Origin of the sequence: Nocardioides sp. (assembly GCF_964228225.1) — a bacterium.
In the GTDB taxonomy this organism is placed as follows: Bacteria; Actinomycetota; Actinomycetes; order Propionibacteriales; family Nocardioidaceae; genus Nocardioides.
In genome coordinates this window covers 1-44,722 of the sequence record NZ_CAXQZB010000047.1, presented here as the reverse complement: position 1 = coordinate 44,722, position 44,722 = coordinate 1, and the positions used below count along the sequence as shown (strand labels likewise).

Annotated in this window: 44 protein-coding genes; 13 read left to right on the top strand and 31 right to left on the bottom strand. The window is 75.6% G+C overall.

The window, feature by feature from the left end:
* Positions 1 to 115: 115 nt before the first annotated feature.
* The 19 genes from ACERUJ_RS11500 to mraZ all read right to left on the bottom strand — a co-directional run bounded on the left by ACERUJ_RS11500 (position 116) and on the right by mraZ (position 19,294).
* Positions 116 to 883, bottom strand: a complete 768-nt coding sequence (locus tag ACERUJ_RS11500; protein ID WP_370248670.1) for a DivIVA domain-containing protein — start codon at positions 881 to 883, stop codon at positions 116 to 118.
* Positions 884 to 1,072: 189 nt separating this feature from the next.
* Positions 1,073 to 1,363 carry a YggT family protein gene (locus ACERUJ_RS11495; protein ID WP_370248669.1) on the bottom strand — a complete coding sequence of 97 codons (291 nt, stop codon included), beginning with the start codon at positions 1,361 to 1,363 and terminating at the stop codon, positions 1,073 to 1,075.
* 13 nt (positions 1,364 to 1,376) lie between these two features.
* On the bottom strand, positions 1,377 to 1,964 hold the full coding sequence (locus ACERUJ_RS11490; protein WP_370248668.1) for a cell division protein SepF: 588 nt from the start codon (positions 1,962 to 1,964) through the stop codon (positions 1,377 to 1,379).
* Positions 1,965 to 2,022: 58 nt separating this feature from the next.
* Positions 2,023 to 2,730 carry a YggS family pyridoxal phosphate-dependent enzyme gene (locus ACERUJ_RS11485; RefSeq protein WP_370248667.1) on the bottom strand — a complete coding sequence of 236 codons (708 nt, stop codon included), beginning with the start codon at positions 2,728 to 2,730 and terminating at the stop codon, positions 2,023 to 2,025.
* Positions 2,727 to 3,440, bottom strand: coding sequence for a polyphenol oxidase family protein (locus tag ACERUJ_RS11480; protein WP_370248666.1), 714 nt, complete (start codon positions 3,438 to 3,440; stop codon positions 2,727 to 2,729). The genes ACERUJ_RS11485 and ACERUJ_RS11480 overlap by 4 nt, the downstream gene beginning before the upstream one ends.
* A gap of 3 nt (positions 3,441 to 3,443) precedes the next feature.
* Positions 3,444 to 4,613: a cell division protein FtsZ gene (gene ftsZ / locus ACERUJ_RS11475; protein WP_370248665.1), complete on the bottom strand. Its 1,170-nt coding sequence runs from the start codon at positions 4,611 to 4,613 to the stop codon at positions 3,444 to 3,446.
* 159 nt (positions 4,614 to 4,772) lie between these two features.
* The gene (locus ACERUJ_RS11470; RefSeq protein WP_370248664.1) at positions 4,773 to 5,549 is read right to left on the bottom strand and encodes a cell division protein FtsQ/DivIB; all 777 of its coding nucleotides are present in this window, start codon (positions 5,547 to 5,549) and stop codon (positions 4,773 to 4,775) included.
* Positions 5,549 to 6,925 carry a UDP-N-acetylmuramate--L-alanine ligase gene (murC, locus tag ACERUJ_RS11465; RefSeq protein ID WP_370248663.1) on the bottom strand — a complete coding sequence of 459 codons (1,377 nt, stop codon included), beginning with the start codon at positions 6,923 to 6,925 and terminating at the stop codon, positions 5,549 to 5,551. The genes ACERUJ_RS11470 and murC overlap by 1 nt, the downstream gene beginning before the upstream one ends.
* Positions 6,922 to 8,007, bottom strand: coding sequence for an undecaprenyldiphospho-muramoylpentapeptide beta-N-acetylglucosaminyltransferase (gene murG / locus ACERUJ_RS11460; protein ID WP_370248662.1), 1,086 nt, complete (start codon positions 8,005 to 8,007; stop codon positions 6,922 to 6,924). The genes murC and murG overlap by 4 nt, the downstream gene beginning before the upstream one ends.
* Before the next feature lie 12 nt (positions 8,008 to 8,019).
* Positions 8,020 to 9,330: a putative lipid II flippase FtsW gene (gene ftsW, locus ACERUJ_RS11455; RefSeq protein ID WP_370248661.1), complete on the bottom strand. Its 1,311-nt coding sequence runs from the start codon at positions 9,328 to 9,330 to the stop codon at positions 8,020 to 8,022.
* Positions 9,331 to 9,379: 49 nt separating this feature from the next.
* Positions 9,380 to 10,906, bottom strand: coding sequence for a UDP-N-acetylmuramoyl-L-alanine--D-glutamate ligase (gene murD, locus ACERUJ_RS11450; RefSeq protein ID WP_370248660.1), 1,527 nt, complete (start codon positions 10,904 to 10,906; stop codon positions 9,380 to 9,382).
* Positions 10,903 to 11,994 carry a phospho-N-acetylmuramoyl-pentapeptide-transferase gene (gene mraY, locus ACERUJ_RS11445; protein ID WP_370248659.1) on the bottom strand — a complete coding sequence of 364 codons (1,092 nt, stop codon included), beginning with the start codon at positions 11,992 to 11,994 and terminating at the stop codon, positions 10,903 to 10,905. The genes murD and mraY overlap by 4 nt, the downstream gene beginning before the upstream one ends.
* Positions 11,991 to 13,364, bottom strand: coding sequence for a UDP-N-acetylmuramoyl-tripeptide--D-alanyl-D-alanine ligase (murF, locus tag ACERUJ_RS11440; protein WP_370248658.1), 1,374 nt, complete (start codon positions 13,362 to 13,364; stop codon positions 11,991 to 11,993). The genes mraY and murF overlap by 4 nt, the downstream gene beginning before the upstream one ends.
* Positions 13,361 to 14,983 carry a UDP-N-acetylmuramoyl-L-alanyl-D-glutamate--2,6-diaminopimelate ligase gene (locus tag ACERUJ_RS11435; protein WP_370248657.1) on the bottom strand — a complete coding sequence of 541 codons (1,623 nt, stop codon included), beginning with the start codon at positions 14,981 to 14,983 and terminating at the stop codon, positions 13,361 to 13,363. The genes murF and ACERUJ_RS11435 overlap by 4 nt, the downstream gene beginning before the upstream one ends.
* A gap of 29 nt (positions 14,984 to 15,012) precedes the next feature.
* Positions 15,013 to 16,833: a peptidoglycan D,D-transpeptidase FtsI family protein gene (locus tag ACERUJ_RS11430; RefSeq protein ID WP_370248656.1), complete on the bottom strand. Its 1,821-nt coding sequence runs from the start codon at positions 16,831 to 16,833 to the stop codon at positions 15,013 to 15,015.
* Entirely contained in the window at positions 16,830 to 17,399 is a 570-nt protein-coding gene (locus tag ACERUJ_RS11425) for a hypothetical protein (RefSeq protein WP_370248655.1), read from the bottom strand. The genes ACERUJ_RS11430 and ACERUJ_RS11425 overlap by 4 nt, the downstream gene beginning before the upstream one ends.
* The gene (gene rsmH / locus ACERUJ_RS11420) at positions 17,396 to 18,406 is read right to left on the bottom strand and encodes a 16S rRNA (cytosine(1402)-N(4))-methyltransferase RsmH (RefSeq protein WP_370248654.1); all 1,011 of its coding nucleotides are present in this window, start codon (positions 18,404 to 18,406) and stop codon (positions 17,396 to 17,398) included. The genes ACERUJ_RS11425 and rsmH overlap by 4 nt, the downstream gene beginning before the upstream one ends.
* A gap of 13 nt (positions 18,407 to 18,419) precedes the next feature.
* Positions 18,420 to 18,605 (bottom strand): hypothetical protein, encoded by a 186-nt coding sequence (locus ACERUJ_RS11415; RefSeq protein ID WP_370248653.1) that lies wholly within the window; start codon positions 18,603 to 18,605, stop codon positions 18,420 to 18,422.
* Positions 18,606 to 18,847: 242 nt separating this feature from the next.
* Positions 18,848 to 19,294, bottom strand: a complete 447-nt coding sequence (gene mraZ / locus ACERUJ_RS11410) for a division/cell wall cluster transcriptional repressor MraZ (RefSeq protein WP_370248652.1) — start codon at positions 19,292 to 19,294, stop codon at positions 18,848 to 18,850.
* Between the two features lie 389 nt (positions 19,295 to 19,683).
* Between mraZ and ACERUJ_RS11405 the strand changes: the two genes are divergently transcribed.
* The 3 genes from ACERUJ_RS11405 to ACERUJ_RS11395 are packed head-to-tail and all read left to right on the top strand — an operon-like array spanning position 19,684 to position 24,348.
* A complete protein-coding gene (locus tag ACERUJ_RS11405; RefSeq protein ID WP_370248651.1) occupies positions 19,684 to 20,667 on the top strand; it encodes an AAA family ATPase in 984 nt (327 codons plus the stop codon).
* Positions 20,668 to 20,698: 31 nt separating this feature from the next.
* Positions 20,699 to 22,030, top strand: a complete 1,332-nt coding sequence (locus ACERUJ_RS11400; protein ID WP_370248650.1) for a DUF58 domain-containing protein — start codon at positions 20,699 to 20,701, stop codon at positions 22,028 to 22,030.
* Positions 22,027 to 24,348, top strand: coding sequence for a DUF3488 and DUF4129 domain-containing transglutaminase family protein (locus ACERUJ_RS11395; RefSeq protein ID WP_370248649.1), 2,322 nt, complete (start codon positions 22,027 to 22,029; stop codon positions 24,346 to 24,348). Before ACERUJ_RS11400 ends, ACERUJ_RS11395 begins: the two co-directional genes overlap by 4 nt.
* Positions 24,349 to 24,469: 121 nt before the next feature.
* On the opposite strand, the gene ACERUJ_RS11390 is transcribed toward ACERUJ_RS11395, so the two are convergent.
* From ACERUJ_RS11390 to ACERUJ_RS11370, 5 genes are all read right to left on the bottom strand, one after another.
* Positions 24,470 to 24,889 (bottom strand): DUF3040 domain-containing protein, encoded by a 420-nt coding sequence (locus ACERUJ_RS11390; RefSeq protein ID WP_370248648.1) that lies wholly within the window; start codon positions 24,887 to 24,889, stop codon positions 24,470 to 24,472.
* Positions 24,890 to 24,921: 32 nt separating this feature from the next.
* Positions 24,922 to 26,247: a DNA polymerase IV gene (locus ACERUJ_RS11385; RefSeq protein ID WP_370248647.1), complete on the bottom strand. Its 1,326-nt coding sequence runs from the start codon at positions 26,245 to 26,247 to the stop codon at positions 24,922 to 24,924.
* A gap of 36 nt (positions 26,248 to 26,283) precedes the next feature.
* Positions 26,284 to 27,006 carry a class I SAM-dependent methyltransferase gene (locus ACERUJ_RS11380; RefSeq protein ID WP_370248646.1) on the bottom strand — a complete coding sequence of 241 codons (723 nt, stop codon included), beginning with the start codon at positions 27,004 to 27,006 and terminating at the stop codon, positions 26,284 to 26,286.
* 44 nt (positions 27,007 to 27,050) lie between these two features.
* A complete protein-coding gene (locus tag ACERUJ_RS11375; protein WP_370248645.1) occupies positions 27,051 to 27,527 on the bottom strand; it encodes an SAV_6107 family HEPN domain-containing protein in 477 nt (158 codons plus the stop codon).
* A 108-nt stretch (positions 27,528 to 27,635) separates the two neighbouring features.
* On the bottom strand, positions 27,636 to 28,157 hold the full coding sequence (locus ACERUJ_RS11370; protein ID WP_370248644.1) for a hypothetical protein: 522 nt from the start codon (positions 28,155 to 28,157) through the stop codon (positions 27,636 to 27,638).
* Positions 28,158 to 28,206: 49 nt separating this feature from the next.
* Between ACERUJ_RS11370 and ACERUJ_RS11365 the strand changes: the two genes are divergently transcribed.
* From ACERUJ_RS11365 to ACERUJ_RS11355, 3 genes are all read left to right on the top strand, one after another.
* On the top strand, positions 28,207 to 28,695 hold the full coding sequence (locus ACERUJ_RS11365; protein WP_370248643.1) for a YbaK/EbsC family protein: 489 nt from the start codon (positions 28,207 to 28,209) through the stop codon (positions 28,693 to 28,695).
* An 87-nt stretch (positions 28,696 to 28,782) separates the two neighbouring features.
* On the top strand, positions 28,783 to 29,409 hold the full coding sequence (locus tag ACERUJ_RS11360) for a DUF4126 domain-containing protein (protein ID WP_370248642.1): 627 nt from the start codon (positions 28,783 to 28,785) through the stop codon (positions 29,407 to 29,409).
* 10 nt (positions 29,410 to 29,419) lie between these two features.
* On the top strand, positions 29,420 to 30,754 hold the full coding sequence (locus ACERUJ_RS11355; RefSeq protein ID WP_370248641.1) for a phytoene desaturase family protein: 1,335 nt from the start codon (positions 29,420 to 29,422) through the stop codon (positions 30,752 to 30,754).
* A 10-nt stretch (positions 30,755 to 30,764) separates the two neighbouring features.
* Here the strand turns inward: ACERUJ_RS11355 and metF are convergent, their stop codons facing one another.
* Positions 30,765 to 31,652, bottom strand: coding sequence for a methylenetetrahydrofolate reductase [NAD(P)H] (metF, locus tag ACERUJ_RS11350; protein ID WP_370248640.1), 888 nt, complete (start codon positions 31,650 to 31,652; stop codon positions 30,765 to 30,767).
* A gap of 31 nt (positions 31,653 to 31,683) precedes the next feature.
* Between metF and ACERUJ_RS11345 the strand changes: the two genes are divergently transcribed.
* Positions 31,684 to 32,778, top strand: coding sequence for a polyprenyl synthetase family protein (locus ACERUJ_RS11345; protein ID WP_370248639.1), 1,095 nt, complete (start codon positions 31,684 to 31,686; stop codon positions 32,776 to 32,778).
* 6 nt (positions 32,779 to 32,784) lie between these two features.
* Here ACERUJ_RS11345 and ACERUJ_RS11340 read toward each other — a convergent pair whose 3' ends face one another.
* Positions 32,785 to 34,881: an MMPL family transporter gene (locus tag ACERUJ_RS11340; protein ID WP_370248638.1), complete on the bottom strand. Its 2,097-nt coding sequence runs from the start codon at positions 34,879 to 34,881 to the stop codon at positions 32,785 to 32,787.
* 57 nt (positions 34,882 to 34,938) lie between these two features.
* On the opposite strand from ACERUJ_RS11340, the gene ACERUJ_RS11335 reads away from it, so the two are divergent.
* Positions 34,939 to 35,418: a MarR family winged helix-turn-helix transcriptional regulator gene (locus ACERUJ_RS11335; protein ID WP_370248637.1), complete on the top strand. Its 480-nt coding sequence runs from the start codon at positions 34,939 to 34,941 to the stop codon at positions 35,416 to 35,418.
* A gap of 19 nt (positions 35,419 to 35,437) precedes the next feature.
* Here ACERUJ_RS11335 and ACERUJ_RS11330 read toward each other — a convergent pair whose 3' ends face one another.
* The 3 genes from ACERUJ_RS11330 to ACERUJ_RS11320 are packed head-to-tail and all read right to left on the bottom strand — an operon-like array spanning position 35,438 to position 36,670.
* Positions 35,438 to 35,794, bottom strand: coding sequence for a barstar family protein (locus ACERUJ_RS11330; protein WP_370248636.1), 357 nt, complete (start codon positions 35,792 to 35,794; stop codon positions 35,438 to 35,440).
* Positions 35,791 to 36,282 (bottom strand): ribonuclease domain-containing protein, encoded by a 492-nt coding sequence (locus tag ACERUJ_RS11325; RefSeq protein WP_370248635.1) that lies wholly within the window; start codon positions 36,280 to 36,282, stop codon positions 35,791 to 35,793. Before ACERUJ_RS11325 ends, ACERUJ_RS11330 begins: the two co-directional genes overlap by 4 nt.
* A 7-nt stretch (positions 36,283 to 36,289) precedes the next feature.
* Positions 36,290 to 36,670, bottom strand: coding sequence for an Rv2175c family DNA-binding protein (locus tag ACERUJ_RS11320; RefSeq protein WP_370248634.1), 381 nt, complete (start codon positions 36,668 to 36,670; stop codon positions 36,290 to 36,292).
* A gap of 154 nt (positions 36,671 to 36,824) precedes the next feature.
* On the opposite strand from ACERUJ_RS11320, the gene ACERUJ_RS11315 reads away from it, so the two are divergent.
* The 5 genes from ACERUJ_RS11315 to ACERUJ_RS11295 all read left to right on the top strand — a co-directional run bounded on the left by ACERUJ_RS11315 (position 36,825) and on the right by ACERUJ_RS11295 (position 43,004).
* Positions 36,825 to 38,867, top strand: coding sequence for a PASTA domain-containing protein (locus ACERUJ_RS11315; protein WP_370248633.1), 2,043 nt, complete (start codon positions 36,825 to 36,827; stop codon positions 38,865 to 38,867).
* A 49-nt stretch (positions 38,868 to 38,916) separates the two neighbouring features.
* Entirely contained in the window at positions 38,917 to 39,822 is a 906-nt protein-coding gene (locus tag ACERUJ_RS11310) for a deoxyribonuclease IV (protein WP_370248632.1), read from the top strand.
* Positions 39,819 to 40,730, top strand: a complete 912-nt coding sequence (locus tag ACERUJ_RS11305) for a DMT family transporter (protein ID WP_370248631.1) — start codon at positions 39,819 to 39,821, stop codon at positions 40,728 to 40,730. Before ACERUJ_RS11310 ends, ACERUJ_RS11305 begins: the two co-directional genes overlap by 4 nt.
* A gap of 183 nt (positions 40,731 to 40,913) precedes the next feature.
* A complete protein-coding gene (gene aroF / locus ACERUJ_RS11300; RefSeq protein WP_370248630.1) occupies positions 40,914 to 41,951 on the top strand; it encodes a 3-deoxy-7-phosphoheptulonate synthase in 1,038 nt (345 codons plus the stop codon).
* 135 nt (positions 41,952 to 42,086) lie between these two features.
* The gene (locus ACERUJ_RS11295; protein WP_370248629.1) at positions 42,087 to 43,004 is read left to right on the top strand and encodes a hypothetical protein; all 918 of its coding nucleotides are present in this window, start codon (positions 42,087 to 42,089) and stop codon (positions 43,002 to 43,004) included.
* Between the two features lie 15 nt (positions 43,005 to 43,019).
* On the opposite strand, the gene ACERUJ_RS11290 is transcribed toward ACERUJ_RS11295, so the two are convergent.
* Together ACERUJ_RS11290 and ACERUJ_RS11285 are read right to left on the bottom strand one after the other, a co-directional pair.
* Entirely contained in the window at positions 43,020 to 44,012 is a 993-nt protein-coding gene (locus ACERUJ_RS11290) for a low specificity L-threonine aldolase (protein WP_370248628.1), read from the bottom strand.
* Positions 44,009 to 44,722, bottom strand: a 714-nt coding sequence (locus ACERUJ_RS11285; protein ID WP_370248627.1) for a 3-deoxy-7-phosphoheptulonate synthase, incomplete at its 5' end; no start/stop codon positions are given. The genes ACERUJ_RS11290 and ACERUJ_RS11285, both read right to left, overlap by 4 nt.

Below are 44,722 nucleotides of genomic sequence, written 5' to 3'. Positions count from 1 at the left end.
AGGCGCTGCGCGGGATCCGCCTCGACGGCACCCGCGACGGCGACGAGTCACCGGCTCCCGAAGGACCCGAGGGGCCCGAGGAGCCCGGGCCGGCCGTCGTCGACGCGGGCAGGGGTCAGGCGTCCTCGTCGCCCAGGATGGAGCGCAGACGCTTCGGGGCGGGCGCGTCCTCGGCCGGGGTGAAGTCCGCCTCGGTGCCGACGTTGAGCGACTCCAGCTGCTGGGTGAAGTAGCTCTTCAGACGGGCCCGGTACTCGCGCTCGAAGGAGCGCAGGTTCTCGACCTCGATGCTGAGCTTGTCGCGCTCCTTCTCCAGGTCGCCGAACAGCTGGGCGCGACGCTCGGAGGTCTCGGTGTCGAGCATCTGCGCCCGGGTGCGGGCGTCGCTCTCGAGGCGGTCGGCGCGGCTGCGGGCCTCGACGTCGAGGCGCTCGGCCTTCGTGCGGGCCTCGCCGATGATCTTGTCGGCCTCGTCCTTGGCCTCCTCGACGAGCTCGTCGGCGTTGCGCGTGGCGATCTCGAGCAGGCGGGCCGCGGCGTTGGAGGCGTCGGGCACGGTCTCGACCCGGATCGTCTCGACCTCGGGCTTGGCCGGGCGGGACGGGGTGACCGGCACCGGAGCGGTGACGGGGGCCGGCTCGGGCGCCTTCGCGAACGGCGACTCGACCGGGGCGGCCGGCGCCGGGGCGGCGGCCGCGGCGGTGGCGGCACCGGCCTGGGCGGCGGCGAGCTTGGTGCGGAGGTCCTCGTTCTCCTTGGTGAGCCGGGCCAGCTCCGCCTCCACCTCGTCGAGGAACTGGTCGACCTCACCCATGTCGTAGCCCTCACGGAGCCTGACAGGAGTGAATCGCTTGTTGCTCACGTCCTCGGGAGTCAGCGGCATGGCTTCACTCGTTTCCTTGTTCGTCGGTCGCCGCAGCGGCGACGCGGTGGTTGAGCGGGATCAGGGTGCGACGTGGGGGTGGCTTCGCCGATCAGCGGGACCCGACGACCCCCGTACCAGTCGCACCTTAGCGCTCTTCGTGGTGCAGGTGTGACACGACGGGCGTGCGTGACGGGCCGGGCGCCGGGCTCAGAGTAGATAGGCGGCGACCAGGGAGCGCAGGAACAGGGCGGCCAGGAAGACCAGCAGGAAGGACAGGTCGAGGGCGAAGTTGCCGATCCGGATGGGCTTGATGACCTTGCGCAGACCCTTGATCGGGGGGTCGGTGAAGGAGTAGGCGCCCTCGAGGAACACGAGCAGCGGGCCGCGGGGGGTCCACGCCCGGGCGAAGATCTGCACCCAGTCGACGATGAAGCGGATCCACAGGCATCCGATGAAGACGACGAGGAACAGGTGGAGGGACGGGCCGAGCACGGACACGGGGCTCCTACGACTAGCTCTGGTTGAAGAAGCCGCCCTCGGCGATGCGCTGCTTGTCCTCGGCGGCGACCGAGACGTTCGGCGGCGAGAGCAGGAACACCTTGGCGGTGATGCGCTCGATCGTGCCACGCGTGGCAAAAACCAGGCCGGCGGCGAAGTCGACGAGACGCTTGGCGTCGTCGTCGCTCATCTCGGTGAGGTTCATGATGACCGGGGTGCCGTCGCGGAAGTGCTCGCCCACGGTCCGGGCCTCGTTGTACGTGCGCGGGTGCAGGGTGATGATCCGGGAGAGCTCGGCGACCGCCGGGGCGACGGGCGCCACCGCGGTGACACGGCGGCGCTCGGTGAGGTCGGCCACGGGCGCGGCCGGCCGATCGTCGTACTCGCGCACGGCCTCGCGACGCGGGAGCTTGGCGGTGCGCGGGGCGTGCTGCTCGGTGGGGTGCTCGTCGTCGTAACGGTCGTGACGCGACTCCTGGCGGGACTCGTGGCGGGGGTCGCGGCCGTCGTACTCGTCGTAGGCGTCGCCGTACTCGTCGTAGCGACCGGTGTCCTCGAGCAGGCCGAGGTACTCGCCGATCCTGCGCATCGCACCGCTCATGACTGCTCACACTCCAGGTTCCGGGCGACCGGGCGGTCGCAGGGGGTCGTTTCGGACACTACTTCACACCGGGCCTCGAACCGAGGACCGCGGACCCGACGCGCACGTGTGTCGCGCCGTGCGCGATCGCGGCCTCGAGGTCGCCGCTCATCCCGGCCGACAGGACGTCGGCGCCGGGGTGCTCTTGGAGGAAGGAGTGCCGCACCCGCGCGAGGCGGGCGAAGGCGGGCTCCGGGTCCTCGCCGAGGGGCGCGACGGCCATCAGCCCACGCAGGGCGAGGGCGTCGTGCTCGGCCACCGCGGCAGCCAGGGCCGGCAGGTCCTCGACGGCCACGCCGGCACGGTGGTCGGCGCCCGGCGGGTCGAGGCTCACCTGCAGCAGGACCTCCACGACGCGCCCGGACTCCTCGGCGCCGCGCGCCAGCCGCCCCAGCAGCGCCGGGCGGTCCACCGACGCCACCACGTCGGCGTAGCGCGCGACCGCGGCGGCCTGGTTGGTCTGCAGGCCGCCGATGAAGTGCCAGCGCAGGCCGAGGTCGGCGCACTCGAGCGCCTTGGCGGCCGCCTCCTGGTGGCGGTTCTCGCCGACCTCGGTGACCCCGAGCCCGGCGAGCAGCCGCACGTCGGAGGCGGGGAAGAACTTGGTGACGACCACGAGGGCGACGTCGTCGGGGCCGCGCCCCGCCTGCAGCGCGGCGGCGCGGATGCGCGCGCGCACGGTGGCGAGGTTGGCGCTCAGCTGCTCGGCGCGGGTCGCCGGGGTCACCGGGTCCACACCAGACCGGCGAAGCGCCCGGCGGCGGCGCCGTCGCGACGGTAGGAGTGCAGGCCGGGGTCCTCGAGGGTGCAGCGGTCCACCGTCGCGGTGGCGACGTCGAGGGCGTGGAGCTGGGCCACCACCCCGGCACCGAGGTCGAGGGCGGCGGTGCCCTGCCGGGTGGTGGCACGGGTGGAGGGCACCCGGGCGGCGACCTCCTCGCGCATCGCGGCCGGCACCTCGTAGCAGCGACCGCACACGTGGGGGCCCACCCAGGCGCGCAGGCCGGTGGCGCCGCGGCGTCGCATCGCCTCGACCGTGCGGCCCACGACGCCGAGCTCGACGCCGCGACGACCGGCGTGGGCGACGCCGAGCACCGCCCGCTCCCCCGCCCGACCGACCAGGACCACCGGCACGCAGTCGGCCACTCGCACCATCAGCCCGACGCCGGGCAGGTCGGTGACCTGGGCGTCGGCGGTGGGGACCTCCTCCCCCGGACCGGCGGTGGGGGGCGTGTCGACCAGGTGCACCGCGTCGCCGTGCACCTGGGTCAGCCGGGCGAACCGGACGCCGGCGTGCTCCTCCAGGCGCGCGAGGGAGTCGGCGAAGCCGGGCGCGTGCCCCTGGAGGTCGAGCGTGCCGTCCGTGAACGCGACCTCGACCCGCGGCGCCGCAGCGGCACCGGGGTCGAGGTCGACGGTCTCACGGAAGGCGAACACGACTCACTTCAGGAAGTCGGGGATGTCGAGCTCGTCGTCGTCGATCGCCACCGGCTCCGGGCGCGGGGCCACGGGCTGCTCGGGACGGGCCTGCGCCGGCGTGGCGGGGGTCGTCGGCGCCGCGGCCGCCGGGGCAGCGGCGGGGGCGGCGGCCCGGACCGGCTCGGGACGGGTGGGCTCGGGGCGCGGCGCGCGCAGCGTGGCCCCCTCCTCACGGCGCTTGGGCTGACCGCCGTCGAAGCCGGCGGCGATGACGGTGACGCGCACCTCGTCGCCCAGGGCGTCGTCGATGGTGGCACCGAAGATGATGTTGGCCTCGGGGTGGGCGGAGTCCGACACCAGCGCGGCGGCCTCGTTGATCTCGAACAGGCCGAGGTCGGAGCCGCCGGCGATACTGAGCAGCACGCCGTGGGCGCCGTCGATGCTGGCCTCGAGTAGCGGGCTGGAGACCGCCATCTCGGCCGCCGCGACGGCGCGGTCGTCGCCGCGGGCCGAGCCGATGCCCATCAGCGCCGAGCCGGCGTTGGCCATGACCGACTTCACGTCGGCGAAGTCGAGGTTGATCAGGCCCGGGGTGGTGATGAGGTCGGTGATGCCCGAGACGCCCTGGAGCAGCACCTGGTCGGCCTGCTTGAAGGCGTCGAGCACCGAGACGTTGCGGTCGCTGATAGAGAGCAGCCGGTCGGGGGGGATCAAGATGAGGGAGTCGACCGCCTCTCCCAGCCGGGCGATGCCCTCGTCGGCCGAGCCGGCACGGCGGCGACCCTCGAAGGCGAAGGGCCGGGTGACCACACCGATGGTGAGCGCCCCGAGCGAGCGGGCCATGCGCGCGACCACCGGCGCACCGCCGGTGCCCGTGCCGCCGCCCTCGCCGGCGGTGACGAAGACCATGTCGGCCCCCTTGAGGACCTCCTCGATCTCCTCGGCGTGGTCCTCGGCCGCCTGCGCCCCCACGTCGGGGTTGGCGCCGGCACCGAGGCCGCGGGTCAGCTCACGGCCGATGTCGAGCTTGACGTCGGCGTCGCTCATCAGCAGCGCCTGGGCGTCGGTGTTGATCGCGATGAACTCGACCCCCTTGAGGCCGACCTCGATCATGCGGTTGACGGCGTTGACGCCGCCGCCGCCGATGCCGACCACCTTGATGATGGCCAGGTAGTTCTGGGCAGCTCCCACGACGGGTTCACCTCTCGAGCAGGGGGTTGGGTGCGATCGGTGCCGGGTGCCTCAACTCTGACCCTCAGGTAGAGGGTTATAGTTATGTCAACCTCGACGTGGACGAATCTAGGCAGCCCGACGCCCCGAGGCGGTCCCGACACGCCGCGCGCGGCGAGATCAGTCGCGGCGCAGCGTCGGGCGTCCGGGCACCGAGACGTCGAAGGCGCTCGCCTTCTGCGCGAGCAGCGCGAGCAGGACCTCGGCCTTCTGGCGCGAGGCCTCGCTGCTCCCCCACGCCGCGATCCGGCCGTCGCGCAGCTCCAGGGAGATGTCGTCGGCGCCGCGCACCACGAGGTGGTCGGTGACGTCGGCGAGCGTGCTCGGCAGCGCGGCGGCGACCGCCGCGGCCTCGCGCAGGGCGTCGACGTCGGTCTCGAGCACGCCGAGGAGCTCGATGCGGGGCAGGTCGGCGGGCTGGCGCCGGTAGGCACCGAACACCACGCCGTCGGCGTCGACCGCGCGCAGCTCGGTGCCGCGGGCCACCACGGCCACCGGCACGCGCTCCTCGATCTGGATCAGCACCCGGTCGGGCCACTTGCGACTGACGTCCACCCGGCGCACCGAGGCCATCGCCGCCACCCGGCGCTCGATCGCGACGAGGTCGACGGTGGCCAGGGGCCCTCCGGTGGGCACGCGCGCGGCGCTCTCGACGGCGGCCGGGTCGAGGTCGCGGGCGCCGAGCACCTCCACCCCCTGCACCGCGAGGAAGGAGGAGAAGAAGACCGCCCAGACCGCCGCCCCGACCGCCGCGGCGACGCCGGCGGCGACCAGCACCCGGCGCCAGGTGAGCCAGCGCCGCGCCCACTGCCGACGCGCGAAGCGGCGGCGGGTGCGCTCGATCCGCGCCTGCTCGGTGTCCTCGCGACGCGGTGGCCGGGTGGCGGTGCGGGCCATCAGGACCCGCTCCCGTCCCGCTGCAGCAGGTCGAGGACCTCCGGGCCCACGGTGGTGATGCTGCCCGCCCCCAGGGTGAGCACGAGGTCGCCGGGACGGGCCCGGTCGGCCAGGGCAGCGGCAGCGTCGGCGAGATCGGGGACGTAGGCCACCTGCGCCGGTGGCAGCGGCACGGCGTCGGCCACCAGCGCTCCGGTGACGGCGGGGTCGGCGGCCTCGCGGGCGAGGTAGACGTCGAGCACGACGACCTCGTCGGCCGCCCCGAGCGCGCGCCCCATCTCCGCCCCGAACAGCCGGGTGCGCGAGACCAGGTGCGGCTGGTAGGCCACGACCACGCGCCCGGCGCCGGCCAGCCCGCGGGCGGCCTGGAGGTCGCCGGCGATCTCGGTGGGGTGGTGGGCGTAGGAGTCGTACACGCGGACGCCGCCGGCCTCGCCCTTGGGCTCCATGCGGCGACGGGTGCCGGTGTAGGCGGCCAGGCCGCGCAGCAGGTCGGCGCGCGCGTGCCCGAGGGCCTCCCCCGCGGCCAGGGCCGCGAGGGCGTCGGCGCGGTAGTGGTCGCCCGGGGCCCACAGCGTGATGCCCTCCAGCGCCTCGGGGCCCAGGTCGGCGGCGACGCCGGGGTGGGCCGACACGGTGAGCACCCGGGTGCCGCGGCCCCGGGCGTGCGCGGCCAGGGCCGCCGCCCCGGGGTCGTCGACGCAGCAGACGAGGAACCCCTGGGCCGGCACGGCGTCGGCGAAGCGCCGGAACGCGTCGTCGTAGGCCTCGACGCTGCCCCAGTGGTCGAGGTGGTCGGCGTCGACGTTGGTGACGATCGCACCGTGCACGTCGTAGACCAGGAACGCGCCATCGCTCTCGTCGGCCTCGGCCACGAAGTCGGGGCCCTGCCCGCGGGCGGCGTTGAGGCCGGTGGCGGCGAGGTCGCCGCCGATGGCGTAAGAGGGGTCGGCGCCCGCGGCCTGCAGCGCGACGGTGAGCAGCGAGGTGGTGGTGGTCTTGCCGTGGGTGCCGGCAACGGCGATCACGCGCTGTCCGCTCATCACCGCGACCAGGGCGGCCGAGCGGGGCAGGATCCGCAGTCCGGCCGCCCGGGCGGCCACGACCTCGGGGTTGTCCTCGGGCACCGCGGTGGACACCACGAGCGTGTCGGCCCCCGCGATGTGGGCGGCGTCGTGCCCCACATGCACCCGCGCCCCGAGCGCGGCCAGGGCCGCGAGCGTCGGCGAGTCCGCGCCGTCGCTGCCGCTCACCCGGACACCGCGGGCCAGCAGCAGCCGCGCGATGCCCGACAGGCCCGCGCCGCCGATGCCCACCAGGTGCACGGCACCGAGCTGCTCGGCCGGCAGCAGCACGTCGGGCACGGGGACCCTCACCGCCCGGCCTCCTGCAGGATCAGCCGCGCCAGGCGCTCGTCGGCGTCGCGCGGGATGAGGGCGGCCGCGGCCGCGCCCATGGTGCGCAGCCGGTCGGCGTCGGTGACCAGCGCGGGCACGTGGGCCAGCACCCATTCGGTGGTGAGCTCGGCGTCGCGCACCAGCAGCGCCCCGCCGGCCTCGACCACCGGGAGCGCGTTGCGGTACTGCTCGCCGTTGCCGACCGCCAGCGGCACGAACACGGCCGGGAGGCCGACGGCGGCGGCCTCGGTGACGCTGTTGGCGCCCGCCCGGCACAGCACGAGGTCGGCGGCGGCGTAGGCGAGGTCCATCCGGTCGACGTAGTCGAGCACGACGTAGGGCGGGGCGCCCGGGGCGGGCGGGGCGGGCTCGGCCCCGCCGTGCTTGCCCTGCACGTGCAGCACCTGCACCCCGGCGGCGCCGAGCGCGGCGGAGGCCGCCGAGACCTGCTGGTTGAGCCGGCGCGCGCCCTGGGAGCCGCCGGTGACGAGCAGGGTGGGCGCCTCGGGGTCGAGACCGAACGCGGCCCGGGCCTCGGCGCGCCGTGCGGCGCGGTCGAGGCCGGCGATCATCCCGCGCAGCGGCAGGCCCACCTGCTCCGCCCCGCGCAGCGGGGTGCCGGGGCAGCTCACCGCGACCCGCCGCGCGACGCGCGCGCCGAGCTTGTTCGCGATCCCCGGCACCGTGTTCTGCTCGTGCACCACGATCGGCAGGCGACGCCGGCGCGCGGCGAGGTAGGCCGGCACCGAGACGTAGCCGCCGTAGCCGACGACGACGTCGGGGCGCACCCGGTCGAGCACGGCGAGGGTCTCGCGGACGGTGGCGCGCAGTCGCGCGGGGACCCGCAGCAGGTCGCCGTTGAGCCGGCGCGGCAGGGGCACGGGCGGCACCAGCTCCAGGGGGTACCCGGCGGCGGGCACGACGGTGCTCTCCAGCCCGCGCGGGGTGCCGAGGCAGGTGATGGCCACCTCGGGGTCGAGGCGACGCAGGGCGTCGGCGGTGGCGAGCAGGGGCGAGGTGTGTCCGGCGGTGCCTCCGCCGGCCAGCAGCACGGTGACCATGATGGGGCGAAACTACCGGCGCGCGGCGAGGCCGACCGAGCGGGGACGCCGACGGTGCGGTCGCTGGGCCAGCGCACGGGCGGCCTCGGGCTCGCGCCGGGCGAACCCGATGAGCAGGCCGAGCGCCGCCAGGGTGGGCACCAGGCTCGATCCGCCGTAGGACACCAGGGGCAGCGGGATCCCGATGACGGGCAGCATCGCGAGCACCATGCCGATGTTGATCATCATCTGGCCGAGCAGCCACACCACGATCCCGAAGGAGGCGTAGCGCACGAACGGGTCCGCGGTGTGGCGGGCGATCCGCAGCGCGGCGAAGGCCAGCGTGAGGAACAGCCCGATCACCAGCACCGTGCCGGCCAGTCCGAGCTCCTCCCCCAGCACCGCGAAGATGAAGTCGGTGTGGGCCTCGGGCAGGGTGCCCCACTTCTGCCGACTCGCCCCGATCCCCTGCCCGAACACGCCGCCGCTGGCCATCGCATAGAGGCCGTGGGCCGGCTGCCAGCCGGTGCCGAGGAAGTCCTGCATCGGGTCGAACGCGGTACGGATGCGGTCGAGTCGCTCGGGGTCGGTGGCCGCCAGCGCGAGCGCCCCGACGGCACCGGCCATGGTCCCGACCAGGAAGTAGCGCAGCGGCAGGCCGACCACCCACAGCATGCCGACCATGATGGCGAGGAAGACCAGCGCCGTGCCGACGTCGCGTCCCAGGAGCACGAGCATGATCGCGAGCAGCATGCCGGGCACGACGGGCACGGCCATCTGCTTGACCGAGCCGAGGCGGCGCTCCTTGTTGGCCAGGATGTTGGCGGCCCACAGCACCATCGCGAACTTGGCGATCTCGGAGGGCTGGATCTGCACCGGGCCGAGGGCCAGCCAGTTCTGGTTGCCGTTGATCTCCACCCCGATGAACGCGGTGAGCGCGAGCAGCAGCAGCGAGACGCCGTAGACGGGGTAGGCCAGGCGGCGCACCCAGACGTGCGGGAAGTGCGCGGCCGACCACGCCGCCGGCAGCCCGATGGCCACCCAGATCAGCTGCTTGCGCACGACGGCGTAGGAGTCGCCGTTCTCGCGGAAGGAGTACACGCTGGAGGCGGAGAGCACCATGATCAGGCCGATGGTGAGAAGCAGCGCCACCGACCCGAGCAGCAGGTAGTAGGTGGTGAGCGGCCGGTCCAGCGCTTCACGCAGCGCACCGACCCAGCGGCGCACCCCGACCCGGAGCGGGAGGCGGTCCTCCCCGTCGCGACCGGGGGCGCGCAGCGGCGCGGGCAGCGTCACGGCGGGCCGCGTGGTGCGGGTGGGACGCTCGGGCTGGACGGTGGTCACCGGGTCCCCTCCTCGGCCGTGCTGTCGTTCGGTCGCCGGGCGGTGCCTCTCAGCCGCTCCGCCCGTGCACCGCGGCGGCGAAGGCGTCGCCGTCGATCCCGGTGCTCGTGGTGTCGGCACCGGGGGCGAGGAGCACGGTGTCGCCGGGGCGGGCCGCCGCAGCAGCCACCTCGACCACCCGGTGCATCAGCGCCGCGGCATCGACAGGGCCATCCTGATCGGGCGCCACCGTGAAGACCGGGACATCCGGGGCGTGTCGCGCAAACGCACCACGGATCGTCACATCCGTCCCGGGAGTCGCACCCGTCCCACCCGTCACGCTCCCCGCCTCAACCACGACCACCGCGCGGCAGCGGTCGTGGGCGGCGGCCACCAGGGCGTCGAGGGCGGCGGGCACGTCCTGGCCGCAGGCGGCCGCCACCACCCACACGCCCGAGGAGACGGCGCCCAGCGCGGCCCGCACGGCGTGGAGGTCGGTCGCGGCGGCGTCGTCGACCCAGTGCACGCCGGCGAGGATGGCCACCGCGACGGCGCGGTGCGGCAGCGGCGCGCTGGCGCGCAACCCGTCGCGCACGGCCTCCTGGGGCACGCCGAGGGCGCGCGCGAGCGCCGCCGCGGCGAGGGCGTCGGTGACCGCCGCCGGACCCGGGCCGGCGCTCCCCGAGCCGGCGGAGGCCGGGGTGAGGTCGGCCAGCGTCGCGAGCTCCGCGGCGCTCGTGGCACGTTCGACGATGAAGGCGCGGTCGACCAGCAGCTCCTCCACCACCCCGACCTGACCGATCGAGGGCATCCCGAGCGTGACCCCGATGGCGCGCGCCCCCTCCACGACCTCGGCCTCCAGCACCAGCTCCTCGGTGCCGGGGTCGGCGACGGTGTAGACGCAGGCGAGCCGGGCGTTGGCGTACGCCGCACCGAGCCCGCGCGCACGGTGGGCCTGCGCGGGCGGCAGCAGGTCGCCGCCGACGTTGAGCACCGCGGCGGCGGTCGCGCTCATCGACCGCGCCCCGCGCAGGGCGGCGCCGTCGGCGCCCACGACCACCACGTCCACGGTGTCGGCGTGGGCGGGGTCCATCACGACCTCGACCAGCGACAGACCGGGGGCACCGGCCACCACCGGCCGCAGCCCGGCCGCCCGCAGCACTGCGGCCAGCATCGCCGTCGTGCTCGCCACGCCGTTGACGCCGGCGACGCACAGCCACGGCACCTCGCGGGCACGGGTGTCGCGCAGCCGCCAGCCGAGCTCGACCTCGCCCCACACCGGGATGCCGGCGGCGGCCGCCGCGCGCAGCAGCGGCGCGTCGTCGCCGAAGGACGCCGAGGCCACCACCAGCGCGGTGCCCTCCGGCAGCACGGCGGTGGCGCCGCGGTGGATCTCGACGCGGGCGCCGAGGACCTCCAGCAGCTGGGCGCGCTCGAGCTGGCCGGCGTCGGCGTCCTCGGCCAGCGCGGTGACCTGCGCCCCGAGGTGGGTCAGGTTGTCGGCGGCGGCCATCCCGGCGTCGTCGAAGCCCAGGACCGTGACGGCGACGCCGTCCCAGTCGGCGTACCGGTGCAGCCCCGCGACCGGATCGGTCACAGGCTCGCGACCCATTCGGCGTAGAACAGCCCGAGCCCGGCGGCCACGAGGATGCCGGTGATGATCCAGAACCGGATCACGACCGTGATCTGCTCCCAGCCGAGCATCTCGAAGTGGTGGTGCAGCGGCGCCATGCGGAACAGGCGGCGCCCGGTGCCGGTCGTGCGCTTGGTGATCTTGAAGGTGCCGACCTGGAGCATCACCGAGACGGTCTCCATGACGAACACGCCGCCCAGGACGACCAGGAGCAGCTCGGTGCGGGTGAGGACGGCGAAGCCGGCCAGCGCGCCGCCGAGGGCCAGCGAGCCGGTGTCGCCCATGAAGATCCGGGCGGGACTGGCGTTCCACCACAAGAACCCGAAGCAGGCTCCCGTGATCGCCGCGGCGATGATCGCGAGGTCGTAGGGGTCGCGCACCTCGTAGCACAGCTCGGGGAACTCCAGCTGCTCGCGGCCGCACCACTGGTTGGTCTGCCAGATGTTGACCAGCATGTAGGCGCCGAACACCATCACGCTCGCGCCGGTGGCCAGGCCGTCGAGGCCGTCGGTGAGGTTCACGCCGTTGCTCGTGGCGGTGACGATCAACCAGATCACCGCCAGCACGACCAGCGTGGGCAGCTCCCAGCTGAAGTCGCGGATGAAGGACAGGCTGTGCGAGGCCGGCGTCTCGCCCCGGTCGTCCTCGAGCCACGGCGAGAGCGCGAGCGCGCCGAAGCTGAGGGCGATGAACGTCTGCCCGATCATCTTGGCCTTGCTGCGCAGGCCGAGGTTGCGCTGCTTGTAGATCTTGATGAAGTCGTCGAGGAACCCCACCAGGCCCATCCCCACGAAGAGGTAGATCAGCAGCAGCCCCGAGGCCGTGGGCGGGGTGAGGGTGAGCAGCTTGGCGCCGAAGTAGCCCACCAGGGTGGCCCCGATGATCGCGACGCCGCCCATCGTGGGGGTGCCGCGCTTGGTGTGGTGGGTCGTGGGGCCGTCCTCGCGGATCTCCTGGCCGTACCCGAGCCGGGTGAACCGGCTGATCGCGAAGCGGGTGCCGATCAGCGAGACCAGCAGCGCGAGGCCGCCGCCCAACAGGATCGCTCTCATGACGCCGGGGCGTCTCCTTCCAGCAACTGCTCCACGACGCGCTCGAGTGCCGCCCCGCGTGAGGCCTTGACCAGGACGACGTCGAGGCCTCCGGCATTCTCGCGCACCCAGGCCGCGGCGTCCTCCCGGCTCGCCGTGACGATCACCTCACCGACGCCGGCCGCCCGGGCGCCGGCCGCGAGGGCGGCGGCGTCGTCGCCGATCACGACCACCGCGTCGAGGCCGAGCTCGCCGGCCGCGGTGCCGACGCGGGTGTGGCCGGGCACGTGCTCCTCCCCCAGCTCGAGCATCACGCCGAGCACGGCGACGGCGCGCCCGCCGCGGCGTCGCCCGAGGTCGGCCAGGGTGCTCAGGGCCGCGATCACGGAGTCCGGGCTGGCGTTGTAGGCGTCGTTGACCAGCAGGGTGCCGGAGGGCAGGTCGTGCAGCTCCATGCGCCACCGCGAGTCGGCGACCGCCGCGCTCAGGCCGGCGGCCACCGTGTCCAGCGCCAGGCCGCGGGCCAGCGCCACGGCCGCCGCGGCGCCGGCATTGGGCACCTGGTGCCAGCCGGTGACCTGCAGGGCCACCGGGGCCCAGACGCCGTCGTGGCCGAGCTCGAAGCGCGGGTGCCCGCGGTCGTCGAGGGAGACCCCGCGCCACCGCACGTCGGCGTGCTCGCCGAAGGTCAGGACGCGCGCCCGCGTGCGCGCCGCCATCGCCGACACCAGCGGGTCGTCGGCGTTGAGCACCGCGGTGCCCTCCGCGGGCAGCGCCTCGACCAGCTCGCCCTTGGCGCGCGCGATGCCCTCCCGCGACCCGAACTCCCCGATGTGGGCGGTGCCGACGTTGAGGACGGCGCTGACGGTCGGGGGCACGAGGTCGCACAGGTAGGCGAGGTGGCCGCCGCCGCGGGCGCCCATCTCCACCACGAGGTGGCGGGTGGCCGGGTCGGCCCGCAGGGCGGTGAGCGGGACGCCGAGCTCGTTGTTGGCGTTGGCGCGGGTGGCCACGGTGGGGCCGTCGGCGGCGAGCACCTGGGCGAGCAGGTCCTTGGTGCTGGTCTTGCCGGCCGAGCCGGTGAGCGCGCTCACGCGGGCCGGCAGCGCCGCCACCACGTGGCGCGCCAGCCGCCCGAGCGCCCGCACGGGATCGGCGACGACGACGGTGGGCCCGTCGGTGGGACGGCTGCCGAGCACCGCGTGCGCACCGGCGGCGAAGTCGTGTCCGTCGACCCGCTCCCCCACCACGGCCACGTAGAGACCGGCGGGCTCCGGCGCCCGGCTGTCGTGGAAGGCCGGACCGCTCACCACCACCTCGGCCGCCCCGGCCGGACCGTGCACCTCGCCGTCGACGACGGCGGCGATCTCGGCGAGTCGCATCGGGATCATGGGTGTACCTCCTGGTCCTCCCGCTGCGCGAGCAGCGTCCGGGCGACCGTGCGGTCGTCGAACGGGTGCACCACGCCGGCCACCTCCTGACCCGTCTCGTGGCCCTTGCCCGCCACCAGCACGACATCGCCGGGCCGGGCGAGGTCCAGGGCGGTGGCGATGGCGGCGCGACGATCGCCGACCTCGTGCACCTCGGCCCGGGCGTCGGGCTCCGCCGCGGCCCCGGCGAGCACCGCGGCGCGGATCGCGGCCGGGTCCTCCGAGCGCGGGTTGTCGTCGGTCACCACCACGACGTCGGCGAGGCGGGCGGCCAGCGCCCCCATGAGGGGCCGCTTGCCGGGGTCGCGGTCGCCGCCGGCCCCCAGCACGACCAGCACCCGTCCCTGCGCCTCGGCGGCCAGGGGGCGCAGGGTGTCGAGGGCGGCCTGCACGGCGTCGGGCTTGTGGGCGTAGTCGATGACGACGAGCACGTCGGCGTCGGGCTCGGAGACCCGCTCCAGCCGCCCCGGGACCCCGCCGGTCCGGGCCAGCGCCGCGCCGACCACGACGGGGTCGTAACCGGCCTGGGCGGCGGCCACGAGCGCCGCGGCCGCGTTGCCGACGTTGAAGTCGCCGGGCAGGGCGACCTCGCTGGGAGCGCGCACGCCCCCGGGTCCGCACACCGTGAAGCGCGACCCGCCCCGCGTGGCGACGACGTCCTCGACCCACCAGTCCGGGGTGTGGCCGTCGGTGGTGCCGCGCCAAGAGAAGGTGACCGCCGGGATCCGGGTGTCGGCCGCGAGCCGTCGACCGAACTCGTCGTCGATGCAGATCACCGCGCGCCGCGCGCGCTCGGGGGTGAACAGCGAGGCCTTGGCGGCGAAGTAGTCCTCGAGGTCGCGGTGGAAGTCGAGGTGGTCGCGGCCGAGGTTGAGGAACACCGCGACGTCGAAGAGCACGCCGTCGACGCGCCCCAGCACGAGCGCGTGGGAGGAGACCTCCATGGCGCAGACCCCCACCTGCTCCTCGACCATCACCGCGAAGAGCGCCTGCAGGTCCGGCGCCTCGGGGGTCGTGAGGGCGGTGGCGACGTCGTGCCCGGCGATGCGGGTGCCGATCGTGCCGACCACCGCCGCCCGCACCCCCGCCCCGGCGAGGGCGGCCTCGGCGAGCCGGGTGGTGGTGGTCTTGCCCTGGGTGCCGGTGACGCCGATCAGGCGCAGCCGCGAGGTCGGCTCCCCGGCCAGCCGCGCCGCCAGGGCACCGAGCAGGGCGCGGGGCCGTTCCACGACGAGCACCGGGACACCCGCCCCGGCGCCGTCGCGGGCCACCAGCGCGGCGCCCGCGGGGTCGGTGAGGATCGCGCAGGCCCCGGCCTCGACCGCCGGGGCGGCGAACTCGGCGCCGTGGCGGTGCGCCCCGGGCAGGGCGGCGTAGAGGTCGCCCGCGCGGACCCGCGCGGTGCTCAGGCTCAGGCCGGTGACGGTCGGGTCGTCCCCGCCCGACGCCCGCAGGGCCGCGGCGAGCTCGCCCTCGGACCGCTCCGCGAGCCACTGCCGCACCTCGGCGAGCGAGGTCCGCACGGGGTGGCGGGGCCGGGTCTGCACGGGTGCGGGGTCGGCGGATCGCGGGTCGGGCACAGGTCGATCTTGGCGGCTCGGGCCCGCCGTCACCACTCGACCGGCAGGCGCGAGGGCGCCGCGCCGGTGGGCGGCACCCCGTAGCGGGAGAGGGCGTAGGTCATCAGCCGCGAGAACGCCGGACCGGCCACCGAGCCGCCGCCGCCGCCGTTGCGCGGGTTCTGCACGACGACGTAGATGGTGAAGCGCGGGTCGTCGGCGGGGGCGAAGCCGCCGAAGGAGACGGTGAAGCTGCCGTCGTAGGTGCCGTCGGGACCCACCCGCTGCGCAGTGCCGGTCTTGCCCGCGACCCGGTAGCCGGCGACCCGCGCGCCGGGCGCCACGCCGTCCTCGGGGTCCACGACGCGCTCCATCATCCGCATGGTCTGGAGGGCGGCGTCCTCGCTGACGACGCGGCGCAGGCCGGCCTCGTCGCTGCCGACGGTGCGGCCCTCGTCGGTGGTCGCGCTGCCCTGGACGATGCTGGGGTCGATCCGCATCCCGCCGTTGGCGATGGTGTTCACCGCGGCCGCCATCTGCAGCGCGGTGACCGAGAGCGACTGGCCGAAGGCGATGCGGTCGCCCACCTGGGAGGTCCACTGCGCGTCGGAGGGCAGGATGCCGGCGCTCTCACCGCCGAGACCGACGCCGGTGCGCTGCCCGAGGCCGAAGCGCTGCAGGTAGTCGCGCAGCTGGCCGGGGGCGAACTCGTCGGCGGCCATGACGGTGCCGATGTTGGAGGACACGGCGATGATCCCGGCCAGGGTCAGGCGCAGGGTGTCGTGGTCGAAGTAGTCGTGGATCGGGGCGTCCTGGCGCATCAGCACCGGCGGCACGACGAAGCGGGTGCGGTCGGTCACCAGGCCGGCGTCGATGAGGCTGGAGGCCGTGAGCACCTTCTCCACCGAGCCGGGCTCGTAGACGTCGGCCAGGGCCCGGGAGGTGTAGGAGGACTCGGGGTAGTCCTGGGGGTCGGCGCAGTCGTAGGTCGGGTAGTCGGCCAGCGCCAGGGTCTCCCCGGTGCGGGTGTCGAGCACCACGGCGTAGCCGGAGTCACCGCGCGCGCCGAGGACGGTCTGGCGCAGCACCCGCTGGGTGTACCACTGCAGGTCGCGGTCGAGGGTCGTCACGAGGTCGGTGCCGTCGACGGCCGGAGTCACGGTGTTGTCGCCCAGCGGGATCCGGCGGCCCGAGGCGCCGGTCTGGTAGCGGGCCTCGCCGTCGGTGCCGGCGAGCTGGCGGTCGAAGGCGCGCTCGAGGCCGGCCCGGGCCTTGGGGACGCCGTGCTTGCCCGTGCCCATGAACCCCACCAGGTTGCAGCCGATGTCGTGGGCCGGGTAGTCCCGCACGGGGTCGTTGCGCAGCTCCAGCCCCTTCAGCCCGCGCTCGACGGCGTCGGCGACGACGGCGCGGGCGCGGGCGGCCGGCACCTGCCGGGCGATGTACTGGAACTGGGTGTCGGGGTCGCGCAGCCGCTCGAGGGTCTCGAAGTAGTCCAGGTCCAGGCGCCGGGAGAGCAGCGTGGCCAGCGCGGGGGCGTCCTGGGCGCTCAGCTGCGGGTTGGCGGCGATCATCAGGCCGTCGGTGGAGCGGGCGAAGGGCCGCCCGAACCGGTCGAGGATCGCCCCGCGCGTGGCGGGCAGGACGACGCTGACCTTGCCCTCGGCCGCGGCGAGACGCGCGTACTGCCGGGGGTCCAGGCCCTGCAGCTGCACCAGGCGGGCGGTGAAGACCGAGAGCACCAGGGCCACCACCAGGAAGCCGACCTGCAGCCGCAGGTGCACCTTGCCCCGGCGGGGTGCCGGTCGCGGTGCCGGTCGTCGTGCCGGGCGCGGTGCCGGGCGCGGCGCGGGCCCGCGCGACGTCGTCATCGGGCCACCCCCCGACCGGCGCCGAACCGCAGCGGCGAGGCCACGTCCACACCCCGGGGCTGGGCGGCGGGCGCGGGCGCCGGGGGCGCGGGGCGGGTGGGCGGGGCCGGGGTGGGGGCCGTGAGTCCGCAGGCGCCCCGCACCGCCGGCTCGGGCACGCCGATCACGCGACCGGTGTCGACGTCGAGGAAGGCCGCGGTCGGTCCCATCACCATGCCGGCCCGACAGGCCTGCTCGGCGATGCGCTGGGGGTCGCGCAGGTCCTCCAGCGCGAGCGCCAGCTCTTCCGAGCGCGCGGAGAGGTCGGCCGCGCGGTCCTCCAGCTGGGTGGCGGTGAACGCCGCCTGCTGCATGGAGGTGTTGAACAGCAGCAGACCCACGATCCCCGACACGGCGATCACGCTGACCAGCACGACGAACGGCATGCGGGGGGCCCGACGTCCCCACCGCGGAAATCGCGGGGCGAGGGCGAGCCGGGCGCGGCCGGTGGCCGCGGGCCGCACGCCACCCGGGCGAGCCGGCGCCGCGGCGGCGCGGGCGGTGCGAAGGCTGCTCGGGCTGCTCATCGGGCGGCTCCTCGGGTGGCTCGGGCTGATCGGGCGGGAGGGGACGGGGGTGCGGGGCGGACGCGCTCGACGGCTCGCAGCCGCACGCTGGCGGCGCGGGGGTTGAGGGCCACCTCCTCGGGGGACGCCTGCTCCGCGCCGCGGGTGACCGCGCGCAGGGCGGGCTCGGCCCCCTCGGGCACGAAGGGCAGGTCGGGCGGGAGGTCGAGGGTCGTGACGGCGGCGAAGGCCTGCTTCACGAGTCGGTCCTCCAGGGAGTGGTAGGACTCCACCACCACCCGACCCCCGACCTCGAGGGCGTCGATGGCCGCGGGCAGCGCGCGACGCAGCACCGCGAGCTCGTCGTTGACCTCCATACGCAGGGCCTGGAAGGTGCGCTTGCCGGGGTGGCCGCCGGTGCGGCGGGCGGGGGCCGGGATCACCCGGTAGAGCAGCTCGACCAGGCGCCCCGAGGTGGTGAAGGGCTCGACCTCGCGCTCGCGCACCACGGCCTGGGCGATCTTGGCGGCGAAGCGCTCCTCGCCGTACTCGCGCAGCACGCGGGTGAGCTGGGCGGCGGTGTAGGTGTTGAGCACGTCGGCGGCGGTGGGGCGGGGGTCCTCCGGACCGCCGTCCATCCGCATGTCCAGCGGGGCGTCCACGGCGTAGGCGAAGCCGCGCTCGGGCAGGTCCAGCTGCATCGAGGAGACGCCGAGGTCGAACAGGACGCCGGCCACCCCGCGCAGCCCGAGCCGGGCCAGCACCGCGGGGATCTCGTCGTAGACCGCGTGCACGCCGGTGAACCGGTCACCGAAGGGCGCCAGCCGCTCCCCCGCGCGCCGCAGCGCCTCGGGGTCGCGGTCCACACCCACCACCCGTGCCCGGGGACAGCGCGCGAGCACGGCCTCGCTGTGTCCCCCGAGGCCGAGGGTGGCGTCGATCAGCACGGCGTCGTCGCGGTCGAGCGCGGGCGCCAGCAACGCGACGACCCGGTCGAGCATCACCGGGTCGTGGAGGGGGGCGGACATCGGCGGCGTTCCCCTAGGACCCGAGCGGTCCGGCGCCGGCCAGCGGGGCGGCGCCCGCGGCGAGGTGGGCGAGCAGCAGCAGCACGAGCGCCCCGAGCGCCGAGAGCCCGGCCGAGAAGGCCATCACGACGGCGGCGTCGCGCACCTGGTGCCGCACCCGGCGCGGTGCGGTCGCCGACGGCGTCGTGGGAGTGCTCATCTGGTGTCTCTCAGGGGGGTCGCTGGGTGGGGCGGGAGGAGCGATCCGCAGGGCCAGGTCCCTGCCCGCTCCGGCGGGCGTGGCGCGGGCGCCGGGGGAAGGTCCGCGTTCTGCAACCGGGGAAGGGGCTCCAGACGAGCGGGGGCGGGAGCGGGTCAGAGACCTCGCCCTGCGGATCGCTGTGCAGTTGATGGCGCCGGTGCTGGTGCCGGGTGGAGCGTGGTGGAGGAGCGTGGTGGGGATCAGCCGTCGCCGTCGTCGTCGAGGGCGGAGTAGGTGGGCTCGACGTCCGCGCTGTAGGCCTCCCACTTCTCGGGCGACCAGATCTCGAGGCGGTCGAAGTTGCCGACGATCACGACGTCGCGCTCGAGGCCGGCGAAGGTGCGCATCTCGGCGGAGAGGCCGATGCGGCCCTGCTTGTCCGGCACCGACTTCTCGCTGGCGGAGAAGAACATCCGGCGGTAGCCGCGATTGGCGCGGCTGGAGGTCGGCAGCTGTGCGACGCGGCGGGCCTCGACCTTGAAGACGTCGGACGGCCAGACGTAGAGGCAGTCCTCCTGTCCCTTGGTCACTGCCACCCCCTGGGCCAACTGTTCGCGGAATCGGGCCGGGAGGAAGAGCCGGCCCTTGTCGTCGAGCTTGGGCCGGTGGATCCCGATGAACTCGTAGTCGAACTCGTAGTCGGTCATCCGGACCTCCTACGTCGCTCCACCGGGTTCCCTGGAGGTCCCCTCTCCACCACTTTGCCCCACCCTACGCCATTTCTCCCCCCTAGCAACCCATTCTGCTCCACCATCCGCCACCTGCGCCCCCCGTTCCCCACCACGCCCCACCGCCCTCCCCCGGGGGCGGGCACGCGCCGGAACGCCGCGACCAGCGCGCTCCCGGCCCCGCGGTGACGTCGTCGCGCGCCCCCCACCGGCGCTCCACCTGGGCTCCCCCGGATCCGTGACCCGTCCGTGACGTCGCCGGGGGGTTCCCGACCGGCGCGGTGGGCCAGACTGTTGGCCGAGCGCCCTACGGTGGAGCGCAGGCAGTAGCGGCGACGGTCCCGGGACCGGCGATCAGGAGGACAGCGGTGGAGCAGGCACCCGACGGCGGCCGGGCCGATCTCGCGGCGGTGGCGCGCGTGGCCGCCCGGATCCGCGCCAACGTGGAGAAGGTCATCGAGGGCAAGCCCGACGTCGTCGAGGCGGCGCTGGTGGTGCTCCTCGCCGAGGGTCACCTGCTGCTCGAGGACGTCCCGGGCGTCGGCAAGACGATGCTGAGCAAGGCCCTGGCCCGCTCGCTGGACTGCTCGGTGCGGCGCATCCAGTTCACCCCGGACCTGCTCCCCTCCGACGTCACCGGCGTGTCGGTCTTCAACGCCGACACCCGGGAGTTCGAGTTCCGCCCCGGCGGGGTGTTCGCCAACATCGTCATCGGCGACGAGATCAACCGCGCCTCCCCCAAGACCCAGTCCGCGCTGTTGGAGTGCATGGCCGAGGGCCAGGTCACCGTCGACAACGTCACCTACGCCCTCGAGCAGCCGTTCATGGTGATCGCCACCCAGAACCCGGTCGAGATGGAGGGCACCTACCCGCTGCCCGAGGCCCAGCGCGACCGCTTCATGGCCCGGCTCTCGGTGGGCTACCCCGTCGCCGCCGCCGAGATCGCGATGCTCGACCAGCACACGAGCACCAGCCCCCTGGAGGACCTCGAGCCGGTCACCGACGCCGTCGAGCTGCGCAAGCTGGCCGCCGCCGTGGCCGACGTCTACGTCTCACCGCTGATCAAGCAGTACGTCGTGGCACTGGTCAACGCCACGCGCACCAGCCCCGACTTCCGGCTCGGCGCGTCCCCCCGCGCCAGCCTGCACCTGGTGCGGGCCGCGAAGGCGCGCGCCGCCATCGCCGGTCGCGAGTTCGTCGTCCCCGAGGACGTCGTCGCCCTCGCCGAGCCGGTGCTGGCCCACCGGCTGCTGCCGAGCCTGGAGGCCTCGATGTCGCAGGCGGGCCCCTCCGCGCTCCTGCGCACCCTGGTCGCCGCCGTGCCCGTGCCGGCCCCCGACGCCCCCCGCTGAACGCGGCCCCCACCGGAGAGCGGAGACCGAGGTGTCCGAAGCGATCCCCGCGGCCCCGTCCCGCCCGCGGCGGCGCGGCCGGGTGCGCGAGGGCCTGAGCGGTCTCACCCTGCGCGGGCGGGCCTTCCTCGCCGCCGGCGTCACGGCGGTCACCTGCGCCGTCGTGCTCGGCCAGCCCGCGCTGGCGCGCGTCGGCGTGCTGGTGATGGTGCTGCCCCTGGCCACCGTGCTCCTGCTCGTGCGGGCCCGCTACGACCTCGCGCTGGTGCGCTCGATCGGCCCCCGCGTGGTCACGGCCGGCAGCACCGCCACGATCACCCTCGACCTGCGCAACGAGGGCCGGCCGCCCCGGGGGGTGCTCCTCCTGGAGGACCACCTGCCCTTCGCGCTGGGCTCGCGGCCGCGCTTCGTCGTCGACGACGTCGGCGCGCGGTGGCAGCGCGCGGTGTCCTACACCGTGCGCCCGGAGGTGCGCGGACGCTACGAGATCGGTCCGCTCACCGTGCGGGTGGGCGACGGCTTCGGTCTGGTCGAGCTCGGGCGGGCCTTCCGCACCACGACCCCGCTCGTGGTGACACCCCGGGTGCTCACCCTGCCCGAGATCGGTCTCACCGGCGCCTGGTCCGGCTCGGGCGAGCACCGCGCCCGCGCCTTCGCCACCGGCTCGGCCGAGGACGTCACCGTGCGGGAGTACCGCCGCGGCGACGACCTGCGACGCGTGCACTGGCGCTCCTCGGCACGGGCCGGGGAGCTGATGGTGCGCCGCGAGGAGCAGCCCTGGCAGGCGCTGGCCACCGTCCTGCTCGACGACCGGCTGCTGGCCCACCGCGGCGAGGGCCTGGCCGGCTCGTTCGAGACCGCGGTGGTGGCGGCCGCCTCGGTCGCCGACCACCTGCTGGCCCACGGCTACCAGCTCGTGCTGCGCACCACCTCGGGCCGCACCGCCGCCGGTCGCGCCGGTCGCGAGGACGCCGGACACCGCCAGCTGCTGCTGGAGTGGTTGGCCGAGCTCGCGCCGCAGCCCGGGGCCCGGATCGCCGCCGGCGCCGAGATCGGCGAGCGTCCCCGGGGGCTCACCGTCGCCGTGCTCGGGGGCCTGCTGCCCGACGACGACGCCGCCCTGCGCTGGTGGCGCCACCAGTCCGACTCCGCCCTGGCGCTCGTGCTCGACGTCGAGCAGTGGCACCGGCCCGCCCCGGGCTACGAGCCGGGGCCGGGCGCCGAGCAGTGGTCGCGGCGGCTCACCGGACAGGGCTGGCGGGCGGGCGCGCTGGGCCAGCGCGACCCGCTCGCCACGGCCTGGCAGCGGCTGGGGCGCCCCTCCCACGTCGTCGGCGGACCCGCTCCGGAGCCCGTGCGATGACCGCGAACTCCGCCCCGCGCATCGGCCTGCCGGGACACGTCGTGGGGGCCCTCATCGGGTTCGGCACCGCGTGGAGCGCCATGCTCGCCTGGCGCGGCTTCACCTCCCGCTCCGAGCTCTACCTCACCGACCTGGTCGCCGTCGGCCTGCCGCTGGTCCTGCTCGGCGCCGCGGGGCGGGCGGCCCGCCTGTCCACCGCGGTGGTGCTGCCCGTCCAGGCCCTCCTGGCCTGGCTCGGCCTGACCTGGCAGCTCACCGGCAACCCGTTCGCCGTCGACGCCGTCGGCACCACGATGCGCGCCGCGATCGACGCCTCCCGCGAGTACGCCGCACCGGTACCGACCGAGGCGGGGGACGGCGTGCAACCCCTGCTGCTGGCCGGCGGCCTGCTGGTGGTGCTGCTGGTCGACGCGCTCGCCCTCGGCCTGCGCCGGGTCCCGTTGGCGGGACTGCCGGTCCTCACCGTCTACAGCGTCCCGATCGGCCTGCTCGGCGGCGGCCTGTCCTGGTACGTCTTCGCGCTCTCGGCCTGGGGCTTCCTCACCCTGCTGTTCCTGCAGGAGCAGGACCAGGTGCTGCGCTGGGGACGCGACCTGGGCCCCGGCACCTCCCGGCGTCGCCTGGGTGAACGCGTGCGCGTCTCCTCGGCCGGGGTCGGCTCGCTGGCGGTGGCCGCCGCCGTCGCCGCACCCCTGCTGCTGCCGACCCTCGATGTCGCCCTGCTCGACGTCGGCCAGGGGGCGGGCTCGCCCGAGCGGATCGAGATCGTCAACCCGATCGCCGACCTGCGGCGCGACCTCACCCGCGGACGCGACCGCGACCTGCTCACCGTCGTGACCGACGACCCCGCGCCCGCCTACCTGCGGATCTCGGTGCTCAACCGGTTCACCGAGAACCAGTGGAGCTCCGGCGACCGCGACATCCCCTCCGACCAGGGCGCCGACGGCGACCAGCCGGCACCGCCCGGCGTGCCGGCCTCGCTGCCGCGCACCGAGTACGACTACCGCGTCGAGGTCACCGACCGGTTCGAGTCACGGTGGCTGCCCACCCAGCCGGTGGTGAGCGCGGTCGACGCCGCGGGCGACTGGCGCTACGACGTCGGCAGCCGCGACTTCCTCGCCGCCGAGGACGACCTCACCACCGCCGGCCTGGACTACACCATGACGGCGGTGACGCTGGACTACGACGAGGAGCGGCTGAGCACCGAGACCGCGCGGGCCGGCGGCCTGCCGGCCGAGCTCACCGCGCTGCCGGCGGCCCTCAACCCCCAGATCGCCCGCCTCGCCGCGACCGTCACCCGCGACGCCGACACCCCGTTCCGCAAGGCCCAGGCGCTGCAGCAGTGGTTCCGTGTCGACGGCGGGTTCGTCTACGACCTCGAGCCCACCTCCCCCGACGACGGCGTGGGCACCGACGAGCTCAGCGACTTCCTGCTGAGCAACAGCGAGGGCGGGCGCCGCGGCTACTGCGAGCAGTTCGCCGCCGCGATGGCGGTGATGGCCCGCACCCTGGGCATCCCGGCGCGCGTGGCGGTGGGCTTCCTGACCCCCGAGCGGGTCGGCCCCGACACCTACACCTACTCCAGCCACGACCTGCACGCCTGGCCGGAACTGTATTTCCCCGGCGCGGGCTGGATGCGCTTCGAGCCGACGCCCTCCAGCCGGGCCTCGGAGGACCTGCTGCCCGACTACTCGGTCGGCGCCGACCCCTCCGACGTCGACCAGCCCGAGGTGCCCGAGCCCACCCAGGTGCCCTCGCAGGGACCGATCGACCGCCCGAGCGAGCGGCCCGAGCCGACGCCGCGGCCCACCCCGGCCCCGACGGCCGCCGCGGACCCCGACTCCGGCACGCCGTGGCTCGTGGTCGCCACCGTCCTGGGCGGGACCCTGCTCCTGCTCGGCGCCGCCCTCGCACCCGGGGCCCTGCGCCGCCGCGCCCGCGACCGTCGTCTCGCGGGGTCGGTGGAGGACCACTGGAGCGAGCTCGCCGCCACCGCCACCGACCTCGGTCTGCCGTGGCCTGAGGGCCGCTCACCCCACGAGGTGGGGCGGCGTGCACGCTCCTGGTGCGGGGAGCCGGCCGACGACGACGTGGTGGCGGCGTGGGACCGGATCGTCGCCGCCGTGGAGGCGGCCCGGTTCGCCGACCCCGGGCGCCCCGTGCCCGCGACCCGGGCCGACACCGAGCGGGTGCGCGAGGCGTGGGTGGCCGCGGCCCCCCGGCGACGGCTCGCCCGCTGGTGGCCGCGCTCGCTGTGGCGTCGCCCCGGTCGGGCCCCGGTCACCGCCCCGGGCGACCGGGTCGGGGCGTCCCGCTGATCCCGGGACGCCCCCCGCAGACGCGACGACGCCCGGTGCACAGGGGCACCGGGCGTCGTGGTGGGACGGGGCGGGTCGTCGCCGCGGGCTCAGGACCCGCGGGGACCGTCGGTCACTCGGATCAGTAGCCGGACTCGCGCCGGCGCTGCCACCGCTGCTCGAGACGCTGCATGAACGTCATCGAGGAGCGCGACCGGGACCGACGCTGCCGGCGGCCCCCGGTGATCGAGGTCAGGCCCGAGGGGTGCGGCGTGGCGGGCGAGGGCGCGGTGGCCGCGCGGCCCTTCATCGCGCTGAGCCCGATCGTCGCTGCCGCGAGCATGAGGACGAAGCCCGCGATCCCGATCGCCCAGTGCGTGGTGACACCGACGAACAGCAGGGTGACGCCGAGCGCGAAGGCCACCGCCGCCGCGAGTGCGCGGCGTCGGGCGGAGGCGTGGAAGGCGGTGCCACGCAGGGTGGAGGCGAACTTGGGGTCCTCCTCGACGAGGGCTCGCTCCATCTGCTCGAGCAGTCGCAGCTCCTCTTCGGAGAGTGGCACTGGTCCTCCCGGAGGTGGTTCGTGGTGAACAGTCAGGGTGCGGCGGTGCCGCGCGAGGCCAATTCTAGGCAGCCGGGAGCCGGACCGGTAGCGGAGTGGGCGTAAACATCCGCACCGTCTCGCCCGGCGGGCCCTGAAACGCCCAGGAGCCGGGCCGGACGCACGACTCCGCGGCCGAACCGGTGGGCCGCCCGGTCGGCCGCGCGCTCCACGGCGCGCCAGTCCGCCTCCCCCAGCACCTCCTGTCGGGTGACCCGGTCGGCGCGCACCACCCCCTCGAGTCGCACCCCGACCAACCGGACGGCCCGGCCGTCGGCGAGCAGCCCCCGCAGCAGCGTGCGCACCACCGCGGCCAGCTCGTGGGTGACGTCGGTGTGGCCCGGCAGCCGGTGCTGGCGCGACACGGTCGTGAAGTCGGGCCGGCGCACGGTCACCGCCACCGCGCGGCACCCCGCACCGCGGGCCCGCAGCCGCGCGGCGACGCCGTCGAGCAGGCGGAGGGCCTCGGTCTCGACCGCCACCGGGTCGCGCAGGTCGACCGCCAGGGTGCGCTGGGCCCCCAGGGAGTGCTCGGGCTCGCCGAGGCCGAGTCGGGCGACCGCGCCGAAGGCCCCGGGCCCGCCGGGGCTGAGCGTGCTGCGGTCCCGTCCCCAGGCCAGTGCGTGCAGCGCGGCGCCGAGCCGGGGTCCCAGCACGGAGACCAGCACCGGCTCCGGGGTGCGGGCGAGGTCGCCGACCGTCGCGAAGCCGAGCCGGTGCAAGCGATCGCGGGTGGCCGGGCCGATGCCGTACAGCTCGCCGACGTCGAGGGGGTGCACCACCGCCGGGACGTCGCGCGGCGCGAGGGTGACCACGCCGTCGGGCTTGGCGCGCCGCGAGGCCAGCTTCGCCATCGCCACACTGCCCGCGATGCCCACCGAGCACGCGAGTCCGACCTCCTCCCGCACCCGGGCCCGGATGCGGGCGGCCAGCAGTTCCGGAGAGATCCCGTCTCCGAGCGCGCCACGCACGTCGAGGAACGCCTCGTCGACCGAGACGACCTCGATCCGGGCGCTGGTCTCGCCGAGGACCTCCATCACCCGCCGCGAGACCCGCCCCACGGCGTCGTAGTCGGGGGCCACCTGCCGCAGGTGCGGACACAGGCGCCGGGCCTGCGCGCCCGACATGCCCGATCGGACGCCGAACCGGCGGGCGGGGTAGTTCGCCGCCAGCACCACCCCGCGGTGCCCGCCCCCGACCACGACCGGGAGGTGCTGCCACTCGGGACGGTCGCGCAGGGCCAGCGAGGCGTAGAAGGCGTCCATGTCGACGTGGAGCAGCGGGGTGGCGGTCCAGCGCCAGACCCGGGGCGCGCTCACCGCACCCGCCCGGGCGGGACGTGGGGACCGGGGCGGTCAGGCCGGCCGGTGCGCCAGGACGTGCAGTTGGCTGGCCAGCGGCCAGTACTCCGGGCGGGTCGCGACGGCGCGCTCCAGCTCGGTGAGCGTCGCGGCCGCGCCGGACTCCAGGTCGAGCAGCGACTCCGGCACCTGGTCGGCGAAGACCCGCACCCCGTGCACCGAGGCCGGCACCAGGCCGGCCGCCCGGACGGCCTCCTGCACCTCCTCGGCGGTGAAGCGTCGCCCGGTGCGGCCCTGGGGCGCGGTGTCGTCGAGCAGGGCCAGCGCCTGGGTGAGGTGACCGGCGCGTGCGCGGGCCAGGACGGCGGCGTGGCGCTGCGCGACCAGCAGCGAGAGCGCGCCGCCGTCGCGCAGCAGGGCGTGCAGGGCCGCGAGCGCGGCCGTGGCGTCGGGCACCACCTCCAGCACCCCGTGGCACAGCACGAGGTCGGCGCTGCCGGCACCGACGAGGTCGACGACGTCGCTGAGGTCGCCCTGACGGCCCACGACCTCGAGGTCGAGTTCCTGCGCACGGCGCCCGAGCGCGGCCAGCGCGTCGGGGCTGGGGTCCACGACCACGACACGGTGGCCGCGCTGGGCCACCGGGACGGCGAAGCCACCGGTGCCGCCGCCGAGGTCGACGACGTCGAGCGGCGCGGTGGCGGCGTCGAGCACCGGGGCGAGCGCGTCCCACATGGCGGCGGTGCGTGGCAGGGATCGACGCTCCGTGGCGGACATGGCTCCCACCCTAGGGCGTGGCGGTCCGGCGTCGGCGGCACCGGTCAGCCGGCACGGCCGACGAGTCGCAGCGCCAGCGGCTCGTGCGGCATCAGGCCCAGGGTCTGCTCGACGACGGCGAGGAACCGGTCGGCCTCGCGCACGAGGTCGTCGGCCTCGCGCTCGGTGACCGCGCGGGTGGAGCCCGCCTCGGCCGCGGCCCGCTTGCCGGCCCCCGCGGCGAAGAACGCCGCCCACTCGGCGAGCTCGGGGGCGACCTCGGCCAGCAGCACCCAGGCGTTGCGCTGGGCGCGACGCCGTCCGGGTACCACGGGCTGGGCGCGCGCGGCCAGCAGCGCGGCGGCGGCCCGCAGCGCGGCCACGTGCGCGAACGCGTAGCGCGTGGGCACCTCGGGGGTGGCCATGGCCTCGCTGAGCGAGGCGGCGGCACGGGCGAGGTAGGAGTGGGCGGTCGCCGAGAGCACCACGGGCGCGGCGCCGGGGCGGGCCGCCGTGGGACGGACCGGGTGCAGAGCGGACATGCGGCATCCTCCGGATCGAGTGTTCGAACGCCTGTTCGAACACCGCCACCGTACCCCCGCCCACCCCGCCGGCGTCAAGACCGGCGTCGGGACCGGCATCGGGACCCGTCAGCCGAGGGGCGGGGCGCCGATCGGGGTGCCGTCGACGTCGTCCACCCGGTGCGCGCGGAACCAGGCCGCGACGTCGGGGTGCTCGCACGCCGCCGCGAGCCCCACCCCGAGGCCGGCCACGACCATGCCGGCCAGCACGAAGACCAGCGGCGGACCGGTGAGGAGCAGGGCGAGGGCACCCAGGGCCACCAGGGCGCCCGTGAGCGCCAGGGCGTGGCGTGCCCACGGCTGCGCCGCGCGCACCAGCAGCCAGAGCATGAGCAGGTGCCCCAGGAGCACCCCCGACATCACGACCGCCACGGGAGCGAACGTGGGCGGCACGCGGGTGTCGTCGGCCCCCAGACCGGCGCCGCCGGCCCAGGCCGCCACCAGCTGGTCCTCGAGCAGGACCGCCAGGGCGGGCACCACCAGTCCGCACACGCCCAGGCCCGCCAGGACGACGCGGATCCACCGCAGCGGCGCCTCCGCCCCCTGCCGGCCCTGTCGGCCCGGCTGGTCCTGCTGGTCCTGCTGGCCCACGCCCGTCCTCCTCCGCGCCGTCGCACCCGGCCGCCACTAGGGTCGCCCCATGGCGAGCCCCGACCCCCACGAGCATCCCACGCTGGCCCGGTTCCGCGCCGAGCACGCCCGCCTCGGCGGCACCGGCCGGATCGTCGTGCTGCCCGACGCGGTGCACACGGCCGCCCTGGCCGCCGAGGCGCTGGGCTGCGAGGTCGGTGCGATCGCCAACAGCCTGCTCTTCGAGGCCGAGGGCGCGCCGGTGCTCGTGCTCACCAGCGGCGCCCACCGCGTCGACGTCGCCGCCACGGCCGCGCGCATCGGCGTGCCGGCGCTGCGGCGCGCCTCCCCCGACTTCGTGCGCACCCACACCGGTCAGGTGATCGGCGGGGTGTCGCCCCTCGGACACCCCGCCCCCGTCCCCACCTACCTCGACTCCTGGCTGCGCCGGCACCCGGTCGTGTGGGCGGCGGCCGGGCACCCGGCGGCGGTCTTCTCCACGACCACCGACGAGCTGCTGGCCCTCACCGGGGCCGTCGAGATCGACGTCGAGGCGTGACGCCCCGACCGCGGGGGTAGACAGCGACCGTCCCACCACCCCGTCCGGCCCCACCCGGCCCCATCCGTCCTCCGGAGGACCACCCCCATGGACAGCCTCGCCCTCACCTTCTCCAGCGGCTGGGCCAGCGGCGTCAACGCGTACCTGGTGGTGCTGGTGCTCGGCCTCAGCGACCGGATCGCCGACCGGCCCGACGTGCCCGACGTGCTCGCGCGCGCCGACGTGCTCGCGGTCGCGGCCGTGCTCTACGGGTTCGAGTTCATCGCCGACAAGATCCCCTACGTCGACAGTGTGTGGGACGCCGTGTCCACCGCGATCCGGCCGACGGCGGGTGCCGTCGTCGGCGTGCTGCTGGCCGGCGACGCGACCTCGCTGCCCCAGGCCGTCGGGGCGGTGGTGGGCGGCGGCACCGCCCTGCTGTCGCACACGATCAAGGCCGGCACCCGGTTGGCGGTGAACACCTCCCCCGAGCCCGCCAGCAACGTGCTGGTGAGCGTGCTCGAGGACCTCGCCGTGCTCGGCGTCGTGTGGTTCGCGATCGAGCACCCGGTCGCGGCCGCGGGCATCGCCGCCGTGCTGCTCGTCGCGGGCGGGGTGCTGCTCGTGCTGGCCCTGCGTCTCGTGCGCCAGGGCTGGCGGGCGTGGCGCGAGCGTCGGCAGCGCCGACCCACCGGCCGACCCACCGGTCGGAGCCCGGGAGGAACCGGCCACTAGGGTTCGGCGCATGGCGACGGTCGTGGTGGTCGGGGGCGGTTTCGGAGGCCTCGCGGTCGCGGTCCGCGCGGCCAAGCTCGGGCACGAGGTGACGATCATCGAGGCCGGCGACCGGCTCGGGGGCGCCGTCGAGACGATCGAGCAGGGCGGCTACGCCTGGGACGGCGGACCCGACCACCTCGTGCTCCCCGCCGTCGTGCGCGACCTGTTCCGCAAGAGCGGGCGCGCGCTGGAGGCCGAGCTGGGCGTCCCGACCGGCGAGGAGCTGGAGCCGCTGGAGGTGCTGCGCGAGCACCGGTTCCCCGACCGCACCTCGGTGCAGCTGCGCAGCGGCCGGGCCGCGCAGCGCGAGGCGTTCGAGGAGCTGCGGCGCGGCCTCGGCGACGCGTGGGTGGACTACGTCGACGAGTGCGGCCGCACCTGGGAGCTGCTGCGCCGCTCCTACTTCGAGGAGCCCTGGGACCCCGCGGCCGCGCCCGCGGAGGTCACGGCCCTGCTGCGCGACCGCGAGCACCTCGCGAAGCGGCTCAAGCGCCGCTTCCGCGACGACCGCCCCGCGATGGTGGCCGCCCACCCCTTCGCCGCCGAGGGCCACTACCTGCGCGACGTCCCGGCCTGGGCCGGGGTGCACACCTACCTCGAGCAGTGCTTCGGCGCCTGGCGCCTGCGCGGCGGGATGGCCGGTCTCACCGATCTCCTCGTGGCCCGCCTCGCCACGCGCGGGGTCGAGGTGCGGCTGCACACGGAGGTGCACGACCTCGAACTGCGGGACGGACGCGCCGCCGGCGTCGTGCTCACCGGTCTCGCCGACAAGCCGGGTGAGGTGGTCGCGGCCGACGCCGTGGTGGTGGCGGTCGACCCCCGCCGCCTGCCGACCCTGGCACCCCTGGTGCAGCGCACGATGCCCGCCCTGCCCCCCGTCGTCGTGCACCTGGGCCTGCAGGGCGAGGTGCCCGACCTGCCCCACGAGACGGTGCTGCACGGCGACGCCACCCTCGTGGTGCGTCCCGGCCTCGCCGCGCCCGAGGGGGGCACGGCCTGGACGGTGCACGGGCGCGGGAAGCTGAGCGAGGACGTCGTCGACGCCCTCGCGCGCGCCGGGCTGAAGGTGCGCAAGCAGGTCGTCACCCGCGTCGACCGCAGCCCGCGGGACCTCGTCATGGCCCACCGCGGCTCGGCGTACGGCGTGCTGTGGCGCGGCCGGTCCACCGTGGTCGACCGGCTCGGCCCGCGCACGCCCGTACCGGGCGTCTACACCGCCGGCGCCCATGCCACCCCCGGCAGCGGCCTGGCCTACGTCGGCCTCGGCGCCGCCCAGGTGGCGACCCTGCTCGGACCCGCCTGAGCGGGAGCCGTCAGGCGCTGATGCGCAGGCGCTCGAAGATCTCCAGGGTCGCCTTCGACCGGTTGAGGGTGAAGAAGTGCAGCCCGGGGGCCCCGGCGGCGAGCAGCTCCTCGCACAGCTCGGCCGAGATCGCGATGCCCTCGGCGCGCACGCCCGCGGGGTCGTCGTGGCGGGTGATCCGGTCGACGATCTCCTGCGGCACCGCCGCGCCCATCAGCTCGCCCTGGCGCTGCAGGGCCCGCACGTTGAGGATCGGCATGATGCCGGGCAGGATCGGCAGGTCGACGCCGCGCGCCCGGACCCGATCGACCAGGTCGACGTAGTCCTGGGCGCGGAAGAACATCTGGGTGACCGCGAACTCCGCCCCCGCCCGCGCCTTGGCCACCAGCACGTCGGCGTCGGCGTCGAGGGATGCCGCGCTCGGGTGGCCCTCGGGGAAGGCCGCGACCCCGATCCGGAAGTCGCCGCGGTCGCGGGCCAGCTCGACGAGGTCGATCGCGTGGTCCAGACCCCCCTCGGTGGGCGTCCACGCGGCGTTGGGACCCTCCTGCGGGTCGCCGCGCAGGGCCATCAGGTGGTGCACCCCCGCGGCGGCGTAGGCGTCGAGGATGCCCTCGATCTCGGCCCGGGTGTGGCCGACGCAGGTGAGGTGGGCCACCGGGGTGAGGCTGGTCTCGGCGGCGATGCGTCCGGTGAGGTTGATCGTGGTGTCGCGCGTCGAGCCGCCCGCCCCGTAGGTGACCGAGACGAAGGTCGGCTGGTAGGGCTCGAGGTCGCTGATGGCCCGCCACAGCTGCTCGGCGCCGGCCTCGTCGCGCGGGGGGAAGAACTCGAAGGAGATCGAGCGCTGACCAGCGGCGATCAACTCCGACATGCTGCGTCCGCGCCCCGTTGCCATGGCCACCACAGTAGGGGCCTAGGCTCCACCCGTGGGTATCGGCGACGTCCCCTGGGACGATCAGGACGACCGGGGCTTCCGCGCCGACCTCGAGCGCCGGCTCGCCGCGTTCCTCGACCTCCAGGCCCGGCGGCTCGCCCCGCTCGGGCCCGACGCCGCCCGGCTGATCGCCGAGGCGAGGCTCGCCGTCGCCGGCGGCAAGCGCTTCCGCGCGACGTTCTGCCGGTGGGGCCACCTCGCGGTGGATCCCACCGGGGGCGACACCGAGGCGCTGCTCGGCGCCTGCGGCGCCCTGGAGCTGCTGCACGCCAGTGCCCTGGCCCACGACGACCTCATGGACGCCTCCGACACCCGCCGGGGTCGCCCCGCCACGCACCGCGCCTTCGAGGCCGAGCACCGGGCCGCCGGGCACCGCGGCGACGCCGTCGACTTCGGTGCCGCCGCCGCGATCCTGCTGGGCGACCTGCTCCAGGCGTGGTCGGACGAGATGCTGCGCACCAGCGGCTTCGGCTGGGACCGGGTCGGTCCGGCCCTGGAGCTGTTCGACCTGTGCCGCAGCGAGGTCATCGCCGGCCAGTTCCTCGACGTCTCGGTGCAGGCCCGCGGCCACGCCGACGTCGACACCGCCATGACCGTGCTGCGCTACAAGTCGGCGAAGTACTCCATCGAGCGCCCGCTGCACGTCGGGGCGGCCCTCGCGGGTGCCGACGAGGCGGCCCTCGCGGCGCTCACCGGCTACGGGCTGCCGCTCGGGGAGGCCTTCCAGCTGCGCGACGACCTCCTCGGCGTCTTCGGCGACCCCGCCACGACCGGCAAGCCGGCCGGTGACGACCTCGTGGAGGGCAAGCGCACCGTGCTGGTGGCCCTCGCGCTCGACGCCCTGCGCCCCACCGACCCGGGGGCCGCGGACGAGCTCGACGCCGCGCTGGGCACCCCGCTGGCCCCGGAGGCCGTGGAGCGGCTGCGCGGCCTGATCCGCGACTGCGGGGCGGCCGACGCGGTGGAGGCCCGCATCGGCGGCCTCGTCGGACAGGCGCTGACCGCGCTCGACGGCGCCGGCCTCGACCCGCGCGCCACCACGGCGCTGCGGACGATGGCCGACGCCGTCACGCGTCGGACCGCCTGACCGGCCTCAGCCCACCGGCTCCGCGACCGGTTCGGCCGTCGCCTCGCCCGCGGGGTGACGCGGCCACCAGAACCGCTCCCCCAGCATCGCGACCAGCGCCGGCACGAGGACCGAGCGCACCAGCAGGGTGTCGAGCAGGACGCCCACCGCCACGATGATGCCGAGCTGGGTGAGGGTGATGAGCGGCAGCACGCCGAGCACCACGAACACCGCGGCCAGCAGGACGCCGGCGCTCGTGATCACCCCACCGGTGGCCGAGAGGGCGGTCGTGATGGCGCGGCGCGCGGGCGCGCCGCCCTCGGCCTCCTCCCGGGCCCGCAGGGCCAGGAAGATGTTGTAGTCCACTCCCAGCGCCACCAGGAACAGGAACGCGAACAGCGGGACGTTGAGGTCCAGGGCCGGGAAGTCGAGCACGGTGGAGAACAGCAGCCAGCCCAGGCCCATGCTGGCGCCGTAGGTGGCCACGACGGTGGCGAGCAGCACCGGGGCCGCCACGACCGAGCGCAGCAGGACCAACAGGATCACGGCCACGATCACCAGGATCACCGGGATGATGAGCAGGGTGTCCGACGCCGCCGCGTCGCGCCGGTCCAGGGCCTGGGCGTCGTTCCCGCCGACGAGGGCGTCGGCCGGCAGCTCGCTGCGCAACCGCTCCACGGTCGCGCGGCTGGCCGCCGACTCGGGGTCGGCGTCGAGCACGGCGTCCAGGCGCACGTACTCGCCGCCGCCCGGCGCGCTCGTGCCGGGCTGGGCCCCCGCGGAGCTCACCGACAGCACTCCCGGGGTCGCGGCGATCGCCTGCTCGACGGCGTCGGCGCGCTCGGCCGGGACGAAGACGATGGTGGGCTCGGCGAAGCCGCCGCCGAAGGACGCCGCCAGCACCTCCTGGCCGGCGACCGCCTCGGGCTTCTCGCGGAACTGCTCGTTCTGGGACAGGCCCAGGCTGGCGCCGAGGACCCCCACGGAGGCGATGCCCACGAGCACCGCACCCAGCACGACCACGCGCACGGGGCGCGCGGTGACGGCGTCGCCGAGCCGCTGCCAGCCGCGGGCGAGCGGCGCCCCTCCGTCGGTGACCTTCGGCACGAAGGGCCAGAAGAGGCGCCGGCCGAAGAGCACGAGGGCCGCGGGGAGCACGATCAGGGCGTAGAGCACCGCGGTGACGATGCCGATGGCCGCCGCCCAGCCCAGCACGCGGGTGCCGGGGGTGTCGGCCAGCGACAGCGCGAGCAGGGCGAGGACGACGGTGCTGGAGCTGGCCAGGATCGCCGGGCCGGCCTGGCGCACGGCGACCGACATCGCGTCGAACCGGTTCTCGGTGCGGTGCAGCTCCTCGCGGTAGCGGGCGATGAGCAGCAGGGCGTAGTTGGTGCCGGCGCCGAAGACCAGCACCGAGGTGATGCCGATGATCGAGCCGTCGATCTTGAAGCCGAACAGCGAGGAGGCGCCGTTGACGAGCCGGGCCGCGACCTGGTCGGCGGTGCCGACGACCGTGAGCGGCACCAGCCACAGGAACGGCGAGCGGTAGGTGATGAGCAGCAGCAGGGCCACCACGCCCGCGGTGAAGCCGAGCAGCCGGACGTCGGCGCCCTCGAAGACCTTCCCGATGTCGGCCCGGAAGGCGGGGGCGCCGGTGACGAACGCCTCCACGCCCTCGGGGGCGTCGGCCGCGACCTGCTCGCGCAGCTCGTCGATCCGCTCGCCGACGACCTCGTCGGCGAGGCCCGGCGCGAACGGCACCAGCCGGATCGCCACCGTTCCGTCCTGGCTGGGCTGGACCGGGCCGTCGCCCTGCCCGAGGGCGGCGAGCTGGTCGGGGGTCAGGGCGGCGCCGTCGGTGGCGCGGTAGACCACCACCGCAGGGGCGCCCTCGGCGTCCGGCTGCGCCGCCCGGGCCTGCGCGACGAGCGCGTCGACCTGGGAGGACTCCGCCCCGTCGGGCAGCGAGCCCCCGGTCTCGGGGTCCTCGACGCCGTCGCCGATCAGGGTGAACGCCGCGGCCGAGAGCAGCACGGCGAGCAGGACGATGAGTCCCCGCGCGCGTCGCCACCACGTCCCGCTGCCCACGCCGCCCCGGCCGCCCGGTGCCGCCAGCTCCGTCATGTCCGCTCCTGTTGTTCCGATGATCGTAATATCCGACGATCGGACTATACTGGAGCCATGGGTCACCCCCAAGAGGAGCGGCACCTCGCCGTCGCGCGTGCCCTGCGCAGCTACACCGGGGCGGTGGAGTCCTACCTGCGCGCCCAGGGCCGCGGGCACGAGATGCACCAGACCGACCTCACCGCGCTGGCCATGACGATGGACGCCGGCGAGGCCGGCCCGATGACCCCCGGCGCTCTCGGCGCCCGGCTGGGCATCTCCGCCTCTGCGGCGTCCTCCCTCGTGGAGCGGCTCGTGCGCTCGGGCCACCTGCGCCGCGAGCCGCACCCCCACGACCGCCGCTCGGTCACCCTCGCCGTCACCGACCTCACCCTCGAGATGGGCCGTGAGGTCTTCGGCCGGGTCGCCCTCGCCACCCAGGAGGTGATGGACCGCTACCGACCCGAGGAGCTGGACCTCATCGCCCGGTTCCTCACCGAGGCCACCGAGGCCACCCTCGACGCCGCCCGCGACGACCCCGGGCCGCGCGGGTCGTGATCCCGGGGCCGGAGGGCGCTCAGTCGCGGACCAGCACCGGCAGCCGCTCCCCGAGCACGCGTTCGACCAGCGCGCGGCGCGCCGCGGGCAGGCCGCCCGCACCGGCGTCGTCCCACAGCACCACGGCCGGGGGGAGGTCGCGCAGCACGTCGGCGAGGGCGTCGAGGTTGCGGCCGTAGTGCTCGGGCAGGTCGAGATCGCGGGCGAGGACGTCGTGCAGGTCGGCCTCGGTCCTCAGTCGGGCGCCGTCGAGCACGGCGACCCGCAGCCCCTGCCGGCGGGCCGCGGCGGCGGCCGCCGGCGCGGGCCACGCCGAGTGCCAGCGGTGGACGCCGGGGGCGGCCGTCCCGCGCAGCACCCGGGAGAGCACGCTCACGGACGGATCCGCCGGAAGGAGGCGTAGTGGTCGGCGGTGTAGTAGAGCTCGCCGCCGTCGCCGGCCACGATGCGTCGGGCGCCACGATCGTCCGAGCCCGGGGTCGGCACGGTGTACTCGGCGTAGTAGCCGCCGGGCTCGTCGGGCAGCAACCGCTCGTAGTTGCCGAACCGCGAGCCGTCCTCGTCCTCGGGGAACGGCCCGCCGTCGGCGATGAGCCCCAGGGTGGTGATCGCCTCGGGCGGCAGGTCGGCGCGCTCGATCCAGTACAGCCCGGAGAAGGGGTCGAAGTCGTCCTCGGGGCCCGGGGAGGTCTGGGCCTCCTCGGCGGAGGAGTCGGTCTCGGGCCCGATGGTCACCACCGCGTCGTCGACCGCGACCCGGCTGCCCGGGTCACGGCCGCTGACGAACCAGATCCCGAGCGCGACGAGGACGACCAGGAGCACCGATCCGAGGTCGGTGCCCGGCCGACGTCGGGGCGCGCTCACGGCGCCCTCAGAACCCGAGCGCCTGGGCGCGCCGCCTGACCTCGCTGCCGCGGTTCTCGCGCAGCGCGTCGATGGCCCGGCCCGGGAAGTCCTGGTCCAGGAAGAGCCAGGCGATGATCTCGCGGTCGTCGAAGCCCTGGTCGTGCAGGAGCGTGATGGTGCCGGGCAGGCCCTTGACGAGCTCGCCGTCCTGCACGAACTCGGCCGGCACCTTCGGACCCTCGCCGGGCACCGGCACGGCGGCGGCGAGCTGGTGCTCCTTGATCAGCGCCCGCACCCGTGACGGGGTGACGCCCAGGGCGTCGGCGGCGCCGGACCAGTCGAACCACTGCGGCACGAGCGCGGCGAGGTCGACGTCGGCGAGGCGGGTGTCGGGATCGGTGCTCACGCGCCCCATGGTCCCACGGACGGCGCCCGTCGCGAGCCGTGGCAGGCGTCACCGAGCGGGCGTGCCTGCGCCGTCACGACCCCGCTCCCCCGTACGATGAGGGCCAAGCGGCGCCGTCCCGACCGGCGCGGGAGGTCGAGGCAGGAGGTCGCGGGTGGAGTCGGACGCCCTCAGCGGCCGCGTCCTGGACCGTCGTTACCGGCTGGGCCGTCGCATCGACCGGGGCGGCATGGCCAGCGTCTACGAGGCCCACGACCTGCGCCTGGACCGCACGGTGGCGGTGAAGGTGATGCGCGCCGACCTCGACGCCGCCGCCCCCGACGGTCCCGACTCCGGGCCCACCTTCGCCGAACGGTTCGTGCGCGAGGCCCGCGCCGCCGCCGCCCTGAGCCACCCCAACGTCGTGGCCGTCTACGACCAGGGCGAGGACGACGGGGTGGTCTTCCTGGCCATGGAGCTGGTGCGCGGGCGCACGCTGCGCGCGACCCTGCGCGAGGAGGGGCGTCTGCACCCCGCCCGAGCGCTCGCGCTCGTCGAGCCGGTGGTGGCCGCGCTCGCCGAGGCGCACCGCGCCGGGCTGGTGCACCGCGACGTCAAGCCGGAGAACGTGCTCATCGCCGACGACGGCCGGGTGAAGGTCGCCGACTTCGGCCTGGCCCGCGCGATCACCTCCCACACCCGTCACACCGCCACCAACGGCACGGTGATGGGCACGGTGGCCTACCTCGCCCCCGAGCTGGTCACCAACCAGCGCGCCGACGCCCGGGCGGACGTCTACGCGCTGGGGATCCTGCTCTTCGAGCTGCTCACCGGACAGCAGCCGCACCGCGGCGACACCGCGATCGCCGTGGCGTTCCAGCACGTGCACGAGGACGTCCCCGCCCCCTCCACCGTCGTCCCGGGCCTGCCGCCCTACCTCGACGCGCTCGTGCGGCGCGCCACCGCCCGCGACGCCGCCCTGCGGCCCGCCGACGCCGGCGTGCTGCTGCACCAGGTGCGACGTGTCTCCAGCGCCCTGGCCGCCGGCCTGGCCGACGATCCCGAGCTCACCGTCGACCTCACCCTGCCGGTGCGGGTCGGCGACACCGATCCGCTGCCCGACCTCGGCACGCTGCCGGAACAGGCGCCGCCGGCCTCGCCGGAGCGCGGCCTGCACCACACCGCCGTCCTGCAGGCGGACCAGGTACGGCCCGTGGCACCGCCCCGGCTGCCCCCGGGCACCGCAGGCCGACCCGGCCGCCCCAGCCGCCCGGCCCCGGACGGGCCGCCCCGGCGCCCGGCACCCGTCCCCGCGCCGGTCCCCGCGCCCGGACGCCGCCGTTGGCGCGGTCCCGTGGTGCTGCTGCTCGTCGTCGCGCTGGTGGCCGGCATCGCGGGCGGTGCGTTCTGGTTCGGCTGGGGCCGCTACGACACCGCCCCCTCGGTGGTCGGGCTGACCCGCGCCCAGGCCGAGCGCACCCTGGCCGCGGCCGACCTCGAGGTGGCTTACGCCGACGCGCTCTACGACTCCGAGGCCCCGGCCGGCACGGTGCTGCGGGCCGACCCCGGCGGTGGCGACCGCGTGCTGGCCGGCGACACCGTCACCCTCACCCTCTCCCTCGGCAAGCTGCTCGTCCCCCGCGTGCGCGGGCTGGACGAGGACGCCGCGCAGGACGCGCTGCTGGCCCGCCAGCTCGACTTCGGCGAGAGCATCCGGCGCTTCTCCGAGACGGTGCCGGAGGGCACCGTGATCGGGTCCAGCCCCGACGCCGGCACCGAGCTGCGCCCCGGCGACACGGTCGACCTCGTCGTCAGCAAGGGCCGACGCCCCCTCAAGGTCGGGAACTACGTCGGCGAGCCCGCCGCGAAGGTCCAGCGGGTCCTCGAACGACGCGGGCTGGTGATGACCGTCGTCGGGCAGGAGTACTCCGACGACGTCGCGGTCGGCCTGATCATCCGCCAGGACCCCACGGGCGGCCGGCTGTTCCGGGGCGAGGAGGTGCGGGTCGTGGTCTCCCTGGGTCCGGAGCTGATCGAGGTGCCGGACGTGCGTGCGTTCGGGGTCAGCGCCGCGGAGCAGACGCTGCGCGACGCGGGCTTCGAGGTCGAGATCCGGCGCGAGGACTTCTACCCCGGGCTCGGGATCGCGACCCGCACCGACCCCGGCGCGGGCGCGATGGCACCCAAGGGCAGCACGATCGTGCTCTACACCGTGTGACCCCGCCTCCCGACCGGAGGCTCCGCCGCGCGCAGTAGCGTGGCCCCCCGTGCGCAACCCCCTCGGCACCCACGTTCAGGTCGGCCCCGGACTCGTCGCCGGCGCCCTCGCCCGAGCCCGCGAGCTGGGCTGCGAGACGCTGCAGGTCTTCCTCGGCAACCCGCGCGGCTGGGCGCTCGCGGAGGGCCGTCCGGCCGAGGACGAGGCGTTCGCCGCGGCCTGCCGGGAGAGCGGGATGCGGGTCTTCGTGCACGCGCCCTACCTGGTGAACCTCGGCTCCCCCACGCCCGCGACCTACGCGAACTCGGTGGCGATGGTGGCCCACCAGATGCGGCGCGCGGCCCGGATCGGCGCGGAGGGCGTCGTCGTGCACACGGGCTCCTACGTGGCCCCCGCCGCGGGCGAGGGCGAGGCGGCCGCCCGCCACGCGGCCGCCCTGCGGCAGGTGCGCGAGGGGCTGCTGCCGGTGCTGGCCGAGGCCGACGCCGCCCACGGCGACGGCGACGGGCCGCTGCTGCTCCTCGAGCCCACGGCCGGTCAGGGCCGCTCCCTGTGCGCGGGCGTGCCCGACCTCGCCGAGTACCTCGCCGCCCTCGACGACCACCCGCGCGCCGCGGTGTGCCTGGACACCTGCCACGTCTTCGCCGCCGGCGCCCCGCTCGACGAGCCCGGCGGCACGGCCGCGACCCTGGCCGAGCTCGAGGCCGTGGCCGGTGCCGGCCGACTGCGGCTGGTCCACGCCAACGACTCGAAGGATCCCCGGGGCTCGATGAAGGACCGCCACGAGAAGCTCGGGCGGGGCCACATCGGCGAGGACTGCTTCGCCGAGCTGCTCGCCCACCCCACCACCGCCGGGGTGCCGCTGATCCTGGAGACCCCGGGCTCGCGCGAGCCCGAGGACCCCGACCTGGTGCTGCTGCGACGGCTGCGCGACGCCGCGACGACGTCGTCATGACCGCACGGCGCGCGACGCCGCCCCGGCTCCGGCTCGCCGCGGCCCTCGCCCTGGTCGCCATGACCGCCTGCTGGGGCAGCACGTTCGTGCTCATCAAGGACCTGCTCGACCGGGTCCCGGCGCTGGACTTCCTCGGCGTGCGGTTCGCGATCGCCGCGCTGGTGATGGCCGCGGTCGCGCCCGGCGCCCTGCGGCGCCTCCCCCGCCCGCTCGTGCGCCGCTCGGTGGCGCTGGGGGCGCTGTACGGCGCCGCCCAGATCGCCCAGACGCTGGGACTGGCCCACACCGCGGCGAGCGTGAGCGGCTTCGTGACCGGCCTGTACGTGGTGGCCACCCCGGTGCTGGCCGCCCTGGTCCTCGGCGACCGGATCGGGGCCCGTACCTGGCTGGCGGTGCTGCTGGCCACCCTCGGAGTCGCCACCCTGACCCTCGACGGCCTGGCCCTGGGCTACGGCGAGGCGCTGACGCTGGTGGGCGCGATCCTCTACGCCGCCCACATCGTCGGGCTGGCGGCCTGGACCGATCCCGCGCACCCCGTCGCCCACACCTGGGCGATGGCCACCGTGCAGGTGACGGTGATCGCCGTGATCTGCCTGGTCGGCGCGGCACCGGGCGGCCTCACGCTGCCCGACCGGCCCGCCGACTGGGTCGCCGTGCTCTACATGGCCCTGGTCGCGGGCGCCCTGGCGCTGGTGGCCCAGACCTGGGCGCAGGCCCACCTGCGCCCCACCGCCGCGGCGGTGATCATGAGCATGGAGCCGGTGTGGGCCGCCGGCTTCGCGGTCGGCCTGGGCGGGGAGTCCCTGTCCGGGCGCCTGGCCGCGGGCGGCGCCTGCGTGCTGGCCGGCATGGTGCTGGTGGGCACGGCGACCGGGCACGACGCCCGCGCCGGCCAGGGCGTCGGTTAGGATCGGCGTCGTGACGCGCGCCTATGTGTTTACGAGCCTGCCGGGAGCACCCGTGCCGGCCGCCTCGTAGCGCGCCCTCGCACCCACCACGCCCCGGCCGAGTCCGGGGCGTTCGTCGTCTCCGAGGTCGGTCGCGGCATCCGTCGCACCACCCACAGAACAGGAACACCCATGGTCGTCGTCATGTCCCCCGATGCCACCGACGAGGACGTCGCCGCCGTCGTCGCCCGCGTGGAGGGGGTGGGCGGAGAGGCGTTCGTGAGCAAGGGCGTCGTCCGCACCATCATCGGCCTGGTGGGGGACATCGAGTCCTTCCACCACCTCAACCTGCGCACCCTGCGCGGGGTCGCCGACGTGCACCGGATCTCCGACCCCTACAAGCTCGTGAGCCGTCAGCACCACCCCGACCGCTCCACGGTGTGGGTCGGCCGCGGCACCCAGCGGGTGCCGGTCGGCCCCGACACCTTCACCTTCATCGCCGGTCCGTGCGCGGTCGAGACCTACGACCAGACCCTCGAGGCCGCCCAGATGGCCCGCTCGGCCGGCGCCACGATCCTGCGGGGCGGCGCCTACAAGCCCCGCACCTCCCCCTACGCCTTCCAGGGCCTCGGCGTGGCCGGGCTGGAGATCCTCGCCGACGTCCGCGACAAGGTGGGCATGCCGATCGTGACCGAGATCGTCGACGCCCGCGACGTCGACGTCGTCGCCGAGCACGCCGACATGCTGCAGATCGGCACCCGCAACATGGCCAACTTCGGCCTGCTCCAGGCGGTCGGCGAGGCCGGCAAGCCGGTGCTGCTCAAGCGCGGCATGACCGCCACCATCGAGGAGTGGCTGATGGCGGCCGAGTACATCGCCCAGCGCGGCAACCTCGACGTCGTCCTGTGCGAGCGCGGCATCCGCACCTTCGAGCCCGCGACCCGCAACACCCTCGACATCTCGGCGGTGCCCGTGGTGCAGGCCGCCTCCCACCTGCCGATCATCGTCGACCCCTCCCACGCCGCCGGTCGCAAGGACCTCGTGGTGCCGCTCTCGCGCGCGGCGATCGCGGTGGGCGCGGACGGGGTGATCGTCGACGTGCACCCCCACCCCGAGGACGCCCTGTGCGACGGCCCCCAGGCGCTGCTGGGTCAGGAGCTGCGCGACCTGGCCCACGCCGTGCGCGTGCTGCCCCCCGCGGTGGACCGCGCACCGGCCACGGGACGCGACTGGGACGCGTGACCCCACGCGGAGCGCCTACAGTGGGCGCACCACGACGGCGGGCGGTGAGGAGCAAGGCGCTCCGTGCCGCCCGCCGCCGTACCCGACCCGGCCCGACCTGACCCGACCTGACCCGACCTGAGGAGGAGACCCGCGATGGCCCGCTGCGTGCGCTGCGATCACGAGCTCGGCATCGGTCGGTTCTGCATCAACTGCGGTCACGCCGTCGGTCGGCCGGTCACCGAGACCCCGGGCGCGCGCTACCCGCTCTACGTCGAGGACGTCGCGACGCCGTCACCGGCCGAGCCCGCGGACTCGGTCTTCCTCGGGACCGTGCTCGAGGCCGGTCCCCCGCCGCCGGTCCCGTCCGGCGGGACGCCCCGCCGTCGTCGCGGGGCGCTGCCGTGGGTCGTGGCGCTGCTCGCGGTCGCCCTGATCGGGACCCTCGGCGGGCTGCTGCTCTCCTCGGGCGAGGACGACGACCCGCCCGCGTCGGCCTCCGAGGCTCCGTCCGCCTCGGGCGACCCGTCGCCGAGCCAGCGCCCCGGCAAGGGCGGGCGTCCCGGGAAGGACGACGACGTGCCCGGCGGCGGCCGACTCGCCGAGGTCGCCCCCACCGCGGAGGTCGGGGTCCCGGCCGAGGCGCCCCCGAGCACGGGGGTGGACGGTGAGCGGGTCACCTACGTCGCCGCCCACCTCGTCGACCGCGACCGCGAGACGGCCTGGCGGATGCCGGGCAACGCCACCGGCGACACCCTGATCTTCACCCTGGCCAGGCCCACCAAGATCCGCTTCGTCGGCCTCATCAACGGCTACACCAAGCGCGAGGCCGGCTACGACGGCTACGCCGCCAACCGTCGGGTGCTGCAGGTGGAGTGGGGCTTCGACGACGGTTCCACCGTCACCCAGGTGCTCACCGACGGCGAGCGCGGCATCCAGAGCCGCAAGGTGCGGGTCCCGGTCACCTCCACCGTCACCCTGCGCCTGGTGGCGGTGAGCGCCCCCGGTGCGGGCGCCGACGCCCGCGACTTCACCGCGCTGAGCGAGGTCGTGCTGCTCGGCAAGGAGTTCTGAGCCCTCAGCGCCCCGTCACAGACGGGCGAGCACCCGTGCCGCACCCTGCACCTGCGCCGTCGTGACCCCGAGGTGGGTCACCACGCGCACCGTGCGGGGCCCCACGGCGCTGATCCGCACCCCGGCCTCCTCGGCCCGGCGCACGACCTCGGCGGCGTCGGGGCGGGTGGCCACCACGATGTTGGTCGCGACGCCGGCGGGGTCCACCCCCAGTGCCTCGGCGAGGACCCGCGCGTGGCCGTGGTCGTCGGCCAGCCGCTCCAGGTGGTGGTCGAGGGCGTGGAGACCGGCGGCGGCCAGCACCCCCACCTGCCGCATGCCGCCGCCGAGCCGCTTGCGTCGCACGCGCGCCTGCGCGATCCGGTCGGCGTCGGAGACCACGAGCGAGCCCACGGGCGCCCCGAGTCCCTTGCTCAGGCACACGCACACGACGTCGGCGAGCCGGCCGTACTCGGCCAGCGGGGTGCCGGTGGCGACGTGGGCGTTCCAGAGCCGGGCGCCGTCGAGGTGCACCGCGGCCCCCGCCGCCCCGGCGAGCTCGCGCACCCCCGCCATCACCGCCACCGGCAGCACGGTGCCACCGGCGAAGTTGTGGGTGTTCTCGAGCGAGATCGCTGCGGTGCGCACGAAGAACGGCCCCAGGTCGGGGGCGATCAGCTCGGCCAGCTCGGCGAGGTCGACGCCGCCGTCGGGCCGGCTCCAGGTGCGCATCGTGAGTCCGCCGATCGCACCGTGCGCGCCGAGCTCGGCGCGGGCGATGTGGGCCCGCGACTCGCACAGCACCTCCTGGCCCGGCTCGACGAGCAGCCCGACGCCCAGCACGTTGGCCATCGACCCCGTGGGGGTGAACAGCGCGGCCTCGTGGCCGAGCAGGGCGGCGACGCGCTCCTCCAGCGCGCGGACCGTGGGGTCCTCGCCGTACACGTCGTCGCCGACCTCGGCCGCGGCCATGGCCGCGCGCATCGCCTCGGTGGGGCGCGTGAGGGTGTCGGAGCGGAGGTCGATCACTGGCGCCGCTGGAGCATCTCCGCCACGAGGAACGCCAGCTCCAGGGACTGCACGCGGTTCAGGCGGGGGTCGCACACCGACTCGTAGCGCTGGGAGAGGTCCATCTCGGCCAGCTCCTCGCCGCCGCCGACGCACTCGGTGACGTCGTCGCCGGTGAGCTCGACGTGCACGCCCCCGGGCCAGGTGCCCAGGGCGTGGTGGACGTCGAAGAAGCCCTGGACCTCGTCGATGACGTCGTCGAAGCGGCGGGTCTTGTAGCCCGAGGAGGCCTCGAAGGTGTTGCCGTGCATGGGGTCGCAGACCCACGCGACCTGCAGGCCCTCGCTGGTCGCCTTCTCCACCAGGGCGGGCAGGCCGTCGCGGATCCGCCCGGCGCCGAACCGGGTGATGAACGTGAGCCGACCCGGGGTGTTGTCGGGGTTGAGCGCCTGCGCGAGCGCCAGGGCGTCGTCGGGGCTCGTGGTGGGGCCGAGCTTGACCCCGATCGGGTTGCGCACGTGGCGCAGCAGCTCCACGTGGGCACCGTCGAGCTGGCGGGTGCGCTCGCCGATCCAGAGGGAGTGGGCGGAGCAGTCGTACCACTCGCCCGACAGGGGATCGCGGCGGGTGAGTGCCTGCTCGTAGCCGAGGATCAGTGCCTCGTGGCTGGTGTAGACGTCGACCTCGTGAAGAGTGGAGTTGTTCTCGGTGTCCACGCCGCAGGCCCGCAT

Coding starts and splice junctions, on each gene's coding strand:
- ACERUJ_RS11500 (WP_370248670.1), bottom strand. CDS start 883: ATGCCGCTGACTCCCGAGGACGTGAGCAACAAGCGATTCACTCCTGTC.
- ACERUJ_RS11490 (WP_370248668.1), bottom strand. CDS start 1,964: ATGAGCGGTGCGATGCGCAGGATCGGCGAGTACCTCGGCCTGCTCGAG.
- ACERUJ_RS11470 (WP_370248664.1), bottom strand. CDS start 5,549: ATGGCCCGCACCGCCACCCGGCCACCGCGTCGCGAGGACACCGAGCAG.
- murG (WP_370248662.1), bottom strand. CDS start 8,007: ATGGTCACCGTGCTGCTGGCCGGCGGAGGCACCGCCGGACACACCTCG.
- mraY (WP_370248659.1), bottom strand. CDS start 11,994: ATGAGAGCGATCCTGTTGGGCGGCGGCCTCGCGCTGCTGGTCTCGCTG.
- murF (WP_370248658.1), bottom strand. CDS start 13,364: ATGATCCCGATGCGACTCGCCGAGATCGCCGCCGTCGTCGACGGCGAG.
- ACERUJ_RS11430 (WP_370248656.1), bottom strand. CDS start 16,833: ATGACGACGTCGCGCGGGCCCGCGCCGCGCCCGGCACCGCGCCCGGCA.
- ACERUJ_RS11425 (WP_370248655.1), bottom strand. CDS start 17,399: ATGAGCAGCCCGAGCAGCCTTCGCACCGCCCGCGCCGCCGCGGCGCCG.
- rsmH (WP_370248654.1), bottom strand. CDS start 18,406: ATGTCCGCCCCCCTCCACGACCCGGTGATGCTCGACCGGGTCGTCGCG.
- ACERUJ_RS11415 (WP_370248653.1), bottom strand. CDS start 18,605: ATGAGCACTCCCACGACGCCGTCGGCGACCGCACCGCGCCGGGTGCGG.
- mraZ (WP_370248652.1), bottom strand. CDS start 19,294: ATGACCGACTACGAGTTCGACTACGAGTTCATCGGGATCCACCGGCCC.
- ACERUJ_RS11395 (WP_370248649.1), top strand. CDS start 22,027: ATGACCGCGAACTCCGCCCCGCGCATCGGCCTGCCGGGACACGTCGTG.
- ACERUJ_RS11380 (WP_370248646.1), bottom strand. CDS start 27,006: ATGTCCGCCACGGAGCGTCGATCCCTGCCACGCACCGCCGCCATGTGG.
- ACERUJ_RS11375 (WP_370248645.1), bottom strand. CDS start 27,527: ATGTCCGCTCTGCACCCGGTCCGTCCCACGGCGGCCCGCCCCGGCGCC.
- ACERUJ_RS11365 (WP_370248643.1), top strand. CDS start 28,207: ATGGCGAGCCCCGACCCCCACGAGCATCCCACGCTGGCCCGGTTCCGC.
- ACERUJ_RS11360 (WP_370248642.1), top strand. CDS start 28,783: ATGGACAGCCTCGCCCTCACCTTCTCCAGCGGCTGGGCCAGCGGCGTC.
- ACERUJ_RS11355 (WP_370248641.1), top strand. CDS start 29,420: ATGGCGACGGTCGTGGTGGTCGGGGGCGGTTTCGGAGGCCTCGCGGTC.
- metF (WP_370248640.1), bottom strand. CDS start 31,652: ATGGCAACGGGGCGCGGACGCAGCATGTCGGAGTTGATCGCCGCTGGT.
- ACERUJ_RS11340 (WP_370248638.1), bottom strand. CDS start 34,881: ATGACGGAGCTGGCGGCACCGGGCGGCCGGGGCGGCGTGGGCAGCGGG.
- ACERUJ_RS11335 (WP_370248637.1), top strand. CDS start 34,939: ATGGGTCACCCCCAAGAGGAGCGGCACCTCGCCGTCGCGCGTGCCCTG.
- ACERUJ_RS11305 (WP_370248631.1), top strand. CDS start 39,819: ATGACCGCACGGCGCGCGACGCCGCCCCGGCTCCGGCTCGCCGCGGCC.
- aroF (WP_370248630.1), top strand. CDS start 40,914: ATGTCCCCCGATGCCACCGACGAGGACGTCGCCGCCGTCGTCGCCCGC.
- ACERUJ_RS11295 (WP_370248629.1), top strand. CDS start 42,087: ATGGCCCGCTGCGTGCGCTGCGATCACGAGCTCGGCATCGGTCGGTTC.